This window comes from Pseudomonas sp. BF-B-30, from assembly GCF_019956305.1.
Classification (GTDB): Bacteria; Pseudomonadota; Gammaproteobacteria; order Pseudomonadales; family Pseudomonadaceae; genus Aquipseudomonas; species Aquipseudomonas jessenii.
In genome coordinates this window covers 1-57,671 of record NZ_JAHBDG010000083.1, presented here as the reverse complement: position 1 = coordinate 57,671, position 57,671 = coordinate 1, and the positions used below count along the sequence as shown (strand labels likewise).

Annotated in this window: 46 protein-coding genes and 1 tRNA gene (1 of these 47 running past the window's edge); 12 read left to right on the top strand and 35 right to left on the bottom strand. The window is 60.9% G+C overall.

Annotated features, from left to right (window positions below):
* A protein-coding gene (locus tag KGB29_RS28050) for a fatty acid desaturase (RefSeq protein WP_154910755.1) crosses the window boundary here: on the bottom strand, nucleotides 1-1,043 show its 5' portion. The gene continues 31 nt to the left of window position 1, outside the view; 1,043 of the gene's 1,074 nt are visible here — the first part of the coding sequence; the start codon lies at nucleotides 1,041-1,043; the stop codon falls past the left edge of the window.
* Between the two features lie 100 nt (nucleotides 1,044-1,143).
* Between KGB29_RS28050 and KGB29_RS28045 the strand changes: the two genes are divergently transcribed.
* Nucleotides 1,144-2,148, top strand: coding sequence for an AraC family transcriptional regulator (locus tag KGB29_RS28045; RefSeq protein WP_154910756.1), 1,005 nt, complete (start codon nucleotides 1,144-1,146; stop codon nucleotides 2,146-2,148).
* A gap of 91 nt (nucleotides 2,149-2,239) precedes the next feature.
* Here KGB29_RS28045 and KGB29_RS28040 read toward each other — a convergent pair whose 3' ends face one another.
* Nucleotides 2,240-2,926, bottom strand: a complete 687-nt coding sequence (locus KGB29_RS28040) for a Crp/Fnr family transcriptional regulator (protein ID WP_154910758.1) — start codon at nucleotides 2,924-2,926, stop codon at nucleotides 2,240-2,242.
* An 83-nt stretch (nucleotides 2,927-3,009) separates the two neighbouring features.
* Between KGB29_RS28040 and KGB29_RS28035 the strand changes: the two genes are divergently transcribed.
* Nucleotides 3,010-3,534, top strand: coding sequence for a DUF962 domain-containing protein (locus tag KGB29_RS28035; RefSeq protein ID WP_154910759.1), 525 nt, complete (start codon nucleotides 3,010-3,012; stop codon nucleotides 3,532-3,534).
* A gap of 90 nt (nucleotides 3,535-3,624) precedes the next feature.
* Here the strand turns inward: KGB29_RS28035 and KGB29_RS28030 are convergent, their stop codons facing one another.
* The 6 genes from KGB29_RS28030 to dibA form a co-directional block, all read right to left on the bottom strand.
* Complete coding sequence (locus KGB29_RS28030; RefSeq protein WP_154910760.1) at nucleotides 3,625-4,614, bottom strand: sulfate/molybdate ABC transporter ATP-binding protein; 990 nt, start codon at nucleotides 4,612-4,614, stop codon at nucleotides 3,625-3,627.
* A 3-nt stretch (nucleotides 4,615-4,617) separates the two neighbouring features.
* A complete protein-coding gene (cysW, locus tag KGB29_RS28025) occupies nucleotides 4,618-5,487 on the bottom strand; it encodes a sulfate ABC transporter permease subunit CysW (protein ID WP_007972954.1) in 870 nt (289 codons plus the stop codon).
* Nucleotides 5,488-5,499: 12 nt separating this feature from the next.
* Complete coding sequence (cysT, locus tag KGB29_RS28020; protein ID WP_007972956.1) at nucleotides 5,500-6,318, bottom strand: sulfate ABC transporter permease subunit CysT; 819 nt, start codon at nucleotides 6,316-6,318, stop codon at nucleotides 5,500-5,502.
* Nucleotides 6,319-6,492: 174 nt separating this feature from the next.
* Nucleotides 6,493-7,506: a sulfate ABC transporter substrate-binding protein gene (locus KGB29_RS28015; protein ID WP_154861283.1), complete on the bottom strand. Its 1,014-nt coding sequence runs from the start codon at nucleotides 7,504-7,506 to the stop codon at nucleotides 6,493-6,495.
* Between the two features lie 68 nt (nucleotides 7,507-7,574).
* On the bottom strand, nucleotides 7,575-7,757 hold the full coding sequence (gene oscA, locus KGB29_RS28010) for a sulfur starvation response protein OscA (protein ID WP_056726967.1): 183 nt from the start codon (nucleotides 7,755-7,757) through the stop codon (nucleotides 7,575-7,577).
* Between the two features lie 287 nt (nucleotides 7,758-8,044).
* On the bottom strand, nucleotides 8,045-9,964 hold the full coding sequence (dibA, locus tag KGB29_RS28005; protein WP_154910761.1) for a phosphodiesterase DibA: 1,920 nt from the start codon (nucleotides 9,962-9,964) through the stop codon (nucleotides 8,045-8,047).
* 146 nt (nucleotides 9,965-10,110) lie between these two features.
* On the opposite strand from dibA, the gene desA reads away from it, so the two are divergent.
* Nucleotides 10,111-11,295, top strand: a complete 1,185-nt coding sequence (gene desA / locus KGB29_RS28000) for a delta-9 fatty acid desaturase DesA (RefSeq protein ID WP_154946659.1) — start codon at nucleotides 10,111-10,113, stop codon at nucleotides 11,293-11,295.
* A gap of 273 nt (nucleotides 11,296-11,568) precedes the next feature.
* Nucleotides 11,569-12,558, top strand: a complete 990-nt coding sequence (locus tag KGB29_RS27995) for a GGDEF domain-containing protein (protein ID WP_223616503.1) — start codon at nucleotides 11,569-11,571, stop codon at nucleotides 12,556-12,558.
* Nucleotides 12,559-12,747: 189 nt separating this feature from the next.
* Here KGB29_RS27995 and KGB29_RS27990 read toward each other — a convergent pair whose 3' ends face one another.
* The 3 genes from KGB29_RS27990 to gabD all read right to left on the bottom strand — a co-directional run bounded on the left by KGB29_RS27990 (nucleotide 12,748) and on the right by gabD (nucleotide 17,002).
* Nucleotides 12,748-13,962, bottom strand: a complete 1,215-nt coding sequence (locus tag KGB29_RS27990) for a response regulator (RefSeq protein WP_154910764.1) — start codon at nucleotides 13,960-13,962, stop codon at nucleotides 12,748-12,750.
* Nucleotides 13,963-14,097: 135 nt separating this feature from the next.
* Nucleotides 14,098-15,375, bottom strand: coding sequence for a 4-aminobutyrate--2-oxoglutarate transaminase (gene gabT / locus KGB29_RS27985; RefSeq protein ID WP_007994487.1), 1,278 nt, complete (start codon nucleotides 15,373-15,375; stop codon nucleotides 14,098-14,100).
* Nucleotides 15,376-15,559: 184 nt separating this feature from the next.
* Entirely contained in the window at nucleotides 15,560-17,002 is a 1,443-nt protein-coding gene (gene gabD / locus KGB29_RS27980; protein WP_154861288.1) for an NADP-dependent succinate-semialdehyde dehydrogenase, read from the bottom strand.
* Between the two features lie 348 nt (nucleotides 17,003-17,350).
* On the opposite strand from gabD, the gene KGB29_RS27975 reads away from it, so the two are divergent.
* Nucleotides 17,351-17,427 (top strand) — tRNA-Arg (locus tag KGB29_RS27975).
* Nucleotides 17,428-17,499: 72 nt separating this feature from the next.
* Here the strand turns inward: KGB29_RS27975 and KGB29_RS27970 are convergent.
* Genes KGB29_RS27970 through KGB29_RS27955 form a run of 4 tightly spaced genes read right to left on the bottom strand, consistent with a single transcriptional unit; the run spans nucleotide 17,500 to nucleotide 19,109 of the window.
* Complete coding sequence (locus tag KGB29_RS27970) at nucleotides 17,500-17,808, bottom strand: type II toxin-antitoxin system RelE/ParE family toxin (RefSeq protein WP_154910765.1); 309 nt, start codon at nucleotides 17,806-17,808, stop codon at nucleotides 17,500-17,502.
* Nucleotides 17,805-18,257 carry a type II toxin-antitoxin system Phd/YefM family antitoxin gene (locus KGB29_RS27965; protein ID WP_223473746.1) on the bottom strand — a complete coding sequence of 151 codons (453 nt, stop codon included), beginning with the start codon at nucleotides 18,255-18,257 and terminating at the stop codon, nucleotides 17,805-17,807. Before KGB29_RS27965 ends, KGB29_RS27970 begins: the two co-directional genes overlap by 4 nt.
* The gene (locus KGB29_RS27960) at nucleotides 18,223-18,492 is read right to left on the bottom strand and encodes a hypothetical protein (RefSeq protein ID WP_223473745.1); all 270 of its coding nucleotides are present in this window, start codon (nucleotides 18,490-18,492) and stop codon (nucleotides 18,223-18,225) included. Before KGB29_RS27960 ends, KGB29_RS27965 begins: the two co-directional genes overlap by 35 nt.
* Before the next feature lie 56 nt (nucleotides 18,493-18,548).
* On the bottom strand, nucleotides 18,549-19,109 hold the full coding sequence (locus KGB29_RS27955; protein ID WP_154910767.1) for a YbhB/YbcL family Raf kinase inhibitor-like protein: 561 nt from the start codon (nucleotides 19,107-19,109) through the stop codon (nucleotides 18,549-18,551).
* 139 nt (nucleotides 19,110-19,248) lie between these two features.
* On the opposite strand from KGB29_RS27955, the gene KGB29_RS27950 reads away from it, so the two are divergent.
* Nucleotides 19,249-20,778: an FAD-dependent oxidoreductase gene (locus KGB29_RS27950; protein WP_154910768.1), complete on the top strand. Its 1,530-nt coding sequence runs from the start codon at nucleotides 19,249-19,251 to the stop codon at nucleotides 20,776-20,778.
* A 72-nt stretch (nucleotides 20,779-20,850) separates the two neighbouring features.
* On the opposite strand, the gene KGB29_RS27945 is transcribed toward KGB29_RS27950, so the two are convergent.
* The 7 genes from KGB29_RS27945 to KGB29_RS27915 form a co-directional block, all read right to left on the bottom strand.
* Complete coding sequence (locus KGB29_RS27945) at nucleotides 20,851-22,356, bottom strand: YdgA family protein (RefSeq protein WP_090452416.1); 1,506 nt, start codon at nucleotides 22,354-22,356, stop codon at nucleotides 20,851-20,853.
* 284 nt (nucleotides 22,357-22,640) lie between these two features.
* Nucleotides 22,641-23,276, bottom strand: coding sequence for a hypothetical protein (locus KGB29_RS27940; RefSeq protein ID WP_057712526.1), 636 nt, complete (start codon nucleotides 23,274-23,276; stop codon nucleotides 22,641-22,643).
* A 94-nt stretch (nucleotides 23,277-23,370) separates the two neighbouring features.
* Nucleotides 23,371-24,819: an efflux transporter outer membrane subunit gene (locus KGB29_RS27935; RefSeq protein ID WP_150812082.1), complete on the bottom strand. Its 1,449-nt coding sequence runs from the start codon at nucleotides 24,817-24,819 to the stop codon at nucleotides 23,371-23,373.
* Nucleotides 24,816-25,703, bottom strand: coding sequence for an HlyD family secretion protein (locus KGB29_RS27930; protein ID WP_154910769.1), 888 nt, complete (start codon nucleotides 25,701-25,703; stop codon nucleotides 24,816-24,818). Before KGB29_RS27930 ends, KGB29_RS27935 begins: the two co-directional genes overlap by 4 nt.
* Nucleotides 25,700-25,909 (bottom strand): DUF1656 domain-containing protein, encoded by a 210-nt coding sequence (locus KGB29_RS27925; protein ID WP_007987399.1) that lies wholly within the window; start codon nucleotides 25,907-25,909, stop codon nucleotides 25,700-25,702. Before KGB29_RS27925 ends, KGB29_RS27930 begins: the two co-directional genes overlap by 4 nt.
* A complete protein-coding gene (locus KGB29_RS27920) occupies nucleotides 25,906-27,978 on the bottom strand; it encodes an FUSC family protein (RefSeq protein ID WP_154910770.1) in 2,073 nt (690 codons plus the stop codon). Before KGB29_RS27920 ends, KGB29_RS27925 begins: the two co-directional genes overlap by 4 nt.
* Entirely contained in the window at nucleotides 27,975-28,403 is a 429-nt protein-coding gene (locus KGB29_RS27915; RefSeq protein WP_046040691.1) for a MarR family winged helix-turn-helix transcriptional regulator, read from the bottom strand. Before KGB29_RS27915 ends, KGB29_RS27920 begins: the two co-directional genes overlap by 4 nt.
* 199 nt (nucleotides 28,404-28,602) lie before the next feature.
* Here KGB29_RS27915 and KGB29_RS27910 point away from each other — a divergent pair, with 199 nt between their 5' ends.
* On the top strand, nucleotides 28,603-28,881 hold the full coding sequence (locus tag KGB29_RS27910) for an antitoxin of toxin-antitoxin stability system (protein ID WP_150812085.1): 279 nt from the start codon (nucleotides 28,603-28,605) through the stop codon (nucleotides 28,879-28,881).
* Nucleotides 28,878-29,159 carry a type II toxin-antitoxin system RelE/ParE family toxin gene (locus KGB29_RS27905; RefSeq protein ID WP_102672451.1) on the top strand — a complete coding sequence of 94 codons (282 nt, stop codon included), beginning with the start codon at nucleotides 28,878-28,880 and terminating at the stop codon, nucleotides 29,157-29,159. The genes KGB29_RS27910 and KGB29_RS27905 overlap by 4 nt, the downstream gene beginning before the upstream one ends.
* A gap of 4 nt (nucleotides 29,160-29,163) precedes the next feature.
* Here KGB29_RS27905 and KGB29_RS27900 read toward each other — a convergent pair whose 3' ends face one another.
* On the bottom strand, nucleotides 29,164-29,409 hold the full coding sequence (locus KGB29_RS27900; RefSeq protein WP_015092958.1) for a DUF2789 domain-containing protein: 246 nt from the start codon (nucleotides 29,407-29,409) through the stop codon (nucleotides 29,164-29,166).
* 130 nt (nucleotides 29,410-29,539) lie between these two features.
* Nucleotides 29,540-30,001: an aminoacyl-tRNA deacylase gene (locus KGB29_RS27895; RefSeq protein WP_007975646.1), complete on the bottom strand. Its 462-nt coding sequence runs from the start codon at nucleotides 29,999-30,001 to the stop codon at nucleotides 29,540-29,542.
* A 199-nt stretch (nucleotides 30,002-30,200) separates the two neighbouring features.
* On the opposite strand from KGB29_RS27895, the gene KGB29_RS27890 reads away from it, so the two are divergent.
* Together KGB29_RS27890 and KGB29_RS27885 are read left to right on the top strand one after the other, a co-directional pair.
* Entirely contained in the window at nucleotides 30,201-30,734 is a 534-nt protein-coding gene (locus tag KGB29_RS27890; RefSeq protein WP_154910771.1) for an NfeD family protein, read from the top strand.
* Nucleotides 30,735-30,736: 2 nt separating this feature from the next.
* Nucleotides 30,737-31,495: a slipin family protein gene (locus KGB29_RS27885; protein ID WP_057399130.1), complete on the top strand. Its 759-nt coding sequence runs from the start codon at nucleotides 30,737-30,739 to the stop codon at nucleotides 31,493-31,495.
* Between the two features lie 10 nt (nucleotides 31,496-31,505).
* Here KGB29_RS27885 and KGB29_RS27880 read toward each other — a convergent pair whose 3' ends face one another.
* The 4 genes from KGB29_RS27880 to KGB29_RS27865 all read right to left on the bottom strand — a co-directional run bounded on the left by KGB29_RS27880 (nucleotide 31,506) and on the right by KGB29_RS27865 (nucleotide 36,844).
* Complete coding sequence (locus KGB29_RS27880) at nucleotides 31,506-33,080, bottom strand: efflux transporter outer membrane subunit (protein WP_154910772.1); 1,575 nt, start codon at nucleotides 33,078-33,080, stop codon at nucleotides 31,506-31,508.
* Entirely contained in the window at nucleotides 33,077-34,141 is a 1,065-nt protein-coding gene (locus tag KGB29_RS27875) for an HlyD family secretion protein (protein ID WP_154910773.1), read from the bottom strand. Before KGB29_RS27875 ends, KGB29_RS27880 begins: the two co-directional genes overlap by 4 nt.
* Nucleotides 34,142-34,167: 26 nt before the next feature.
* Nucleotides 34,168-35,700 carry an MFS transporter gene (locus KGB29_RS27870; RefSeq protein WP_154861303.1) on the bottom strand — a complete coding sequence of 511 codons (1,533 nt, stop codon included), beginning with the start codon at nucleotides 35,698-35,700 and terminating at the stop codon, nucleotides 34,168-34,170.
* Between the two features lie 223 nt (nucleotides 35,701-35,923).
* The gene (locus KGB29_RS27865) at nucleotides 35,924-36,844 is read right to left on the bottom strand and encodes a LysR family transcriptional regulator (protein WP_150812089.1); all 921 of its coding nucleotides are present in this window, start codon (nucleotides 36,842-36,844) and stop codon (nucleotides 35,924-35,926) included.
* Between the two features lie 242 nt (nucleotides 36,845-37,086).
* Between KGB29_RS27865 and KGB29_RS27860 the strand changes: the two genes are divergently transcribed.
* Nucleotides 37,087-37,980, top strand: a complete 894-nt coding sequence (locus KGB29_RS27860) for an RHS repeat-associated core domain-containing protein (protein WP_154910774.1) — start codon at nucleotides 37,087-37,089, stop codon at nucleotides 37,978-37,980.
* A gap of 52 nt (nucleotides 37,981-38,032) precedes the next feature.
* Here KGB29_RS27860 and KGB29_RS27855 read toward each other — a convergent pair whose 3' ends face one another.
* The 7 genes from KGB29_RS27855 to KGB29_RS27825 all read right to left on the bottom strand — a co-directional run bounded on the left by KGB29_RS27855 (nucleotide 38,033) and on the right by KGB29_RS27825 (nucleotide 46,993).
* Nucleotides 38,033-38,899, bottom strand: coding sequence for an ABC transporter permease (locus KGB29_RS27855; protein ID WP_154910775.1), 867 nt, complete (start codon nucleotides 38,897-38,899; stop codon nucleotides 38,033-38,035).
* 21 nt (nucleotides 38,900-38,920) lie between these two features.
* Nucleotides 38,921-39,781: an ABC transporter ATP-binding protein gene (locus KGB29_RS27850; RefSeq protein ID WP_154910776.1), complete on the bottom strand. Its 861-nt coding sequence runs from the start codon at nucleotides 39,779-39,781 to the stop codon at nucleotides 38,921-38,923.
* 5 nt (nucleotides 39,782-39,786) lie between these two features.
* Entirely contained in the window at nucleotides 39,787-40,812 is a 1,026-nt protein-coding gene (locus KGB29_RS27845) for an ABC transporter substrate-binding protein (protein ID WP_154910777.1), read from the bottom strand.
* An 18-nt stretch (nucleotides 40,813-40,830) separates the two neighbouring features.
* Entirely contained in the window at nucleotides 40,831-41,718 is an 888-nt protein-coding gene (locus KGB29_RS27840; RefSeq protein ID WP_154910778.1) for a TauD/TfdA dioxygenase family protein, read from the bottom strand.
* Between the two features lie 369 nt (nucleotides 41,719-42,087).
* Entirely contained in the window at nucleotides 42,088-43,452 is a 1,365-nt protein-coding gene (locus tag KGB29_RS27835; protein ID WP_150812095.1) for an HlyD family type I secretion periplasmic adaptor subunit, read from the bottom strand.
* Entirely contained in the window at nucleotides 43,442-45,598 is a 2,157-nt protein-coding gene (locus KGB29_RS27830) for a type I secretion system permease/ATPase (protein WP_154947722.1), read from the bottom strand. Before KGB29_RS27830 ends, KGB29_RS27835 begins: the two co-directional genes overlap by 11 nt.
* 42 nt (nucleotides 45,599-45,640) lie before the next feature.
* Nucleotides 45,641-46,993: a TolC family outer membrane protein gene (locus tag KGB29_RS27825; protein ID WP_150812097.1), complete on the bottom strand. Its 1,353-nt coding sequence runs from the start codon at nucleotides 46,991-46,993 to the stop codon at nucleotides 45,641-45,643.
* Between the two features lie 360 nt (nucleotides 46,994-47,353).
* Here KGB29_RS27825 and KGB29_RS27820 point away from each other — a divergent pair.
* The coding region (locus KGB29_RS27820) for a retention module-containing protein (protein ID WP_223616502.1) at nucleotides 47,354-57,671 on the top strand (10,318 nt) is incomplete at its 3' end.

The following is a 57,671-nucleotide window of genomic DNA, read 5'->3' as shown; positions in this document are numbered from 1 at the left end:
ACCAATTCGTCCTTGCGCTCAAACCGGTTGGCCCGTGCAAACGTACCGAAATCATTGAACCGCACGCCCATCTCGCGCATCACCTTGTGTCCCACCGGCACGGTGAGCTGCCGGATGTAGAACGGTTCCTTCACCACAAAATGATGAATCCCGTGGCTGCTGCCGAAGTTGAAGCAGAACGCCTGCAACGGCCACAGCCACCACGCGTTCAGCACTTGCGTCTGCTGCATCACGTTGCCCGGCTCCACGTCACCGTAGTAGTGCATGTTCGAGCTGATGAAGTGCAGGCAGAACGTGCGCAACACGTTCGGGCCGATGATCACGACCGCCGCGATGTCGATCACCTGCATCACCGACAACGTGGTCGCCGACCACTCGATCGGTGCGCCCATCAGATGTGCAACGCCGTTCGCTGCGTGGAAACCGAGAAACACGTACCACGCGCCCCAATGCATCAGCGCCAGCGGTGCGTAGACCTTCAGGGTGCGCTGGACGATGCTGATCTTTTGCGCCCAGGTCTTGGCCCGCAGCATGCGGATGAACGACGACATCATGTTGTCGCCAATCATCAAGAATCGCGCGATACCCCAAGGCTCGCCGTTGGTAATGGCGCGTTCTTCCATATCGGTTTCAGAGCCCGACACCTTGTGGTGATTGAGGTGCAGATGGCGGCGAATCCACGGATTGATAGTGCTCGGCCGCGCCAGCCACACCAGCCCCATCATCAGGTTGTGCGGCACCTTCTGCTTGCGGAAGTACATGCTATGGATCAGGTCGTGCTCCAGCTCATGGGTCAACGAGGCAAAAAACGCGTTGAGCAGCAGGCACGCCCACCACGCCATGTGCCCGGTCATATAGAGTGCCGCCGAACCGACCATACCAGCCAGGGCGAAGGCCAGAATGCCTGCGCCGAGGGCGTCCTGATGCTTGAGAATCGGGTATTGCTCGCGCAGCTCGACGCCTCTGGCCAGCACCACTTCGCGGATATGGGCCGATCGTTGGGCTGCATTCAGTCGTTGGGGGCTTGCAGAAGTACCGTCCATGCTTCCATCCTCTGGTTATTGATGGTTGCATCCTGCCTTGCGAACCCTCGCAACGCGGTAGCCGAGAACGCCAACCTGTTGACCGGAAGCGCCAATCAGCATGACTGAACCGACCTCCCTCGCCAGCTGGACCCGCGCCCTGCGCAAGCAACTCGATGCCCTGGGCATCGACAGCACCGCCTTGTGCCAGCAAGCGGGGCTCGACCCGCAACTGATGGACGACCCGAACGCGCGCTATCCGCTGTCGGGCACCACGCACCTGTGGAATCTGGCGGTGCAGGCCAGCGGTGACCCGGCGATCGGTTTGCGGGTTTCGCGTTTCGTCAGCCCGACCACCTTCCATGCGCTGGGTTATGCGCTGGTAGCCAGCGGCAGCCTGCGGGAAGTGTTCGAGCGCATCGTGCGTTATCACCAGGTGGTCAGTGACGCCCTGGAATTGGAACTGACCCGTGTCGAGGATCGCTACCGTTTCAGCCTGAAAATCCCGGCCGGTAACCCCGCCCCGGCCTTCGAAGCCATCGATGCGTTCATGGCGATTTACGTGCGCACCTGCCGCAATCGCCTGGGTCGCGACTACGCGCCACTGGCGACCTACCTGCGTCGCCCGGAGCCGGCGGACGCGCACCAATGGCATAAAGTCTTCCGCTCGCCCATGAACTTCGGCGCCGACGAAGACCGGTTGGAGTTCGCCCTCGTCGACTTCGACAGCCACCTGGATGACGCCAACCCGGAACTGGCCGAACACAACGAAACCGTGCTCAAACGCACCCTGGCACAACTCAAGCCGCTGACCTGGGAGCGCAAGGTTCGCGATGCCATTGAAGAACAACTGCCCGAAGGCGAACCCAGCGCCGAACACATCGCCAAGGCCCTGCACCTGAGCCTGCGCAGCCTGCAACGGCACCTGGCCGATGAAGGCTGCCGGTTCGACACGTTGCTCAACGAAAGCCGCGAAAACCTCGCGCTGCTGCACCTGCGTGACCCGCAAGTGTCGCTGAGCGAAATCAGTTATCTGCTCGGATTTGCCGACACCAGCAGCTTCAGCCGCGCGTTCAAGCGCTGGACCGGGATGACACCGGGGCAGTTTCGGGATGGGTTGCGGTGATTGATTCTGAAGGTGGGTTGTCTTATCCGGCCTCTTCGCGAGCAAGTCGGATTGCCGCACCGCCGCTCCCACAATGGTTCGGTGTTCACCGTCAGATTGTGGCCAGTGCCCGCAATCGCTCGGCATCGAGGATTTCAATTTCGCCGTAACTCAGCCCGATGATCCCCTGCCCCTGCAGTTCCTTGAGAATCTGGTTGGTGGTCTGGCGCGACAGCGACAGCATTGCGGCAAGCTGCTCCTGGGGCAGTTGCAGGACGCGGCGCGGTGGGGCGGTCTCGCCATAGCCTTCGGCGATCATCAACAAGCGGTGCGCCAGCCGTGCCGGGGCCGGCAACAGGCTCAGTTGTTCGAGGTTGATGAAGGTCATGCGCAATTTCTGGCTCATCAGCAATGCCAGTTGCCGCCAGTGCTGCGGATGCTCATCGAGCAGCGCCAGCAAGGTGTTCTGGGGAATGTGCAGCAGCGTGCACTGGCCCATGCCGTAGGCATCGTGAGTGCGTGGCTGGCCATCGAACAGGCAGATTTCGCCGAACCAGTGCGGCGGCTCCACCAGGCTCAGCAACGCTTCCTTGCCTTGCTCGCTGACGGCACCGACGCGCACCGCGCCTTCAAGCACCGCGTACAGGCCACAGGGTGGATCGCCACGCTTGAACAGCCGCTGCCCCGGCGATAGGCGCCGCAGCTTGGCCGCCGACAGCAGGCTATCCTGTAGGGAAACAGGCAAATGGCTGAACCACTGACCGCTCATCAGGCGTGGACGCCAGACCTGCATATCCATGAAAACTCCTAGAGATTGTCGCCTGGCTGACAGAGCGGGAAATGGCCCCGGGGCATGATCAATCACCCTACAGGAGAACAACAATGAAAAGCCTCGTCGACCACCTCAGTCAATACGCTGCCTACCACCGTGACCCGCGCAACATCGCCTCGCACTTTATCGGCATTCCGCTGATCGTGGTGGCCGTCGCGGTGTTGCTGTCCCGGCCGGAGTGGTCGCTGGGCGGCGTGTGGATGTCACCGGCGGTACTCGTCTCGCTGGCATCGGCGTGGTTTTACCTGCGCCTGGAGTTGCGCCTGGGCGTGTTGATGACCGTGTTGCTCGGGCTGTCCGTGTGGGCCGGTCATGCGCTGGCGCAGCAAAGCACGCTGGTCTGGCTGGGCAGCGGCGTAGCGATGTTCGTGATCGGTTGGGCGATTCAGTTTGTCGGCCATCACTACGAAGGGCGCAAACCGGCGTTCGTCGATGATGTGACGGGGTTGATTGTCGGGCCGTTGTTTGTGGTGGCCGAACTGGCGTTCATGCTGGGGATGCGGCATGACCTGAAAGAGCAGATCGAGGCGCGGGCGGGAGGTGTGCGGGTCAATCCGAAGCGTGCTGCTGTCTAGATCGTAATCGCGAGCAAGCTCGCTCCCACAGAGGATCTATGGTGCACATAGACCCCCTGTGGGAGCGGGCTTGCTCGCGAAGCTTTTGCTTTAGATGTTGGCGACCTTCTGCCAGACCTTCGGCTTGAAGAACAGCGTCTCGCCTTTTGCCAAACCAACCAGACTGTCGTGATCCTTGACCACTTCGGCCTCGATCAGATCGCTCTGCCCTTCAACCTTAAGCGTCACCCGCGTTGTCGCGCCCAGCGGACGAATGTCCCGCACTTCCGCCGCGTGGTGGTCTTCCAGTTCATGGCGTGACAGCGACACCTCGTGCGGGCGGAACAGCACGTGCCTGTCTTCGCCCAGGTGCAGACGGTTCGAATCACCGAGGAAGTGATAGACGAAATCGCTGGCCGGGTTTTCGTAGACGTCGCCCGGTGAGCCGATCTGCTCGATCACACCCTTGTTCATCACCACGATACGGTCGGCGACTTCCATCGCTTCTTCCTGGTCGTGGGTGACGAACACCGAGGTCAGGTTGATGTCTTCGTGCAGGCGCGCCAACCAGCGACGCAGCTCTTTACGGACCTTGGCGTCGAGGGCGCCGAAAGGTTCGTCGAGCAGCAGCACTTTTGGCTCCACCGCCAGCGCTCGGGCCAGGGCAATGCGCTGACGCTGTCCGCCGGAGAGTTGTTCCGGATAGCGATCCGACAGCCAGTCCAGTTGCACCATGTTCAGCAGTTCGTGGACTTTGGTTGCGATCTGGCTTTCGCTCGGGCGCTGGTTCTTCGGCTTCATGCGCAGGCCGAACGCGACGTTGTCGAACACCGTCATGTGGCGGAACAAGGCGTAGTGCTGGAACACGAAACCGACGTTGCGATCACGCACGTCATGCCCGGAAACGTCTTCACCGTGGAACACGATGTTGCCCTGGTCCGGAGTTTCCAGGCCGGCGATGATCCGCAGCAGCGTGGTCTTGCCGCAGCCCGACGGACCGAGCAACGCGACGAGCTCGCCGCTCTGGATATCCAGGCTGATGTTGTCCAGCGCCTTGAACGCGTGGAAGTTCTTGCTGACATTACGCACTTCGATCGACATGAATTATTCCTCCGCGGCGCTGGCGCGCAGGCGGTTAATACGGTTTTCGCTCCACTGCTTGAGCAGCAGGATGAAGAGCGCCAGGATCAGCAACAGGCTCGCCACGGCGAACGCGGCCACGTGGTTGTATTCGTTGTAGAGGATCTCAACGTGCAACGGCAGGGTGTTGGTCACCCCGCGAATGTGCCCGGAAACCACCGACACCGCACCGAACTCCCCCATGGCCCGCGCGGTACACAACACCACGCCGTAGATCAGGCCCCATTTGATGTTGGGCACGGTGACGTGCCAGAACATCTGCCAGCCGTTGGCCCCGAGCAGGCGCGCGGCCTCCTCTTCCTGGGTACCTTGCTCCTGCATCAGCGGGATCAGTTCACGGGCCACGAACGGCACGGTGACGAAGATCGTCGCCAGCACGATGCCCGGCAGGGCGAAGACGATCTGGATGTCGTGGTCCTGCAACCATGGACCGAACAGGCCTTGGGCGCCGAACATCAGCACATAGACCAGACCAGCGATCACCGGCGACACCGAGAACGGCAGGTCGATCAGTGTCACCAGCATGCTCTTGCCACGGAACGAGTACTTGCTCACGCACCACGCGGCACTGACACCAAACACCAGGTTCAGCGGCACCGAAATCAACACGGCGATGACCGTGAGTTTCAGGGCCGACAGCGCGTCCGGCTCAAAGATCGCGGTGAAGAACGCACCGAGGCCGAGCTTCAGGCCTTGGGACACCACGATGAACAGCGGCAGCAACAGGAACAGCGCAAAAATCAGCCAGCCAAGGCCGATCAGGATTCGCCGCGAGGTCGCACTGCCACGGCGGGCAGCGTTCGAGGAAGCGGCAGCAATAGACGATTGGGACATGGGTGCGCCTCCTTATGGGGTTTCGATGCGCCGCTGCAACAAGTTGATCAGCAGCAACAGGACGAAGGAAACCACCAGCATCAGTACACCAATGGAGGTAGCACCGGTGTAATCGTATTGGTCGAGCTTGACCATGATCAGCAGCGGCAGAATCTCGGTTTTCATCGGCATGTTGCCCGCGATGAAAATCACCGAACCGTACTCGCCGACCCCGCGGGCAAAGGCCAAAGCGAAACCGGTAAGCCATGCCGGAAGCAGTGCCGGCAGCAGGATATGGCGGAAAACCTGCAAGGGTTTTGCACCCAGGCACGCCGCCGCTTCCTCGACTTCACGAGGAATATCCGCCAATACTGGCTGTACGGTACGTACTACGAATGGAAGTGTCACAAAAGTGAGGGCAAGGGTGATGCCCAGAGGGGTGTAGGCGATCTTGAAACCCAGATCCGCCGCAAACTGACCGACCAGACCGGTAGGGGTGTACAACGCCGTCAGCGCAATACCGGCCACCGCCGTGGGCAATGCGAACGGCAAGTCGATCATTGCATCGATCACTTTTCGCCCTGGGAAGGTATAGCGCACTAATACCCAGGCCAGCAGCGTGCCGATGATGCCGTTGATGATCGCGGCACACAGGGCGGTGCCGAAGCTGAGCTTCAACGCGGCCAGCACCCGTGGCGCCGAGATGATTGCCCAGAACTGATCCCAGGTGAGTTGAGCGGCATGCACGAACATTGCCGCCAGTGGTATGAGCACAATCAGGCTGAGGTACACCAAGGTGTAGCCCAGCGTCAGCCCGAAGCCGGGTATGACGGGGGAGATACGACGCGACATAAAAGTCCTTGGTTAAAAAGCGATCCGCTAAACGCATCAATGTGGGAGCGGGCTTGCTCGCGAAGAGGCCATATCAGTCAACATTTACGTCGCCTGACACACCGCCTTCGCGAGCAAGCCCGCTCCCACAGTTACGAGCCCAGGCATCAGGCTCGTTGCGTGGCTTGAGTCAGATTACTGCGCCTGGTAGATCTGGTCGAACACGCCCCCATCATTGAAGAATTTCGGCTGTGCGACTTTCCAGCCGCCGAAATCCTTGTCGATGCTCACCAGCTCCAGTTTCGGGAACTGCTGGGCGTATTTGGCGGCCACGTCCTTGTCACGTGGACGATAGAAGTTCTTCGCCGCGATTTCCTGGCCGGCCGGGCTGTACAGGTACTTGAGGTAGGCTTCGGCGATCTGCCCGTTGCCCTTTTTCTCGGCATTTTTGTCGACTACCGCCACCGGCGGCTCAGCGAGGATCGACAGCGAAGGCACGACGATGTCGAACTTGTCGGCACCACCCTCTTCTTTCAGGGCCAGGAAGGCTTCGTTTTCCCAGGCCAGCAATACGTCGCCCTGACCGTTGTTGACGAAGGTAATGGTCGAGCCGCGGGCGCCGGTATCCAGCACTGGCACGTGCTTGAACAGGGTTTGCACGTATTCCTTGGCCTTGGCTTCGTCGCCGCCATTGGCTTTCAGGCCATAGGCCCAGGCCGCGAGGAAGTTCCAGCGCGCACCGCCGGAGGTCTTCGGATTCGGTGTGATCACCGAGACATCATTCTTGACCAGGTCGCCCCAGTCCTTGATGCCTTTAGGGTTGCCCTTGCGCACCAGGAACACGATGGTCGAGGTGTAAGGCGTGCTGGCGTCCGGCAGGCGTTTTTGCCAGTCCGCCGGCAGGGACTTGCCAAGCTTGGCGATTTCGTCGATATCGCCGGCCAGGGCCAGGGTCACGACGTCGGCACGCAGGCCATCGATCACCGCCCGACCCTGCTTGCCCGAACCGCCGTGGGATTGCTGGATTTTCACGGAGTCACCGGCGTGGTCCTTTTGCCAGAACTTGATGAATTCGGCGTTGTAGTCCTGATACAGCTCGCGGGTCGGGTCGTATGACACGTTGAGCAGCTCATAGTCCTTGGCAACGGCGGAACCGGCAAAAAGGGCGCTGGCCAGGGCGGCCAAAGCGAAATGACGAATCGACGACATGGTGAAAGCTCCTGGAATTCTTGGTTTGTTGGCTTTTTCTTATGGGATATCGCGTTGCCTGATTCGCCTCAGCCCGACTTGTTGCCCGGCTGCTGCAAACGGAATTTTTCTTTGCGTTCGATCTGCACCACCTGGGCGTTGTGCACAGTGATTTCCACGGCGCCAAAGCGCAGATCGCGCAGGGCACTCTGGATTTCACGCAGGATGGTGGCTTCGTCTTGACCGTCGACGCTACGCAGGGATGCGCTCATATTGCTGCTCCTTCAACTGAGAGGTTGCCTCGCAGTGTCGGCACTGCTTGCGGCTTGAGAGCAATACTAGAGAGGTGTAGATATTCTTAAAAAGACTATTTAAGAATGTTTATATAACCAGAAGAGATTAACTGTGGAGACAAGAGCTTGAGGTGAATCACCCTCTTTCAGGCACACCAAAAAAACCTGTGGGAGCGAGCTTGCTCGCGATGAGGGAGTGTCAGCCACCAGAAATGTCGACTGATATTCCGCTATCGCGAGCAAGCTCGCTCCCACAGGTTTTGCTCCTACACGATCACCGGCTCATGCATCCAGTCAAGCTGCTCCGCCGGTACCGGCCGCCCGAACCAGTAGCCCTGACCCAGATCGCAATCGTGCTCGAGCAGAAATTCCGCCTGCTCAGCCTGCTCGATCCCCTCGGCATGGACCTGCATGCCCATGCTCTGGGCCAGCGCAATGATCACCCGCGAGATCGCCGCATCATCCTCATCCCACGGCAACCCGGCGACGAAGCCCTGGTCGATTTTCAACTTCTGCACCGGCAGACGCTTGAGCCGCAGCAGCGATGAGTAACCCGTGCCGAAGTCGTCGATGGCCAGGCGCACACCCAGCTCGCGCAGGCGATGCATCTGCTCCAGCGCGACTTCCGGGTCTTCCATCACCGCGCTTTCAGTGACTTCCAGCTCGAGAAACGCCGGCTCCAGCCCGGTTTCGCGCAGGACCTGCGCCACCTGCTGATACAGCTCACGACGGGCGAACAGACGCGAAGAAACGTTGACCGCGACGAACGACAGCACCACCCCGTCCTGCTGCCACTGGCACATCTGCCGACACGCCTGCGCCATGACCCAGGTGTCGATTTCTGCAATCAGACCGGTTCGTTCGGCGACCGGAATGAATTCCGCCGGCGACACCAGGCCCCGCTGCGAGTGCTGCCAACGCACCAGCGCCTCGACGCCGATCAGGCGACGGCTCTTGAGGTCGTGAACCGGCTGGTAATAGACCCGCAGCTCTTGTCGGTCCAGGGCGCGGCGCAATTCGAAGGCGATCTCGAGCCGTTGCTGGGCGTGGGCCGTCAGCTCTTCGGTGTACAGGGCATAATCATTGCGCCCCGCGCTCTTGGCCTTGAACAGTGCAGAGTCGCCATTGCGCAGCAGTTGCTCGACGCTCAGCGCATCGCTGGGGAACAGGCTGATGCCGATGCTGGTGTTTATGGACAGCAGGTGCCCATCAATAAGGAACGGGTCTTTAAGACCATCGATGATCCGCTGGGCCAACGCAGCGGCCTGAATCAGTTGCGGACAGCTTTCGGCAAGTATGGCGAACTCATCCCCGCCCAACCGCGCCAGGGTGACGCCCGGACCGAACATGGCCCCCAGGCGCTCGGCCACAGCCTTGAGCAACTGGTCGCCAATGGTATGCCCGAGGCTGTCGTTGATCATCTTGAAGTGATCGAGATCGACCATCAGCAGCGCGCAGCCACGCTTATGGACCTGTGCCGAGGCCAGGGCCTGTTCGGCGCGATCGATGAACAGCAGGCGGTTCGGCAGATCGGTCAGCGGATCGTGGTGCGCCAGGTGCATCAGTTCGTGTTCTGAATTCTTGATTGCGCTGATGTCGGAAAACACCGCCACATATTGGCTCGGCTGGCCGTAGTCGTCGTGGATCAGGCGGATCGTTTGCCATTGCGGGTAAATCTCGCCGCTTTTGCGCCGGTTCCAGATTTCTCCACTCCACTCCCCGACACTGGCGAGCGTGGCAAACATCACCTGATAGAACTCAGGAGAGTGTCGCCCGGACTTGAACAGGTTGGGCCGCTGCCCCAGCACGTCCTCACACCCGTAACCGGTGATTTCCATGAATGCCCGGTTCACATGGACGATCAGACCTTCCCGATTGGTGACCAGCACGCCTTCGCGGGTGCAGTCGAACACGGCTGCCGCCTGGCGCAAGCGCATGCGGTCGGCATCGCGCTCACGCAGTTTGGCGCCGATACCCAGACACCGCAGCAGCCGCGCCCGAGCAATGAAGATCATCCCGGCACTGAACAGCACCCAGACATAACCGTTGATCAGTTGCCATCGCAATCGCTCGGCAGAGCTATCGAAGAAACTGTTTAATAAATAGCCACTGATCTGCAGCCAAGCCACAGAAAGCAGCAGATAGAGCAGCGCTGCACACAAGGCATCGCGATAGGTGGCAGACATCCGGCGATCCATGTCCCTACAAAAAGGTTGGAATTATAGTTTAAAGACACATCCAGCCACTCTTATCTGAAAGGGTGACTGGTTTTCTGTGTGGGCTTAGTGATAATGCAACGGCTGTTTTTTCTTTATCGAGGGCCCTACAGCCTATGTGGTACGAAGGTTTTCTTGGCTTGTCGCCCTGGTCGCTGGTAGCAGTCACCCTGCTGATGACCCACGTCACGATCATCGCCGTCACGGTCTATCTGCATCGTTACTCGGCCCATCGCTCCCTGGAGCTGAATGCCGGCCTGAAGCATTTCTTCCGTTTCTGGCTGTGGCTGACCACGGCGCAGAACACCCGCGAGTGGACCGCCATCCACCGCAAGCATCACGCCAAATGCGAAACCGTCGATGACCCGCACAGCCCGGTCATCAAGGGTTTGTCCACAGTGCTGCGCAAAGGCGCCGAGCTGTACCGCGCCGAAGCGGAAAACCCCGAGACGCTGCGCATCTACGGCAAGAACTGCCCCGAAGACTGGATCGAGCGCAACCTCTACAGCCGCTTCCCGCTGCTGGGCATCGCGATCATGGGCGTTATCGACCTGCTGCTGTTCGGCACCATCGGCATCACCATCTGGGCCATCCAGATGATGTGGATCCCGGTGTGGGCCGCCGGCGTAGTCAATGGCCTGGGCCATGCCATCGGCTACCGCAACTTCGAATGCCGCGATGCGGCGACCAATCTGGTGCCTTGGGGCATCCTGATTGGCGGCGAAGAGCTGCATAACAACCATCACACCTACCCTAACTCGGCAAAACTGTCGGTGAAGAAGTGGGAATTCGACCTGGGCTGGGCGTGGATTCAAGTCTTCAGCTTCCTGCGCCTGGCCAAGGTTCAACGGGTTGCGCCGATTGCCCACCGCGTCGAAGGCAAGGGCAACCTGGACATGGACACCGCCATGGCGATCCTCAACAACCGCTTCCAGATCATGGCCCAGTACCGCAAATTGGTGATCGGCCCGCTGGTCAAGCAAGAGCTGGAAAAGGTCGATCACTCGGTACGTCACCAGTTCCACCGGGCCAAACGCCTGCTTTCGCGGGAGACCAGTCTGCTGGATGACAAACACCATGTACGCATCCAGAACATGCTCGAGCACAGCCAGGCACTGAAGATAATTTACGAGAAACGCCTGGCTCTGCAGCAGATCTGGGTCAAGACCAGCTCAAATGGCCACGACATGCTGGCGGCCATCAAGGACTGGGTACACGAAGCCGAAGCCAGCGGGATTCAATCCCTGCGCGACTTCGCCGATCAGTTGAAGACCTACTCCCTGCGCCCTGCCGCCGTCTGAAAAAACCTGTGGGAGCGGGCTTGCTCGCGAAGGCGGTGAGTCAGTCGACATCTTCATTGACTGGCCCACCGCCTTCGCGAGCAAGCCCGCTCCCACATTGATTTGTGACTGCAAAAATCCGTCTCCCCTACCGCCCGGCGGGAGCAGGCTCCCTCGCCACACAAGGCGGGAACTTCATCTAAAAAGCCCTATCTCAAAGACACTTCGCCATTCCCGGCAGGCTTGGTGTTGGCCGCTATCGAACGCGCGGCATGCCCTTTGAGATTTGTGTCGATGACCCCAAAAAACCTGCAAGACTCATCTCCGTCCCATTGGCCCGAGGCCGCGCAGCCCCTGATAGCGCTGATGCACGCCCAACGCGAAGTCGCACGCCTGAGCGAACGCGAACAGTTGTTCAGCACCTTGCTGATGAGCGTCAATGCAGTGCTGTGGGCATTCGATTGGGAAACCCGCAAGGTGCTTTACGTCAGCCCCGCCTATGAACGGATCTTTGGCCGTTCGGCCGATCTACTGCTGGCCGACTGCAATCAATGGTGCGACAGCATTCACCCTGACGACCTGGACTATGCCGAACGCAGCCTTGCCGAAGTACTGGACAAAGGCGCCGTCGAAGACCGCGAGTATCGAGTCATCGCCGCCGAGGGCCAGGTGCGCTGGCTAAGCGACAAATGCTACATCAACCGCCAGCCCGAGCCGGGGCAACCGGTGATCATCGTCGGCATCGCCGAAGACATCACCGACAAGAAGCAGATGGAAACCGAGCTGCATCGCCTGGCTACCATCGATGCGCTGACCCAGAGCAGCAACCGCCGTCATTTCTTCGAATGCGCCCACCGCGCGTTCGCACACACCCGGCAACAGGGCGAGCCGCTGTCGTTTCTGATGCTGGACATTGATAACTTCAAGACGATCAACGACACCTACGGTCACCAGGAAGGCGACAACGTGTTGCAGCGCATTGCCGAAAGCGGCCGCGCAGCGTTGCGTCGTGGCGACCTGTTCGGGCGTATTGGCGGTGAGGAGTTTGCAGCGGTGTTTCCCGGCTGTACACCGCAAATGGCCCTGCAAGTGGCTGAACGCCTGCAACGGCAGATTCAGCAATTGAGTTTCAACCATGAGGGCCAGATGTTCGGCATCACCGTCAGCCAGGGCCTGACCAGCCTGACCGCCGCGGACGAAAACGTGGAAAACCTGTTTTCCCGGGCAGATGCCGCGATGTACCAGGCCAAGCGCGAGGGAAAGAACCGGATTGTGACGGGCTGAGATTTCGTTGGCACCACCGGATACCTGTGGCGAGGGGGCTTGCCCCCGTTCGGTTGCGCAGCAGCCGTAAACCAGCGAATGCGGTTGTCCTGACAATGCTGGAACACCAAATGCAGGACTGCTTCGCAGCCCAACGGGGGCAAGCCCCCTCGCCACAAAAGCTCGCTCCCACAGGGGTTGGTGGTGTGCTTACTTTTTGCGCAAACGCATCAACTCCGGCAGGCCGATCTTGAGCAACCTCGCCGTCCGGCTCTTCGCCAGCGCCTCGATGCCCTCATGCTCGGTCAAGCGCGCCATCTGCGCCGCCATGTTCATCACCAGTGCTTCGCGCGAGTAAACCCCGCCACCGAGCTGATAGGCCGCCGCAATCAGTTCGCGCAACTCCAGTGGCAGACGCCAGCGCGTGCGCAGGGCCGAGCCATAGGCCGCGCCAAATTCAACCAGCGCTTCGCCCACTTCCTCCTGCTCGTCCAGTTCGCCACCGGCCTGTTTCCATTCCTGCAAACACCGCAGCAACGCCAGATCGCCGAGACGATGCAACATGCCGGCGCAATAGCAGCGCTCCTGATCCAGATCGAGCAAGCGCGCCAGGGTTCTCGCGTATTCGGCGGTGTGCAGGGACAGATCCCAGTAACGCTCGGCATAGTCGGCCAATTGCGGATCGCTGAGCCGGGCACTGCGCTTGAGCGCCAACCCGAGAATCAGGTTCATGCTCTGCCCGGTGCCCAGGCGATGCAGCGCCTGGGACAGGGTTTGCACAGCGGTGCCGTGGTGCTGGGCCGCGCTGTTGGCAGCGGCGATCAGCACAGCGGTAACCTGCGGATCGGTGCGGATTTCGTCTTCCAGCACCGTCAAATCGAGGCCATTGGGATTGAGGCTGCGTTTGACCGCCACTTGCACGTCGGTCATCAGCGGCGCACCGTCAGCCAATTCCCGTCGACGCTCCAGAAACACCGACAACGTCATGCCCGGTGCCAGCGACGGCACTTCGCACGAGACTTCTTCGCCAGCGTTCAGCAGCAGCCCCTGCAACCGATGGGTCAGGCTTTCCATATTCAGGGGTTTGGTCAGGTACGCGGCCGGCGCCAGCGGCAAGGCCTCGCGCACGCTGGCACTGTCGTTGCGACTGCTCATCAGAATGAACGGCATGGGCGGATTGCGTTTGCGCTGGCGGATGCTGCGCAGGACATTCAGGCCATCGACGCCGGGCAACTCCCAGTCGGCGATCACCAGGTCATAGGGGTTGGCAGCCAATAGCTCCAGCGCTTGCTGACCATCGGCGCACAAATCCAGCCGCGCATCGCAGCGTACGTTCAACAACACTTCCTTAAGCAAATCCCGGGACCAGGGGTCGGCCTCGGCGATCAGGACTCTTGGAACGGCGGGTAAAATGACGGTTGTCATACAGCTCTCCCTGGCAATGCGCAAACCTTAGCCAATGCTGGCCATCCGATACAGCGCTAATGGGCGGGATGTGTTTCAAGGGGCATGAAAAAACCCGCCGAAGCGGGTTTTTTGTGGATCAGGTCACACAGGGGATCAGAGTTCGGAGAAGCACTCTTCGATGATCGCCAGACCTTTGTCCAGTTGCTCGTCCGGCGAGGTCAGCGGTACCAGGACGCGCAGAACGTTACCGTAGGTGCCGCAGGACAGCAGGATCAGACCCTTGTCGCGAGCCTTGGCCACAACGGACGCCACGGCTGCAGCGTTCGGCTTGTGGCTGTCGCCGTTTTCGAACAGCTCGACCGCGATCATCGCGCCCAGGGCACGGACTTCACCGATCACCGGGTACTTGGCCTGGATGGCCTTCAGGCCGGTTACCAGACGCTCGCCAACAGCCTTGCAACGATCCAGCAGGTGTTCTTCTTCGAACACTTCCATCACGGCCAGGGCCGCGGCGCAAGCGATCGGGCTACCGGCGTAGGTGCCGCCCAGGCCGCCTGGAGCAATGGCGTCCATGTATTCGGCCTTGCCGCACACACCGGCCAGCGGGAAGCCGCCAGCGATGGATTTGGCGAAGGTGGTCAGGTCGGCAGCAACGCCCATCTGTTCCATCGCGAAGAATGTGCCGGTACGGCCAGCGCCAGTCTGTACTTCGTCAGCGATCAGCAGGATGCCGTGCTGGTCGCACAGGGCACGCAGACGCTTCATGAATTCTTTCGGCGCGACGTAGAAACCACCTTCGCCCTGAACCGGCTCGATGATGATCGCAGCGATGTCTTTCGGCTCGGCGTCGTTCTTGAAGATGCGTTCGATGGAAGCGATCGAATCGTCGATGCTCACGCCGTGCAGTTCGTTCGGGTACAGCGCGCGGAAGATGCCGCCTGGCATCAGGCCCATGCCGGCCGAGTAAGGCACGACTTTACCGGTCAGGCCCAGGGTCATCATGGTGCGACCGTGGTAGGCGCCGGTGAAGGCGATCACGCCGGCACGGCCAGTGGCGGCACGGGCGATCTTGATGGAGTTTTCCACGGCTTCGGAGCCGGTGGTCACCAGCAGGGTTTTCTTGTCGAAATCACCTGGGACCTTGGCGTTGATTTTTTCGCACACTTCCACGTACGGCTCGTAGGCCAGTACCTGGAAGCAGGTGTGGGTCAGCTTGTTCAACTGCTCGGTCACGGCGGCGATGACTTTCGGGTGCACGTGGCCGGTGTTCAGTACGGCGATACCGCCGGCGAAGTCGATGAATTCACGACCTTCAACGTCGGTTACGGTCGCGTTCTTCGCGGAATCGGCGAAGATCGGGTGAATCTGGCCAACACCACGTGGAACAGCAGCGGTACGGCGGGCCATCAAAGAAGCGTTAGTCTTGCTCATACATTCCTCATTCACCGCTCATCGGGCGGCGTGGTTCAAGGATAAAGCGACGGGGAGCAACGGCGGCAGCATGCGATGATCGACTGCCACTGCGTTCCCGGCCACCGAGAAAATTCCGGTTTGAAGCGGCGCAAAGGGACAGCGCTCTCGTGCCCTTTGCGCTTGAAGCAATGCTCTTCCGGGGTTAGATGCCCAGGCAGAGGTATTTGATTTCCAGGTAATCTTCGATGCCGTACTTGGAGCCTTCACGGCCCAGGCCCGAGGCCTTGATGCCGCCGAACGGCGCGACTTCGTTGGAGATCAACCCGGTGTTGACGCCGACCATGCCGTATTCCAAGGCTTCAGCCACACGGAACACACGGCCCAGATCACGAGCATAGAAGTACGAGGCCAGACCGAACTCGGTGTCGTTGGACATCGCAATCACGTCGGCTTCGTCTTTGAAGCGGAACAGCGGAGCCAATGGACCGAAGGTTTCTTCCTTGGCCACGGCAGCGTTATTCGGCACGTTGGTCAGGATGGTCGGCTCGAAGAAGTTGCCTTCCATCGACTTGCCGCCGGACAGCACGGTGGCGCCTTTGGAAACGGCGTCAGCGATGTGCTCTTGCACCTTGGCCACGGCTTTTTCGTCGATCAGCGGGCCAGTGGTAGTGCCGTCTTCCAGACCGTTGCCGATCTTGAGCTTGGCAACAGCCACTTTCAGCTTCTCGGCGAACGCGTCGTAGACCGAATCCTGAATGTACAGGCGGTTGGCGCAGACGCAGGTCTGACCGTTGTTGCGATACTTGGAAATGATCGCGCCTTCGACGGCCTTATCCAGGTCCGCGTCGTCGAACACGATGAACGGCGCGTTGCCACCCAGCTCCAGGGACACTTTCTTGATGTCCTTGGCGCATTCCGACATCAGTTGACGACCGATTTCGGTCGAACCGGTGAAGGACAGCTTGCGCACGATCGGGTTGCTGGTCAGCTCGCTGCCGATGTCGCCGGCGCTGCCGGAAACAACGCTGAACACGCCAGCCGGGATTCCGGCACGCTGGGCCAGTTCGGCCAGGGCGAATGCAGAGAACGGAGTTTGCGAAGCAGGTTTGAGCACCATGGTGCAACCGGCGGCCAGGGCTGGACCGGCTTTACGGGTGATCATCGCGGCCGGGAAGTTCCACGGGGTGATCGCAGCGGTCACGCCGATTGGCTGCTTGATCACGATCAGGCGCTTGTCTGGCTGGTGGCCCGGAATCACGTCACCGTAGATGCGCTTGGCTTCTTCGGCGAACCACTCGATAAAGGAAGCGGCGTAAACGATTTCGCCCTTGGCTTCGGCCAATGGCTTGCCTTGTTCCAGGGTCATCAGGCGCGCCAGGTCTTCCTGGTTCTCGATGATCAGCTCGTACCAGCGACGCAGCTTGGTCGCACGTTCTTTGGCGGTCAGTGCACGCCAGGCCGGCAGCGCTTTGTCAGCAGCTTCGATCGCACGGCGGGTTTCGGCAGCGCCCATTTTCGGCACGGTGCCCAGAATTTCGCCCGTTGCCGGGTTGTTGACCTTGATCGTCTGACCATTGTCCGCATCGACCCACGCGCCATCGATGAAGGCTTGCTGGCGGAACAACTGGGTGTCTTTAAGCTGCATGTCGGCTTTCCTTAACAGCACCGCAAAGAATGCGGAGCAAATTATGATTGTAGAAAGGCGCCTCGATAGGCTGCCGTCAGGGAAATCATTCACCGGGCTGAAGCACATAAATAGCGCACTGATTGAACTCGTGCGGTTCAGCACCCAGACAAGAGCGTTTGAAATCTCAAACGAATCCTAGGATCAAAGGGGGTAAAGGACAATAGCCTGTTCGAAAAAAAGAACGAAAACGACGCTTTTGCCCATTTTTTCTGATCAACGTAGCAACCGCGCGTTACAGCTTCAAAAAACACAGGCGATTCAGCAGCATGGACGCCTTCAACGCATATGAGTATCATGGCGCCCGCTGCACCAGTAGCTCAGCTGGATAGAGTACTGCCCTCCGAAGGCAGGGGTCGTGGGTTCGAATCCCGCCTGGTGCACCATACCGCTGTTACAAGAAAGCCTCGGGCCTTATGGGTCTGGGGCTTTTTTGTGGGTGATTGCAAGCTTCGCGCCTAATGATCAATGCTGTTTTTTTCAAACAGCCGGCCAATGTCTCTCGCGCTATGCAGCACGCGTTCGACCTTGATCTCGTCGTCCGCCAAACAGTAGAAGATCAGATATCGGCCATGGGGAAGCATTCGCAATCCCTTGGCGCAATCGTCTCTTGAAACACCCAGATTCGGTTGTTCGATTAATCGCGCGCACTGCATGCGTAGCTCGCCCACAAACGTCCGGGCCCGTTCAGGATTGTCCAGGGCGATAAAACGAGCGACTTGCAGCAGATCGTCCCGTGCCAATGCAGAGAAAAGCACTTGCCTCATGGACGGTGTTGCTCTGCTTCTACCTCATCAATCAGCGCATCAAGCTCGGCAAACATTGTATCGGCAGCGACGGCCGGACGCGGATCGTTGCGGCTCGCCACAATGGCTTCACGAAGTTCGGCAGCGTGCAGCCGATCCAGCAGCTGTTGATAGGCCGCGTGCGGTAAAAGATAGGCGGCTGGACGGTTGTGGTTGAGCACGGCAACAGGCTCGGAACCGGCTTGCTCGATTACAGTACTCGGGCTGCGCTTGAGCTCGGTGATGCTGACCGAACGACTTGCAAGTAGCTGCTCCATGGCGGCTCCAAAGGTACGTAAAAAAGTACCTGATAGTGTGCCATTTTCAGCATGGGGGTCAACGAGTCTCCGACCGGTGCTGTCCTGGCCCACAAAAAAACCGCCGAAGCGGTTTTTTTCATTCTGTAGTCCAGTCGAATTCGTCGTACTCATCATCGTCCTCGTCGTCCTCGAAAAACTCCTCTTCAAGGTCGTCGTCTTCAACAACATCCTTTTCCGGCTGATTCAGCAGAAAATCCTTGCGACTCTCGGTAATCGCTCGCCGCAGTTCTTCACCCTTTTGCGGGCAGTTGAGCATTTGGGCGATGCGGTCGATCTTTTTTGCCACGGCATCCTCCAACGCATCGGCTATAGCCTGATAGTGCGCGCTTTCGGGGGTGGATGCCAAATCCCCGGAATGCCGCGCACTTCAGTTTTCTGCAAATCCGCTGGGGCGATCAGCCTTTAGCGGTGATAGCGCCGCACCACGCTACTGTTTTTCAGGACGTGGCCTTTGATTTTTTCCAGCAGCTGCGCACGGGTCAGGCCGGCGGGCAAGGCGTCCGGGGGCAGGTCCAGGGCGTAGATCTGGATGATGTAGTGGTGCGCGCTGTCGCCAACGGGCGGGCAAGGGCCGACATAGCCGGTGGTTGCCTTGCTGTTGGTACCGGCGACGCCCTCGAGGCCGGGTTTGCTCCCGGCGCCGGCCGGGATCTGGTGGGTGCCGGCCTTGATGCCGTAATGCACCCACTGATCGATGCCCTGGCCCTGCTGGCCGTCAGGGTCGTGCATGACGATGGCGTAGCTTTGGGTGGCTGCCGGGCCGGCGTTCCAGTTCAATGCCGGGGAAATGTTATGCCCGCCACAGCCCGCGGAGTCGCTGGCGGCGGCCGACGTGAACAGGCGGTCATCGGAGACTCCAGGAATGTTCAGGGTGAAACGTTCCTGGGCCTGCGCCGGGAACTGCACGCAAAGGGCGACTGCCAAGGCCGCAAGCCAAGGTTTCATTGAGGTCAATCGGGGCATACCGGAGCACCTTGTACGTGTTGGGCCGTCGTCGGCGTGCAAACTATAGCCGGACCGTTCACGCCGTGGCAGGGGCAATTGGCTGAACCTCGCGATAAGTACCAGACTCATAAGTGAAACGTCTGCCTGGAGAGCAATCATGACTCTGCATCGCGTTGCGCGTGTCGCCAATGTACCCGAAGACCGGGGTCTGGAAGTGCAGGTCCAGGACAGCAAGATTCTGCTGTTGCGGGCCGGCGAACAACTGCGCGCTTATCAGGCCGAATGCCCGCATGCCGGAGCCCCGCTGGCGGACGGCGCGATATGCCACGGGCGCCTGACGTGTCCATGGCACAAGGCGCAGTTTCGGGTCGAGGATGGCGGGCTGTGCGAACCCCCAGCCCTGGACAGCCTCAAGCGCTATCCCCTTGAAGTCCGTGACGGCGACATCTGGGTCGGCGACCAGCCGATGCCGGACGCCCACGCGCCACCGGCCGACGATCCACGAACCTTCATCATTGTCGGGGCTGGCGCGGCAGGCACGGCGGCGGCGGCATGTTTGCGCGAGAAAGGTTTCGGCGGCCGGTTACTGTTGATCGACCGCGAAGCCGATGCCGGATACGACCGCACGGCGCTAAGCAAATACGTGATCGCCGGGGAGATACCGCTGCACGAAGTCCCGCCGCTACGCGATGAGGATTTTTACCGCGAGCAGCGGATCGAGCGCCTGCGAGGCGAAGTGGCAAGCCTGGACGCGCAAAACCGGACGCTGCGGCTGACTGACGGCCAATCACTGACATACGACGCCGCGCTGCTGGCCACCGGCGGCGTGCCCAACCCGCTGACGCTGCCCGGCGCCGACCTGCCGCAAGTGTTCGTCCTGCGCTCCAAAGCCCATGCGCAGCAGATTCTGGACAGCGCCAGCGCCGGCCAGCGGGTGGTGATCATCGGCGACAGCTTTATTGCCATGGAATCCGCCTCGTCCCTGCGCCAGCTTGGCCTGCACGTGACCGTATTGGCCCGCCACGAGGTGCCGCTTGCCAAACAGTTCGGCGACACGGTCGGCAAGGCCATTCGCGCACGACATGAAGCCCATGGCGTCGTGTTTCATACCCAGGGCAATGCGGTACAGATCGAAGGGACGGACAAGGTCGAAGCCGTGCGCCTGGACAACGACCAACGCCTGGCGGCCGATCTGGTGCTGGTCGGCATCGGCGTGACGCCAGCCACGGCGGCCTTTACCGGGTTACCGAAGGAGCAGGATCACTCGCTGCATGTCGATGGCGCAATGCGCGTGGCCGACGGTCTCTGGGCGGCTGGCGATATCGCAACGTTCCCGCTGAACAACCAATACCTGCGCATCGAACACTGGCGACTGGCCCAACAACAGGCGCGGATCGCCGCGGCCAATATGCTGGGCGGTGACGAGCATTACCTCGACGTGCCGTTTTTCTGGACCTGGCATTTCGGTAAAACCTATGACTACCTCGGCCACTCCGAGGCCTGGGACGAAGTCGAGTTCAAGGGCGACCCTTACAACCCGCCGTTCATAGGCCTGTTCGGAAAAAACGGCGTGGTGTCGGCGGCGGTAGCCTGCGAGATGGACCGGGCAATGGCGATGCTCGCCGAGCGGATGAAACAACCACTGCCATGGGAAGAGGCATGGCGCCTGATCCGTGACGTTCCCTAGAGTTGCCAGACAGCAAAACGCCCGGCGCCTGCGCGATGCAGAGGCCGGGCGTTGCGGGGTAAACGGCCGCCGTTATTCGGTGGCGCCAGCATCCGCAAACTTGCTCATCACAAAACCGGCAAACTCTTCGACGGTCATTTTCTGGCCGTTGAAGTCCACCTGATTGTTGGCGTAACGCAGGTTAGTGACGATGTTATTGCCGTCCAGTTTTGCCAGTTGGCTGCCGACCGCCATGCTGCTGAACATGTCCGCGGTGGCGGTGGCCTGATCGGCAATCAGCTTGGCGTCGGTCTGACCGTCGATTTGCGATTGCACGGTGAGCACATCGATCAGCATGGGTTTGGACACTTGCAGCTTGAAGTCCAGCAGCGCGATCAGCTGTCTGACCAACTGATCGGTCGGCAGGTCGATAGCTTGTGGCTTGGTCAGGTCGAGCACCATGTTGGCGCGGCTCTCACCATTGGCGGTGTTGAACGACAGGTTTTCCAGGGCCACTTGTGGTCCGGCCGCCAGCAGTTTTTCCAGGCTGGACTTGAGCAGCGCCTCTTCGGCTTCGGTCAGTTTCAGCTCCGGTGCCGGCAGACCGGCCGCCGTTGCTTCGGCCACCGCCCTTTCATACGGCTGCAGTTTGCTCTGGTAAATCTGCATCAACGACAGGGTCGCCGGAATGTCGAGGTTCTTCAGGCTCATGGCCAGCGAACCGGAACCAATGGTCTTGCCGTTCAGGGACACTTCGCCAACCTTGTAATCGGCACGCCCTGAGGCGTTGCTGCCCTTTTCTTCAGTCAGGTTTTTCATCTCGAATTTCTTGAAGTCCAGCACCGACTGCTTGACGCCAAAAGTCGATTTGCCGCTGGCCAGTTCAACGACGTTTTCGCCGGTGTAGAAACCGTAGGTACTTTTTGTCAGGTTGCTGGCCAGGGTCAGGCCATTGAATTCAACCTGCACCGGCGTCTGGTCTTCGGACACGGTGGTCACCTTCAGGCTGTCCATGTAGCCGTTGGCCTTGACCTTCTGCGCCTTGGCGCTGGCGTCGACGTCCATTTTCAAGCCGGAGAACTTCATGCTCGACTTGTCATCCAGTGCCATTTCCAGCGGCTGCAACTCGAAGGTGCCATTGGTAGCGTTGTCATAGCCGATATTGACCACGCCGGTCAGCGGGGACTTGTCCTTGGCGGCGGCAAACCACTTCTCGGTGAACGGAGTCTTTTCCAGCTCGTAGTGACTGGTCGCCAGGACCGGCAGCCACTTGAGCGACATCAGGCGCGAGAACGGCAACGGGCCGTGTTCGATGTGATCGACAAACAGCAACTCAACCGGCGCTTCGCCGAACATTTCGCCTTCGCCCTTGAGGCGATAGTGCGCGGTGCTGCTGAACACATGACGCTCCAGCGACACCAGCTCCAGCGACGCCGTGCCGTTGGAACCAACCATCGCCGCCTGCAGTTCCTTGTTGGCATCGGCTATCGAGGTGTTCAGCACACCTTCGATCCTGGTGCTGGTGAACCAGGCCCCGCCTGCGCTGATGGCACCGATGGCGACAACAATTCCCAGTAGCACGCCTGCTGATTTATTCATGTATGACCCGTTCAGTGTCCGTTGTTGAAAGTGAGGTCGTCTTCCCTGAACCCATGACGGGTTGTGGCTCGACAGTGCTGAAAGTGGAATGGAGATTAGCATCAGGGGCGACGTACGGCCCAATGATTAAAGGTGAAAGAGTGTCTTGGGGTTGTTGACAGGGTTGGGGATTATTTGTGCCTATGCAATCGCCTTCGCGAGCAAGCCCGCTCCCACATGAGAATGCATTCCAATGTGGGAGCGGGCTTGCTCGCGAAGGCGTAGGTACAGCCAATATCGATATCTCAGGAATACTGGACTTCAATCTCATCCAGCTGATGATCAAAGCTTTTGAGCCGCGCAGTCCAGGTGTACACCAGCACTTCGAAGTCACGGTTGATCACCGCCCCGCCCGTCACTTCCGCGCGCGGGTCGCAGACGTCCAGTTGATAGCGTTCGCGGGCCATGGCCGTGGCGACATCGGCCAGTTCGCGGGCATTGCTGAGCCAGTGCCGACCGTCGTCAGCCACCTGCCGGTCCAGCGCCAGGCACTGTTTTTTCAGGCTCTCGAGGCTTTTTTCCAGCGGCGTGCCGGTCAATTCGCCCATGACTTCCTGAAAGGTGCGCCCCGGTTGCCAGTAACTGCCCCAGAAATAGCGGTCGAACACCGTTTCGACACGACGCAACGCCACCTTGGTGTCCCAGATCAGTACCAGGGTCTTGCCCTGTTCGAGTTGTCTTTTCTTGATGCGTTGATTCTGGACCGAGGCCCAGGCCACCACCGCAATGGACATCACGGCAATCAGCGCGGCGGCACTGTCGAGGAACGCCATAGCCTTGTCGATCTGGTGGGCCAGCATGATGCCGTAGAAATAGGTGGCCGACAGCAGCACCAACGCCACGATGGCGCACCAGAAGCCGAGAGCATAAGGGTTTTTCATTATTGGTTTCCCCCTGACCTGCGCGAGCCTTGTGCGAAGAAAGGGCGCTTTTGCACCGGGCGCCCCTCCAACACTTCAAAGCATAGCAACGGCCTCAGGGTTTGCCGGAGTTCGACGCTTGCGTTCGTCCGCTTTCCCAACCGCCGCCCAAGGCGAGGAACAAATCGATCTGGCTGGCGGCAACCTGGGTGTTAGCGGCCGCCAGCTGCGCCGTGACGTCGATGTAGGTGCGGGTGGCTTGCAGGTCGGCCAGGAACGAGGCGCGGCCGGCCTGGAAGAAGCGGTGGGTCTGGTCGGCCGCCAGTTTTGCCGATTGCTCGGCATCGGCCAGTGCATCGCGGCGTTGCAGCAATGCCGTGTACTGGGCAAGACCGGTCTGGGTCTCGCGAATGGCATTGAGTACCACCCCGTCGAAATGCGCCAGGGTCGCCTGGGTCACCGCTTCGGCTTCGCGGATGCGCGCCCGGGCGCCGTTGGTCGGCACGTTCCAGGTCAGCGACGGACCGAAGCCCCAGCGATTGGTAGACGGGTCGCCGAGATCGTCCAGGATACCGACGGTACCGATGGTCGCGCCGATGCTGATGTTCGGGTACAGCTCGCCCGTGGCAACGCCGATACCGGCCGTCGCGGCCGCCAGTCGCCGCTCGGCCTGCCGTACATCGGGACGACGCTTGAGCAACGCGGCGCCATCGCCCACGGGTACCAGTTGCGCGATTTTTGGCAGCTCGTCGCAGGTGGCGGTGCCGGCCGGCAGTTGGTCCACCGGCTTGGCCAGCAACATCGACAAGCGGTACAGCCCGGCCTGGCGCGACGCTTCATAGCGCGGCATGTCGGCGCGCAGGGATTTGAATTGGGTCTGCGAGCGGGTGACCTGGGTTTCGTCGCCACGCCCGGCATCGCGCAGGCGCTGGATCAGCGTGGTGCTCTGGGCTTGCAGGTCGAGGGAGTGCTGGGCGATTTCCCGCTCTTCATTGGCTGCACACACCTGGGTGTAGGCGCGAACCACGTCGGCCACCACGGTGATGCGTGCAGTATCGGCAGCTGCCTGTGTCGCATCGGCATTGGCCTTGGCCGCTTCGATACCGCGTTGCAAAGTGCCGAACAGGTCGAACTGGTACGACGCGCTGATGCCGATATCGCCGATGTTGGCCACCGGCACTTTTTCCGGCAGCAGGAATGCCTGGCCAGACTCCTGCAAGCGCTGGGCGCCCATCTGCACGCCGCCGCTCCAGCCGCCCGCCGCTTCTGCCTCATCGACCTGCGCACGAGACCGCGACAGGCTAGCCGCCGCCACACGCAAATCGGTGTTGGAGGCCATGGCCTGCTGCACCAACTGGTCGAGCCGCGGGTCCTTGTACAGGCGCCACCAATCGGCCGGCACCGGTGCGGAAACCACCGTTTTGCCGTCGACCGCCAGATCGCCCTGGAAGTCTGGACGATGGACAGCCGCCTCTTCGGGCAGATGATAATCCGGCCCGACCATCTGACACGCCGACAGCAGCAAACCCAATCCGGCGACCGCCAAACCCGAGGCCTTGCTCATTGCGCTGGCTCCCGTTGCTGATCGTCGATGATCGATACCGTGGCGGTGCGCCCGGCGATCATACGGAAATCATCCGGCACGTCATCGAAGGCGATCCGCACCGGAATTCGCTGGGCCAGCCGCACCCAGCTGAAGGCCGGGTTGACGTTGGGCAGCAGGTTATTGCCGCTGGTGCGGTCGCGGTCTTCGATACCGGCGACGATGCTCTCCACATGCCCGCGCAGGCGTGCATTGTCGCCGATCACCCGGATGTCGACGCTCTGGCCGATATGGATGCCGTTCAGTTTGGTTTCTTCGAAATAGCCGTCGATGTGGAACGAATTGCTGTCGACCACCGACAACACCGGACGCCCGGCGCTGACGAACTCCTGGGCCCGTGGCGCACGGTCGTTGACGTAGCCGTCCACCGGGCTGCGGATCACCGAGCGGTCGAGGTTGAGCTGCGCGCTGTCCACCGCCACCTGGGCTTCCATCAAGGCCACTTGGGCGCGAGCCACTTTCGACTGGCTTTCTTCCAGTTGCTCACCCGGCACCAGGTTGCCAAGACCCTTGTTCCGCTTGGCCTCGCGCTGGGCCTGGGCCAGGGTTTCCTCGCGGTCGGCGACGGCCGCTTTCGCCTGGCGCAGGGCCAGCTTGAAGCGGTCCGGATCAATGCTGAACAGCACCTGGCCGCGCTTGACCAACTGGTTGTCGCGCACCTCCACTTGCTGGATCAGCCCGGAGACATCCGGCGCGATTTGCACGATGTCGGCGCGGATGTGCCCATCGCGGGTCCAGGGCGCGAACATGTAATACATCACCATGCGCCAGACCACGACCACGGCGAAGCTCACGATCAGCAGGGTCAACACCACGCGACCCAGGGTTAGAAACGGTTTTTTCATGTCATCAGGTATCGACTGAGTGAGTCCACGGCGCCAAGCAGCAAGGCGTAGAGGGCCACGTTGAACAATGCCCGGTGCCAGACCAGACGGTAAAAGTGCAGGCGCGTCAGCACCCCGTGCACCAACAGGTACAACACATACGTAATGCCCATCAGCACCAGCAGCGTGGGCAGGAATACCCCGCTCAGATCCAGGTCACCGATCATAAGGGCGCTCCATCAATGCCATGGGGAAGCGGTTCTTCGGGCTCGGCGGAACCGACGAATTCGACGCCGGGCAACAGTGCCAGGCGCAAGCCGCTCAGGGCGTGCAGCAGATGCCGACGGGTTTCATCATCGCCGGCACCGCTGAGGGCGCGACGCGTGCGGTCGAGGGTCATCAGCAACGGGCTCGGTGCCTGCAACCGCTCACCGGCCTTGAGACAGGCCTTGAAGTACTCGCCAACCTCGCCCACCACCTGGCGCAGCAGCACCTGCGGCACACCAAGGACCCGCGGCGTATAAGCGAGCAGGTCCAACAGATTCAGCGCCACCCGCACTTCCCGCAGCGCCACGCCGGAGTCCTGGCCGGTCATGGCCAGGCGCGGCAGGTGCTGCATCAGCCGATCGAGCATCCGTATGCCCAGAAGCCGATGCTCAGACAACGTGGCCGGCTCGGCAAGGCCGACAATGTCACGCCAGCTGAAACGCGTCAGGCGCTTGGCTGCCAGTTCGGCACCGAACGGCCGGGCGATCAGGGTCCAGATGAACGCGAACAGCAACCCCATGGGGCCGGCCAGGTTGGAGTTGGCGAAACTGAGGAAGTCCGCGTCGTAAGCGCCCTGAATGCTGATGAAGGACGAGGTGTTGACCAGGGTCAGCAGCATGCCCAGGTAAAACTGCGGCTTGACCGTCAGGGTGCCGACACAAATGAACGGCACGGCAAACGCCAGTACCAGCATCGGAAAGTCATGCAGGTTGGGCAGCACCAGAAACAGATAAAGGCTGGCGAACACCACCGACATCGCCGTCCAGAAAAAGAACCGGTAAATCTGCGGCGCGGGGTCGTCCATCGAGGCAAAGAAACTACACGCCACCGCCGCCAAGATCACTGCGCTGCCGCCATCGGTCCAGCCGAGCAGAATCCACAGCACCGAAGCGACGATTATCGCGGTGACGGTGGAGGCAGCGGAATAAAACATCAGGCCGCGATCCAGAAACGGGGACAGCCGCCCCAGTCGCCAATGCCGATACACCGCGCGCCAGTTGTCCTGGCTTTCGCACTGGATGGCGTACTGCAGGCTGCGGCAGTCCTGCCACAAATCGATCCACTCGCCGAGACGGTAAATGGCATTGGAGAACAGCAGTTGCTTGCGGTCATCCAGCGCTTCGGGAGCCGGTTGCAGGGCCTCGAGTTTATCCTTCAGTGCCTGCCAGCGGTCGAGGTCGGCATCCTTGTGCTCGAGCCATTCGGTGGTGGCCGTCAGCAATGGCGCGAACTTGTCCACAAGCTCGGGGGTGCGCCGTTCCAGGGCGTAAAGCGCATCGTCGAGGGCATCGATCACTGGCAGCAGGTGAATCATCCGTCCGCGCAATTCCTTGGTGTTGCGCACCGTCTGCGGACGCGAGCCTTCGTGGGGCAACTGGCCGATCATCAACTCCAGGGAGTTGAAGGTAGCAACCATCGATGCCCGCAACGCGCTGACCTCTTCAGGCTGCACGTTGCGGCTGAGGAAGCGCAGGCTGTAGGTCGATGCATCGGTAAACCATTTGCTCACCGAATCATTGAACACCGGCGCCAGGCGCCGGGGCCAGAACATGGCACCGACCACTGCCGCCACGGCGATGCCCAGAAAGATTTCTTCGGTCCGCGCTTCGGCCACGTCCCACACCCCCAGCGGGTTGTTCACCACCGGCAGGGCGATCAGCGGCAAGGTGTAACCGGCGAGCATCAAGGCGTAGTTGTTGGCCGTGCGCAAATGCAGGGACAGAAACAGCAGCGTCCCGGTCCACAGCGCAATCACCACCACCAGCACGTAGGGGCTCTGCACGAACATCGGCACGAACAAAACCGCCGCAGCTGCGCCGATAAAGGTGCCGACCGCCCGGTACAGCGCCTTGGAACTGGTAGGACCGAGAAACGGACTGGAAACGATGTACACCGTAGCCATCGCCCAATACGGACGCGGCATTTGCATGAGCAGGGCGATGTACAGCGCGATCATCGATGCGGCGAAGGTGCGGACTCCGTAGAACCAGTCCCGCGCCGGGGGCATGCCAGAGAAAAATCCGCTCAAGAGTTGGCCACCGATGGCGGCGTGGCCGCTTCAAATGCTCTCAGTACCCGCAGCGTAGCTTCCAGATCACTCTGGTCAATGCCTTCAAGGACTTCGTGGCGCAAGCGCACCAGTTCCACTTCGACCGCCTGCACCAGCTCCCGACCGGTTTCGGTCAGGCTCAGGCATTTGGCGCGGCGGTCCTGTGCATCTTCGGTGCGGCAGACGTAGCCGCCATGGCACAACTGATCGAGCAAGCGCACCAGCGACGGGCTCTCCATCCCTGCCGCCTGGGCCACCGTTACCTGACGCACACCCTCGCCCAGCCGCCCGATCATCAACAACGGAACGGCGCAGGCTTCGGAGATTCCATAGTTGGCCAACGTGGTCTGGCAGATTTTGCGCCAGTGCCTGGCGGCCACCACCATGGCACTGCTGATGTTCATCTGGAGGATGTCGAGGTTATTCGGCACGAGGGAAAACACACACTGTTAGTTTGCTAACTATCAATATCGCATTGGAAGGGATTTTTCGTCAAGTTTTGAAACATATTGGCTTCCATCCGTCGCGAAGCCATATGGGGTGAACAAGCCACCGTACTTAAGATGTATATACTTTGTCAGCACGACAACCGAGAAGGCAGCCATGTCGAAACAAGCCGTTTTTACAATGAAACTTGAGTCTGAACTGCGCGAGCAGTTCATGGCAGAGGCAGAAGCCGCTCATCGCCCCGCCTCGCAAATCGTCCGGGAAATGATGCGTCAGTTTGTTCAAACCCAACGGGAGGCTCGCGAGTACGAAGCATTCCTGCAGCGTAAGGTCGACACCGCACGCGCTTCGATGCGCGCCGGCGACGGGCTGACAAATGATGAAATTGAGGCAGAGTTCGCTGCCAGGCGCAGGCGGGCCGAGCTACAGGAATGAAAATAATATGGACGAAAGAAGCAGCACAGGACCGTGCAGACATTTGGGATTACCTGCATGCCGTTAACCCAAAAGCAGCCATCGACATGGACAACCGGTTCAGCAATGCGCTATCCCGGCTTGCCAAATACCCGGAAATCGGCCCTGCCGGGATCATTTCAGGCACTCGCGAGCTGACGCCACATCAGAGTTACCGCATTGTTTATGAGCAGGGACTGGACGCCATCTGGATACTCGCCCTGGTCCATACATCCCGGCAGTGGCCGCCCGGACGATGACGATTCACACCCCGCGCCCCTTCCTCAACATCACATCCAGTTGATCCACCACCTCGGCCCAATCCGCGTCATCGAGAATCTCCTCCCGCAGAAGTTCCGCCTGGCTCGGGCTCCAGAAAAACGCATCCGCAAGGTGCAGCTCCGGTTTGAGCGGTGAATGGGTGGCGATGAATTTATCGATGCTTTCGGCGTCGTCCGGCAGGCCGAGTTGCTTGAACAGCGAAGGAAGGTTGTGGGTCGGGCTTTCCATGTCGAACTCCTGGGGACCAATTCAAGGACCGCTGCGCGGTCATCGCGAGCAAGCTCGCTCCCACAGGAAATGCGATAAATCTGTAGGAGCGGGCTTGCCCGTGATGACGTCAGCATTGACGAAACAAAACTCAATGACTCAATTCCCGCACCTCGGCATGCGGCACCATTTTCAGAAACTCGGGCATGTCCATGCGCACCAGGTTGACGTGGTTTCCAGCCTCCAGATAGATGTCTTTTTGCCGGGTCAGCAGCGGATCGATGACCACCTCCAACCCATAGGACTCACCCAGCGCCGGTACTGCACCGCGCTCGCAATCATCGAACAGGTGCGCGAGGTTGCTTTCGCGGGAAACCTGCCACTCACCGCTGCTGCGGACTTTGCTCAGGTCAAGGTGACGGCTGGCGGGCAGCACGGCCATCAGGTAATGCCCATGGTGATCGTCGAGGATCACCGATTTGGCCACCCGTTCGGCAGGAATACCTGCGACCCGCGCCGTTTCAAGGCTGCTGGCCGAGTGTGGGTGGCTGACGATGTCGTATTCGCATTGAGCCTTTTCCAGGCTTCGCTGCACGGTTCTTGCCATACGCATGATGCACCTCGGTGTCCGCCATGATCGCTTGCGGACGATGATTAAAGCTTGGCTTGCGTAGTAAAAGTCTAGGCCCGTCAGCGCGTTCCGGTGGGAAATCCGCTCATCGGCTGCCGACGGTAATTGAGCAAAATTCATACCGGCCGAGGCTCAACTAAACTGTATTCAGAGCCACTCCACGACTCTCCCGGAGGGTCAAGTGAACATGCGGTGCTGTGCAGTTGCGTTGCTCTTGGCGTTGAGCGGATCGGCCTGCGCCACCGACACAGTTGTGTTGCTGGTGCCCAACCCCATCGGGATCTGGCTGATCACCTTCGGCCTAGCGTTCCTGATCGCCGAGGCCGCCCTGCCCAATTACGGCGTGATCGGCCTGGGTGGCATCGTGATGTTCGTGATCGGCGCGGTGATCCTGTCCAATACCGAAGTGCCCGTGCCGTTGATGATCGGCCTGGGCCTGGTCAGCGCGCTGTTGCTGATCTACCTGGTGATTCACGCCATGAAGACACGACCGCGCGAAATCGTCAGCGGTGATGCCGGGCTGCTCGGCAGCGTGACGGCGGTGACGTCATTGCAGACCGGTAACGCCTATGGCGGCTGGATTCATCTGCAGGGAGAACGATGGCAAGTGCTTAGCGCGACGCCGCTGCAACCCGGGCAGCGGGTGCGGGTGGTGGGGCGCAAGGGTTTGCTGCTGCAAGTGGCCGCGGCTGACGCGGCGCCGGGCGGAGAATAGTCATGGGTTTGCAATTGGGTCTTGTCGCGCTGCTATTGTTGATCATCGCACTGGCAGGGGCGACGTTCCGCATCCTGCGCGAATACGAGCGCGGCGTGGTGTTCCAGCTCGGGCGCTTCTGGCAGGTCAAGGGCCCTGGCCTGATCCTGCTGATTCCGGTGGTTCAGCAAATGGTAAGGGTCGATTTGCGCACCGTGGTGCTGGACGTGCCGCCGCAAGACGTGATTACCCGCGACAACGTGTCGGTCAAGGTCAACGCAGTGCTGTATTTCCGCGTGCTCGATCCGCAAAAGGCGATCATCCAGGTCGAAGACTTTCTGATGGCCACCAGCCAATTGGCGCAAACCACGCTGCGGGCGGTGCTGGGTAAACACGAACTGGACGAACTGCTGGCCGAACGCGAACGCTTGAACCTGGACATCCAGCAAGTGCTCGACGCCCAGACCGACGCCTGGGGCATCAAGGTCGCCAACGTCGAGATCAAGCACGTGGACCTCAACGAATCGATGATCCGCGCCATCGCCAAGCAGGCCGAAGCCGAACGGGAACGGCGAGCCAAGGTGATCCACGCCGAAGGCGAATTGCAGGCCTCGGAAAAACTCATGCAAGCCGCCGAAATGCTGGGCCGCCAACCGGGGGCCATGCAGCTGCGTTACATGCAGACCCTGAGTTCGATTGCCGGAGACAAGAGCTCGACCATCGTCTTTCCACTGCCGATCGAGTTGCTCAAGGGCATGGCGGACTTGTCGTCGAAACCTTGAACTCAGACGCTTACTCAGTCTGCGCCGCCAACGGATACACCGACTCCCATCCGCCGCCGAGGGCCTTGTACAACCCGACCATCGCCAGCGACACGCCGGTCGAACTCTCGACCCATTGCTCCTGGGTCGCCAGTAGTGCACCTTGCACGGTGAGCACATTGACGAAGTCCACCACCCCTTCGACATATTGCTGTTGCGCTGTTTGCAAGGCGATCTGGTTCTGCCGCACCGCTTCGGCGAGGCTGTCGCGGCGCAACTGGCTGGCGTTGTAGGCGGTCAACTGGTCATCGATTTCATGCCAAGCGCGCAGCACGGTTTGCTGGTAGGCGATGGCCGCTTCCTGTTGCTGGGCTTCGCGCAAATTCAGCACGCCGCGCAAGCGCCCGCCGTCGAACAGCGGCAGGCTGAATTGCGGGCCGATGCCGAACGCTCGCGAGCCCCACGAACCAAAATCACTCAACTGCATGGCTTGCGAACCGACATTGCCCGACAGGGTAATCCGCGGATAGAAATCGCCCTTGGCCACGCCAATGCTGGCCGTGGCGGCATGCAGCCGTGCTTCGGCCTGGCGAATGTCCGGCCTGCGTTCAGCCAGTTGCGAGGGCAAGCCAATGGCGACCTGGCGCGGCGTTTGTGGCACCGGTGCGTCTGTGGATAACTCCGCCGCCAATGCCTGGGGCGGTTCGCCCATCAACAGACTCAAGGCGTTGATCAGTTGCCACTGGCGCTGCTCCAGTGCGGGCAAGCGTGATTCGATGGCCGCCACCTGCGCGGCGGCTTCGGCGACATCCAGATCCGTCGCGACACCGTCGGCCAGGCGCAATTGCGAGAGCTTCAGGCTATGGCGGGCAACGTTGAGGTTCTGTTCGGTGACGAGCCGGGTGTTCTGTACACCGCGCAGCTGAATGTAGTCCTGGGCGGTTTCGGCCAGCACTGAGAGCAGCACACCGCGTCGGTCGTTCTCGGCGACTTCCAGGTTGGCGTCGGCCGCTTCGGTTTCCCGCCGCACGCGGCCCCAGAGGTCCAGCTCCCAGGACGCGGAAAAGCCGGCATCCCACAGGTTGAATGCGGACTGGCCGTTGTGCCCTGACGGGTCGCTCAGGCCTTCACCACTATTACGTTTTCGGGTGTAACTTCCCGTGGCGGCGGTATTCGGATAGCGGTTGGCGGTGATCACCTGGCGAACGGCACGGCTTTGCTGCAAACGGCTGCCGGCCAGCTTCAGGTCGAGGTTGTCGGTCAGGGCGCGTTGCGTGAGGGCCGAGAGTTTCGGGTCGTTGAACACCTCCCACCAGCGCTCCTTCATCGTTTCGGCGAGTACTTGGCTGGTGGCTGCCTTTGATGGTTTCGACCACTCGGTGATTTGTGTGGGCTGAGGTTTGTGAAAGTCCGGGCCGACGGTGCAGGCGCTGAGGCTCATAGCGAGCAAGGCACTCAAGGTAAGTTGCGACAGTTGGCCCCTTCGCGAGCAAGCCCGCTCCCACAATGGACTTTCTGTGATGCGAAAATCTTGTACATCGCGCATAAACCTTGTGGGAGCGAGCTTGCTCGCGATGGCGTCCGCACCGTCAACACAGGTTTTCATCGCTGAGTCACCTCACGCGAGACACCAGTGCCGGTATCGATGCTCGCCTCCACCGACATCCCCACCCGCAAGCGCTCGGCCAGCGACTGTCCCGGCTCCAGCACGATTTTCACCGGTATCCGCTGTACCACCTTGGTGAAGTTGCCGGTGGCGTTGTCCGGTTTGACCGCGGCGAATGTCACCCCGGTGGCCGGTGCAATGCTTTCGACACGACCGTTCAGTGCCGCACCGCCCAGGCTGTCGACGCGCACTTGCACAGCCTGCCCAGGCTGCACATCCGTCAGTTGGGTTTCCTGGAAATTGGCCATCACATAAGCCTGTGCCAACGGCACCACTGCGAGGATTTTACTGCCCGGTGTGACGTAGGCGCCGACCCGCACCGCGCGCTCGCCGACCATGCCGTCCTGCGGCGCGACGATCCTTGTATAGGACAACTCGTAGCTGGCCATTTCCAGCTTCGCTTGCGCCCGTTTCAGGCCACCTTCGGCTGCGTCGCGCTGGGCCGTAAGTATCTCCACTTGCTTGCGCTCCGCCGCCAGTACCGCCGTGGCATTAGCCAGTCGCGCGGAGGCCTGATCGATGCGCGTTTGCGCCTGTTGCGCATTCTGCACCGTGCCGGCACCCACCCCGGCGAGGTGCTTGTAGCGGTTCAATTCATGCTCGGCAAACGCCATTTCCGCCTTGGCCGAAACCACCGAGGATTGCGCCTGGGCAATCACCGACACCTGGCGCTCGAGGGTCGCCCGGGCGTTTTGCAGTTGCGCCCTGGCCACCAGCGTTTCGGCATCGGCGGCATCGGCGGCGGCGCGTAGATCCCGGTCATCGATCAGTGCCAGCAACTGCCCGGCCTTGACCTGCTGGTTGTCCTCAACCAGCACTTGCTTGATAAACCCGGCGACTCGCGGCACTACCAGGGTGAAATCCGCCGAGACATACGCATCGTTGGTGTTCTGTTGGGTACGCTTGCCGAACAGGCCGGGCATCGCCAGGTACAGCAGCACACTGACGGCCAATGCGGCGGTAATGGCAACCGCGACTTTCTGCTTTGCTTGAGTGTTCATAAAAACCTTCTGTTTCAGTGGAGCAATCAGGTCGGTGCGCGCGGTGGATAAATCCGCGTCGGCAGCCAGAAAATCAGCAGGATCAAGGTCACGGCGATACCGGCCATGCACAGGTAAAGGTCGGAGGAAGTGAGCACCACCGCTTGTTCATGCAGACGATGAGCGAGACTTGCGCTGTCGCGCTCCGCCAGCGGTGAGTTGCCGAGACGGTCGACCAGCATGGTCGAGTGGAAATGCAGGCGTGCCGTGGTCAACGCCTCGATCACCCCGGTGGCGATGACCGCCGACAGGCCTTTGACGGTGTTGAACCAGGCCGATGCGAACGGCCCTTCCATCGGGTTGATGCTGCCGGTGGACAGCATCAGCAACGGCAACACCGCCATGGGCTGACCGAAAATCTGCAGCCATTGCAGCACATAGAAATCGTCACGAATCCACGCGGACGTCAATTGCGAGCCGCCGACGCACGACAGCGTCAGCATGCCCAGGCCAATGCCCAACACCCAGCGGCAATCGACCCAGCGAAAGTTGCACAGCGCCGCCACCAACGGCAGCGCAATCAATTGCGGCAGCGCCGCCAGCAGCATGATCGGCGCGGTCTGCACCGGGCGATAACCCTGGACCTGCGCCAGGTAGCTGGACGGAATAATGATCACCGCCTGCAACACCACCAGCACGCCCGCCAGGGTCAGCAGGGCGAAAGACAGGTTACGGATGCCGAGCATCTGCATCTTGAAAAACGGAATCGGTTGCGACCACTCGCCGGTCAAAAACAGCACCAGCAACAACAGCCCGCCGCCGAGCAATCCGCAGATCAGGTTCGACTCGAACCAGTCCAGGCGATTGCCCTGCAGGATGCCGATCACCAGCATGCAGATGGCGGGAAAGCCCAGCAGCACACCACGCCAGTTGAAGGACTTGAAGCGCTCCAGGCGCAGGGGGTCCTGGGGTAAGCCATACGCCACTGCGGCCATGGCAATCAGGCAAGGCGCGATGATTTGCCAGAAGGTCCATTGCCAGCCGACATACTCGGTCCACAACCCCGCCAGCGGCGTGCCCAGACCCGGGCCGAACGTCGCCGTCAGGGCATAACCGGCCAGGCCATACAACTTCACATTGGCCGGCAGAAAGCGCAGGGCCACGGTCATCAGCATGGGTGGCAATGCACCGCCCGCCAGGCCTTGCAAGGTGCGTAGCAACAACAGGCTTTCGTAATTCGGGGCGATGGGGCACAGCGCACCCAATAGGGTGAACAGGCTGATGGCGCACAGGGTGAAACGCCGCAACGAGAACGTCACCGCACACCATGGCGCAAAAGCCATGGCCGCCACCGAAGTCGCGGTGTAACAGGCGACCAGCCAGGTGCCCTCGTCGTAGCCGATGGCCAACGCACCACGGATGTCGGCCAGGGCGACTTTGGTCACCATCTCGTTCAGGCCCGACACCAGCACTGCCAGCAATACGCCAACGAGGCCGATGATGATCCGCGGGCCGAAGACGGGTGGAGCGGCTGCCGTGCTGGCCGCAGCAACAGGTGCCGTGACCGTAAGGGAAGTCATGTACTGCAAGCTCCGGCGTGGAAAGACCGAAGCATTCTAGGAAGCGTGATGCTTGACGAAAATCAACTTATTGGCAGGTTATAAGTGCGCTAGACGCAACAATGCAAAGCCCTTGTGGGAGCGGGCTTACTCGCGAAGGCGTTGGGTCAGTCGGTATCAATGTTGAATGACAAATCGCATTCGCGAGCAAGCCCGCTCCCACAGGGGGAAATTGCGCTCGACCTCAGTCCGGCTGCGCAGCCAGCCACGTCTCATCGCAACACGCCTTGAGCGTTTCCCGCAGCCAACGGTGGGCCGGATCCTTGTCGAAACGCGGATGCCAGGACTGGGTCAGCATCAGGGTCGGCAACGGGATCGGCAAGTCGAAGGAGCGCAGCTTCAGTCCGAGCCGCCGCACACTCAGCAAGGCTTCCTTGGGCACCGGCAGAATCAGGTCGGAATCGGGCAAGGCAAACATCGCCGCATGAAAGCTCGGCGCGATCACCGCCACCCGCCGCTCCAGCCCCAAGGCGTTGAGCGCGGTATCAATCGGCCCCCGGGCAATGCCGCGCCGGGACATGCTGATATGCGAGAACCCCGCGTAACGCTCCGCGGTGATCTCACCGTCCAACAGCGGATGATCCTCGCGCACCAGACCAACGAAGTGGGTGGAAAACAGGTTCTGAATCTTCACTTCCGGGGTCAACGGCCGGGTGTTGCTGACGCTCAGATCGATCCGCCCTTCGCGCAACGCCTCATCATCGCCATCGCCTTCCGGGACGAAACGCAACTCACAGTGCGGTGCCTGCCGGTCAAGGGTGTCGAACAGCTTGCCGCCGTAGACGCCGACAAAAAAGTCGTTGGCCCGAATACTGAACCGCCGCCGTAGCGAACTCAGTTCCACCGCATCGGCCGAACGAAACAGCAAACCGGCCTGTTCCACCACGCTGCGAACCTGTTCGCGTAACTCCAGTGCCTTGGGGGTCGGTACCAGGCCACGGCCGGCACGCACCAGGATCGGATCGCCAATGGCCTCGCGAATGCGCGTCAACGTCCGGCTCATGGCCGCCGGGCTGAGGTTCATCCGCCGCGCCGCGCCCACCACACTGCCCTCGTCGAGCAGGGCGTCGAGGGCGACCAACAGGTTCATGTCTGGGAGCTGCATCGTGAGCACTCGTGTTTGATCTGGACTGATTCAGACGCAATGCTAGCAAACAAACTGCCGAATCATGTGTTGGCAGCACCGACCTCTTCGCGAGCCTGCTCGCGAAAGCGGTGGAACCGTCACCACATCCATTCGCGCTAACCCATAGAAATAACTCACACCACTATCAGTTCTGATAGTTCGCAAACCCGGCTCAAGCGAGTAAAACTCAAAGCCTGCCCCGTTTCCGCGAAGATCCCGGCATGAGCCAACCTGCTGATCAAGACAACCGCAGCCGGCCACGCTTAGTACTGCTGGCAACCGACCGCAGCCAATCCATCATTGGCGAAATCGTCGATGGCCAGTCCCAGACCATCGCCTACTCAGCTTACGGTGAGCAGTCCGCGCAGCAGAAAATCGAGACACGACTAGGGTTCAATGGCCAACTGCGTGAAGCCAACATTGGCTGGTACTTGCTGGGCAATGGCTACCGCGCCTACAACCCACGATTGATGCGTTTTCACAGTCCGGACAGTTGGAGTCCATTTCGTGGGGGCGGGTTGAATGCGTATATGTATTGCGTGGGGGATCCGGTGAATCGGGTGGATCCGACGGGGCATAACTCTTTTTCTAAAGTTGCAGGGAGGGTCTTTGATTTCCTTTTTGGCGGTCCTAACGTCACCGGTTCGCGAGGACTTTCCATAAAGCAGGCGCAAGTTGTACAAAAATTAGGGGGATTGAGACCAGAGAACACAGGTGAACTGGCAGATCTCGTGACGGCCGGCGCCCCGGTTTTACAACCGATACCCAGGGTCGGAAGGGTAGGTAAAAATTCAGGAGGTGAGTTTCACGGAACAGCAACATGGGGAACTAACAACGTTCCCGATTACGCTTCAATCGGAACTGCTTCCTCAGGTACAAAGCGTTCCATTCCTATGGTGGTGAAAGATCACACTAAAACAGTGTCGTCGGGTACCCAGTCGAGATTCAACTCGAAACCACCAGACCCAACCCAGTCGAATTCCAACTCGAAACCACCGGCCCCACACATCGTGAAAATAGAAGCATCGCTCCCCATTTACCAGGCTCAATTATCACCAGCACCGCCCAGTTACGAAGATGTTATGAGGCCTGCGCAAGAAGTAAGGAACAGTTGATGAGCTACGTTTATCGTCGTCAAATTGCTTCAACGTAGGGAAGTTCGTCCCCCTACCGCACCATCCCCCACCGCCTGACCGTCACCCGCTCCAACGAATCAAACACCAGATTCTCCACCAGCAACCCAATCAGGATCACCACCGCCAACCCGGCAAACACCTTGTCCGTGTACAGCTCATTGCGATTCTGAAAGATGTACCACCCCAACCCACCCTTGCCGCTGGTTGCGCCAAACACCAACTCGGCGGCAATCAGCGTACGCCAGGCAAACGCCCAGCCGATTTTCAGCCCGGCGAGGATTGACGGCAGTGCCGCCGGAATCAGGATGAACAGCACGAAGCGCATGCCCTTGAGGCCGTAGTTGCGCCCGGCCATGCGCAGGGTTTCCGAGACGCCGAGGAAGCCAGCGTAGGTGTTCAGCGCCAGCGCCCAGAGCACCGAATGCACCAGCACGAAAATCAGGCTGTTCTGGCCTAATCCAAACCAGAGCAGCGCCAACGGCAGCAGGGCGATGGCCGGCAAGGGATTGAACATCGAGGTCAGGGTACTGAGCAGATCACGACCGAATTGCGTCGACACCGCCAGCGTGGTCAGGGCAAACGCCAGGACGATGCCGATCAGGTAGCCCTTGAGCAACACCACCAAAGAAATCCACACCTTGCCCAGCAACTCGCCGCTGAGCAGGCCGTCGTAAAGCGCTTGAGCGGTTTGCACAAAACTCGGCAGCAGCAGGTCGTTGTTTTGATACCTGGCAACAGCTTCCCAAAGCACCGCGAGCAAAATCAGGATCAGGCTTTTGCGCAGCCAACCTTGCTGCCATAGACGCTGGCCGAGGGGTAACTCCCGTTCCAGCGGCACGCTGGTCAGTGGCTGCAAAACCGTTTCGAACTCTTCACGCGGGGATGATAAATGGCTCATCGGGCCCTCCTTTCAACTGGCTCAATAAGCGATGCGGATGTCGGCGAAATCCAGCTCATGCTCAGCGTTCGCCGCATCACCTTCGTCGAACAACAGCCGATGAATACGTCGCGCCGACTCCTGAAACGCCACACCGCCGAGGCTGTGCAAATCGTATTGGTGGCTGTGGACTTCCGCCCTCACCCGTCCCGGATGGGGTGACAGCAACAGAATTCGATTGCCCACCACCAGTGCCTCTTCGATAGAGTGCGTGACGAACAGCAGCGTGAAACGCACCTCCTCCCAGAGCAGCAGCAATTCTTCCTGCATCTTGCGTCGGGTCAGGGCATCGAGCGCGGCAAAGGGTTCGTCCATCAACAGGATTTTCGGCTGCATCGCCAGCGCCCGGGCGATGGCGACCCGAGCCTTCATGCCACCGGACAAGGTGTGCGGATAGGCATCGGCAAACGCCGCCAGGCCGACTTTTTCCAGATAGTGCAGCGCTCGCTCTTCGGCCTCCCTGAGCTTGAGGGTTTTCGAAGCCAGAAGCGGAAACATCACGTTCTGTTTGACGGTTTTCCACGGCGGCAGTTGATCGAACTCCTGGAACACCACGATCCGGTCAGGCCCCGGCGCATCGACGCGCTGGCCTTGCAGACGGATCTCGCCTTCCACTGGCTGGATGAAGCCGGCGGCGGCCTTGAGCAACGTCGACTTGCCGCATCCGGACGGGCCGAGCAGGACAAAGCGGTCCGCCGGATCGATCTCGAAACTGACTTGATGGGTCGCCCGCACCACGCGCTGCGGTGTGCGGTATTCGAGGCTGACGTTATCGACCGACAGCAGCGCCTGGGCTGCCGCGATCGGTTTGCTGACCGTGTGGCCTTGCAAAGGAGCGTTCATTTCGGTCAGCTCCCTTGCAGTGGTTTGGTGTCCTGGAAGAAGTAATCCTTCCACGAATCCGGTTTGTTTTTGATCGCGCCAACGCGGTACAGGAACTCGGCCAACGGGTAGGTATTTTTCGGCGTGACGCTGAACTCGAACTGCGGGTTGTCGATAATTTTCAGCAACGCGGCGCGGTCGATCTTGGCCTTGGTGACGCGGATGTAAGTGTCGGCTGCCGCGCCCTTGTCGTTCTGCGCGAATTGCGCCGCTTCGGTCAAAGCGTCAATAAACGCTTTGTAGGTTTTCGGGTTTTCATTGCGGAATTTCTCGGTAGCGAACAGCACCGTCGGCGAGTTCGGCCCGAGCAGGTCATAAGTGTTCAGCACCACGTGCACGTTGGGATTGGCCAGTTCCTGATCCTGGAACGGCGGGTTGGAGAAGTGCCCGCTCAGCTCGGTGCCGCCAGCCACCAGCGCCGCTGTCGCATCGGGATGCGGAACCGCGATGGTGTACTTGTCGAGGCGATTGAACTCTTTGTCACCCCACTGTTTGGCCGCCGCGTATTGCAGGAAGCGCGACTGCACCGACACGCCCACCGCCGGCACTGCGATTCGGTCTTTCTCGGTGAAGTCGGCAATGGTTTTGACCTTGGGATTATTGCTCACCAGGTAGTACGGGAAGTTGCCCAGGGAAGCCACGGCCTTGACGTTCTGCTTGCCGTGGGTGCGATCCCAGATGGTCAGCAGCGGGCCGACACCAGCGCCGGCAATGTCGATTGAGCCCGACAGCAACGCGTCGTTGACCGCTGCACCGCCGGAGAGCTGGGTCCAGTCGACCTTGATGTCGATGCCTTCCTGCTTGCCGTACTTCTCGATCAGGTTCTGATCGCGCACCACGTTCAGCAGCAAGTAAACAATGCCGAACTGTTCGGCAATGCGGATTTCACCTTCGGCGTGGGCCACGTTTGGCGCCACCAGGCTGCCGGCAATCAGGCTGAAACCCAGACCGATGGCTGCGGCCAGCGGTGCGAATGGAAGACGTTTGGACATGGTCAGATCTCCGACAAATCAGAAAGGCGCGTCGCCCTGGATGGTGGTGCGATACAGCTTGCGGCGCAGATGGCTGGGGCATCCGGCGGCGAGGTGGATCAGCGAACGGTTGTCCCAGAACACCAGGTCATGGGGCTGCCATTGATGGCGGTAGATGTTTTGCGGCAGCGCGCTGTGGGCGTAGAGCTCGGTCAGCAGTTGCTGGCTCTCGTCTTCCGGCAGGCCAACGATGCGGGTGGTGAACCCCTCGCTGACGAACAACGCCTTGCGACCGTTTTCCGGGTGGGTACGCACGACCGGGTGGACGACTTCGGCGACCTGGGCGAGTTGCTCCGGGGTCAGGGTCGGGCGCCAGTTGCCTTCGAATTTGGTCTCGCTGTAACGCGCGGTGTAGGAGTGCGCTGCCGAGCGCCCTTCAACGGCGTTGCGCAATGCAAGCGGCAGGTTGTCCCAGGCTTTGTGCATGTCGGCGAACAATGTGTCACCGCCTTCTGACGGCAGCTCCTGGGCATGCAGCATCGAGCCCAGGCTCGGCAGTTCTTTGTAGGAGAGATCGGAATGCCAGAACTTGCCGGCGTCACCCAGGCCGATGTTCTGGCCGTTTTCGACGATGTTGGAGACGATCAGGATTTCCGGATGCCCTGCCAGCAGGAACTGCTTGAGCACATGGATCTGCAACACGCCAAAACGACGGCTGAAATCGATCTGTTGCTCAGGGGTTATGCGCTGGTCGCGGAACACCACCACGTGATGATCCAGGTGCGCGCGGTGAATACGGGCGAAGTCCTGATCATTGATCGGGCGGGACAGGTCGAGACCGATGATCTCGACGCCCACCGCTCCGCTGAACGGGCGGACTTCAAAGAATTGTGGCGCGATGCTTGGCGAAGCTGAAGCTGCAGACATAAATCACTCCCACGCACGGCACGCTCAAAGGCGCGCGCGTCGATCAGAAACTCACGGAGGTCCCGTGTTGGTTCGTGTCGTGCGGCGCGCCGATTGGTCGACAGGTACGCAGGAGATTCACTTTATAGATATAAGAATTGAAATTTAAATACCGTTAACGAATAACGATATGGCGATTGCGAAGGGAATGGAGGAATCGTGGTGTGACGTTATTTGTCACTTTCTGACAGGATTTTGGTGTTTTGGCGGACGCTATCGCGAGCAAGCTCGCTCCCACAGGGGTCAGTGGAAACACAAAATTGCGTTTCAATACAGATCCATTGTGGGAGCGAGCTTGCTCGCGATGGGGCCAGTGGCCCCGAAGGTGGATTACCGCTCGTGCAGCGCCTCGGCCCGCGCACGGATGATCGGCTTGAGCAGGTAGCTCAGCACGGTCTTCTTGCCAGTGATGATGTCCACGGAAGCCACCATCCCCGGAATGATCAGCAACGGCTTTTCATCGGTGCCCAGGTGGCTGCGGTCGGTGCGCAGCTTGATGAGGTAGTAGGTGGTCTTCTTGTCTTCATCGGTGATGGTATCGGCACCGATCTGCTCCAGTTTGGCCTTCATCCCGCCGTAGATGGTGTAGTCATAGGCGGTAAATTTCACCGTCGCTTCCTGCCCCGGGTGCAGGAACGCGATGTCCTGCGGGCGGATCTTCGCCTCGACCAGCAAGGTGTCGTCCAGCGGTACGATTTCCACCAGGTCGCTGCCCGGCTGGATAACCCCGCCGATGGTATTGACCAGCAACTTGTTGACGATGCCCCGCACTGGCGAAGTGACCAGCGTCCGGCTGACCCGGTCTTCCAGGGCCTTGCCGGTGGCCTGGGCCTTGTTCAGGTCGGTGCGTGCTTCATTGAGTTGGGTCAGGGCTTCGCTACGGAACTTGCCACGGGTTTCATCGACCTTGCGCTGCACTTCCTTGATTGCCGATTCGGCTCGTGGAATTGCCAGCGTGGTGGCGTCGAGCTGACCACGGGTCTCCGCTTCGGCACGCCTGAGGCGCAGGACTTCCACCGGTGATACCGCGCCTTGGGCCACCAACGGCTCGGACATGCTGATTTCCTGACGCTGGAAGCCCAATTGCTGGCGATACTGCGCCTGTTTGGAGGTGAATTCGCGCAGCTCTTGCTGGCGCTGGATCAGCTGCTCCTGCAAGCCACCAATCTCATCGTGCAACTGTTGGCGACGACTGATATAGAGCGACTCTTCACTCTTTGCCTGACCCGGCACGGCCTTGAGCACATCCTCGGGGAAGTTCAGCGGACGCTCTTCGACCTCGGCGCTCAGGCGCTCGACCCGCAGCAGCATCGACAACCGATCGGCCTCGGTTTCACCGACGTTCGAAGCAAATCGCGTGTCGTCCAGGCGAATCAGCGGTGCGCCGGCTTCGACAATCTGACCTTCCTTGACGAACAGCTCGGCAACGATACCGCCTTCAAGGTTCTGGATCTTCTGGATCTTCGACGATGGAATCGCCTTGCCGTCGCCCTTGGTCACCTCGTCGATCACCGCGAAGTTGGCCCAGAGCATCAGGAACACAAAGAACGCGATGATCGCCCAGATCGTCAGCCGCACCACGCGGGGCGCATCCTCGATCAGCGCCTTGTTGACCTCCGGCAGCGGCTGCCCCTGAAGTGAAGCAGAGCCTTTGAAGTAGCGAAGGATCGAACCCTTACCCGACTTAAGCAACACTGATCTGCCCCTTCTTCAACGCTTCCATCACTGCGGCTTTCGGGCCGTCGGCGAGTATCTGCCCGCGGTCGACCACGATCAGGCGATCCACCAGCGACAACAGCGATGCCCGGTGCGTTACCAGCACCATGGTCTTGTTTTCGATCACCGCTGCCAGGCGCTGCTTGAGGCGCTCTTCACCGGTGTTGTCCATGGCGCTGGTCGGCTCGTCGAGCAGCAGGATCGGCGGATTGAGCAGCAATGCACGGGCCAGGGCGACGTTTTGCCGTTGACCGCCGGAGAGGTTCTGCCCGCGCTCGCCGACTTGCAGCTCATAACCCTGCGGATGCAGGCGCGCATACTCGTGGACGCCAGCCAGTTCTGCGGCTTGCAGCACCAGTTCGTCCTCGACATACCGCGCGCCGGAAACCAGGTTGTCGCGCAAGGTGCCGGCGAGCAACTGAATGTCCTGGGGCACGTAGCCGATGTTGTAGCGCAGCTCGCTGACGTCGATCTGGCGGATATCCACACCATCGACCAATAACGCGCCGTCATCCGGCTGATACAGCCCCACCAGCAACTTCGCCAGCGAGCTCTTGCCCGAACCGCTTCGACCAATGATGCCGACCTTCTCGCCGGGACTGATCGACAGATTGATGTTCTTCAGCGCCAGGTTCTGCTGTTGCGGGTAGGTGAAGTTGAGCTGGCGGCACTCAATGCCGCCCTGCAGCACCTTGCGGCTGAGCGGACGCTCTTCGAAATTGCGCTCCTGGGGCAGCTCCATCATCTGGTCGACCGAGGTCATGGTCACCCGCGCCTGCTGATAACGAGTCAGCAGCCCGGACAGCGACGCCAGCGGGCTGAGCGCACGACCACTGAGCATGTAGCAGGCAATCAGGCCGCCCATGCTCAGGTGACCGTCGATGATCTGGTACACGCCGAAGACGATCATGATCACGCCGGCCAGTTGCTGGATCAGCAAGGTGATATTCATCGCCAGGCCGGAGAGCATTTTCACCCGCAACTCAAGGCGACTGAGGGTGCCGATGGTCTGCTCCCACTGATACTGGCGTTCGCTTTCGGCGTTGTTGACCTTCACCGCATCCAGGCCGGCCAGGGTCTCGATCAGGCTCGACTGACGCTCGGCCCCCAGCGCCATGGTCCGTTCCATGGTCGCCACCAGGGGTTTCTGCAAGGCATAGCCGATGGCCAGGGCGATCGGGAACGCCAGCACCGGTATCCACACAAGATGCCCGCCAAGGATCGCGATGACGATAAAGATCAGAATCGTGAACGGCAGGTCAATCAGGCTGGTCAGTGTCAGCGAGGCGAGGAAGTCCCGCAGGCTCTGGAACTCATGGATGTTCTGGGCAAAGCTGCCGACCCGCGCCGGCCGGTATTTCATGGCCATGCCGACGATGCGCTCGAACAGCGTGGCCGAGATAATCAGGTCGGTTTTCTTGCCGGCCAGATCCAGGCACAGGCTGCGCAGGCTTTTCAGGATCAGGTCGAACAGGTAGGCGCCCGAGATGCCGAATGCCAGCACCCAGAGCGTCGCTTCGGCCTGGTTCGGCACGACACGGTCGTAGACGTTCATCACGAACAACGGCGCGGCCATGGCAATGATGTTGATCAGAAAACTGGCGGCGATGGCGTCGGCGTACAACCAGCGCGAACGCTTGAGGGTGTCGCGGAACCACGAGCGCGCACGCGGAATCAGCGTGCCGTGATTGACGTCGAACTTGTGCTGCGGCTGGGCGAAAAAGACTTTGCCGGTGTAGTCGTCGGCCAGCAACTCGCGGCTGACCAGAGATTCACCGCCATCGCTTTCGCTGAGCAGCACCCGCACCTGATCTTCGCCTTGCCAACCGAGCAGGACGGCACTGCGACCGTCCTTGAGCAGCAGCAATGCCGGCATGGCAATCGCCGGAATATCTTCCAGCTTGCGTTGCAGCACCCGACCTTGCAGCCCCGCGCGAGCTGCCGCGCGAGGCAGCAAGTCGACACTCAAGCGTTGCTCGGGCAGCGGCAGGCCGGTGGTGAGCATTGCCGCGCTGGCAGGCTTCTGGTGCAGCATGCAAAGAGCGAGCAGACCATCCAGTAGCGGATCGTCATGCAACGCGCGCGGATCATGAATGAGTTGAACCCGACTGACTTCTGATTCCACGCTCGGCACTCTTGGCTAACAATTGAACAATGAAGGTCCTGCTCAATTCATACCGGGCAATTGGACCTTGGGCTTCACGTCGTTCTGCACAACGGATGCCAATGGTGCGACCACTCCCTGGCTCTTGAGCAACTCGCCCATGGTCGCCTTGATTCGGTATTGAGTAAATAACTGAATGTTCTTGATCTCCACCAGACGGCGCGAAGAGGTGAACAGCTCGTTCTCGCTGTCTAGCAAATCCAGCAGGGTGCGCTCGCCAAGGCTGAACTGACGCTGGTAAGCGGTACGCACGGCGGTGCTGTGGTCGACGTATTGCTGGGCGATCGGCACTTGCGCGTTGGCGTTGTTCAGGGCGTTCCAGGCCAGGCCCAGCTCTTCATTCAATTGGCGCAGGGCGTTGTTACGGATATCCAGCGCCTGGTTCGACAGGTAGGACTTGGATTCCAGATCGGCCTTGTTGCTGCCGCCGGCATACAGATTGAAGCGCATGCGCAGCATGGCTTGCCATTCATTGTTGTGGCCGTTCTGACCATCAATGTCGTTGTCCGCGGTGCGACCCAACTCAGCATCGAAGCGCGGGTAGAACGTCGACTTGGCCGTGTCGTATTGCTTCTCGGCAGCGGCGATATCGGATTCGGCCGAGCGCAGGATCGGGCTGTTTTCCAGCATCTGCGCACGGGCTTCATTCAGGTTGGCCGGCATCAATGCCAGGAAACTCGCCGGGCGTTCCAGTTGATCGGGCATCTGGCCAACAGCGGAGAGGTAGTTGGTTTCGGCGTCAGCCAGGTTGGTCTGCTCGGTGATCAGGTTGTTTCGCGCCTGGGCCATCCGCGCCTCCGCCTGATCAAGGTCGGCGCCACTGCCGACGCCACGCTGGGTGCGCAGTTGGATCTGGTCGTAAATGCGCTGGTGGCTCTTGAGGTTGTCCTCGGCCAGACGTACGAATTCGCGGCGGGTCAGCACGTCGAGATAGACCTGGGCCACGGTCAGCCCAGTACGCTCGGAAGTACTCAGCAGCGAGTAGGCGCGGGAGTTGACAGTGGCTTGTTGACGCCCTACTTCGCTGGACGTCGCAAAACCGTCAAAAACCATTTGGGTCAGACGTAAACTTGACTCACTGCGATTCAGGGTTTCCCAGTGATTGTTGCTGCCGTCCGTTCGTGTGGTCACGCTGTCGGTGCCCTCACGACCATAACCGCCCAGCAGGTCGACCCGTGGCAGGTATCCACCTTTCGCAGCCTTCAACTGATAATCCGCAGCCAATCGACTGTTGACGCCTGCCTGGACCTCCGGATGGACATCCAGCGCTTGTTGCATGGCGTTTGGCAAGGACTGTGCCTGGACGAAAGACGCGGCGAGGGCGAAAGGTACAGCCATGAACAAAGGCGAACGCATTGTAGGAATTTCCCAGGACTTCTTGTCTTGAATCACAGCAAAAGAACGCGCTGCGTCGGAAGATGGCAAGCGGAATGACCGTATGTCGGAAAGTTCAAAAAGTGGAACTGGATCACATACCGAGGACGAGTCACAGCTTAAATATCAATGTGACATTATTGGGACGATTGTTTAGGATGGCTCCAAGAAGGTCAATAGTTTGGCATAAAGTTAATAGCGAAAAAATATAGCCAATAAATTGACGAATTCATGCGTCAAATTTGTGCATCTATTTTGCAATGTACGTCCAGACTGGTCGGCGCCGACAGACGCCATCAGGTCCATGGAAGTCAACTGAACGGACACCCCGGAGAGTCTTCAATGAGCAGTGTTGTTGCCATCGTCAAAAGCATTGTCGGTCAAGTTTTCGTGGTGTCCCCAGAGGGCATCCGCCGAGTTCTCGTTGAAGGCGACAAGTTGTTCGCCGGTGACCAGATCGACACCGGCCTTTCCGGTGCCGTATCCCTGGAGCTGGCCGATGGCCGCACCCTCGATCTGGGCCGTGACACTCAGTGGAGCGCCGACGCTCCAGACTCCAGCACTGATCTGGCAGCCGCCACCGCGCAAGCCGCGCCTTCGGTAGAAGAGCTGCAACAGGCCATTGCTGCCGGTGCCGACCCGACAAAAGACCTTGAAGCCACCGCTGCCGGCCCGGCTGTCGCAAGTTCTGGCGGTGCCGCCGGTGGTGGTCACAGCTCCGTGATGCTCGACGCCACCGCTGCCCGCGTCGATCCGACCATCGGCTTCGCAACCAATGGTCCTGATTTCACTGCTACCCCCACTACGCTCGATACCGGCAACCAGACCACCACAACCATCACGTCCGTCAACGCCTCGAGCGTAATGACCGCTGATACTGGCACTCTGGCCGAAGACAGCGTCGCAACGGGTAATGTACTGACCAACGATAGCGATGCCGAGACGCCGCTCAGCGTCACCGGCTTCACCATCGCTGGCGTGACCGGCAGTTTCACCGCAGGCCAGACAGCGACCATCGTCGGTGTCGGTACGTTGACCATCGGTGCCAATGGCGACTACACCTTTACTCCGGACGCCAACTACAACGGTGCTGTACCGCAAGTTACGTACACCACCAACACCGGCTCCAGCAGCACACTGGGTCTCACCGTGACGGCGGTCGATGACCCGAGCGTTTTGACTGCCGACACCCAAGTCACTGCTGAAGACACCGCAGTGATCGGCAACGTGCTGAGCAACGACAGCGACATCGACAACGTTCTGAGCGTGGTTACTTTCACCATTGACGGCGTCAATGGCACTTTCACCGCCGGCCAGACGGCGACCATCGCCAACGTCGGTACCCTGGCGATCGGGGCGAACGGGGCTTACACCTTTACCCCGGCCGAGAATTACAACGGCACGGTGCCGACGGTCAGCTACACCGTGACCGACGGTTCCACCTCGACCCTGAATATCAGCGTCACCCCGGTCGACGACAGCTTCAGCGACCTCAGCGAAAGCGTGAGCACCGCCGAAGACACCGCCGTCACTGGCAGCGTCCTCAGTGGCACTTCGAGCGTTGACGGCCCGGTCAGCGTGGTGAATTTCACCATTGGTGAAACCACCTACGCCGCTGGCAGCACGGCGACCATCGCCAACGTCGGCAGCCTGGTGATCGCGGTGAACGGCACCTATACCTTCACCCCGGCCGCTAACTACAACGGCAGCGTGCCGACCGTGAGCTACACCGTCACCGACGGCTCCGGCAGCAACGTCACCTCGACCCTGACCATCAACGTCACCCCGGTCGACGACAGCTTCACCGACCTCAGCGAAAGCGTGACCACCAACGAAGACACCGCCGTCACCGGCAGCGTCCTCACCGGCACCTCGAGCGTTGACGGCCCGGTCAGCGTGGTGAATTTCACCATTGGTGAAACCACCTACGCCGCTGGCAGCACGGCGACCATCGCCAACGTCGGCAGCCTGGTGATCGGTGCCAACGGGACTTACACCTTCACCCCGGCCGAAAATTACAACGGCACGGTGCCAACCGTGAGCTACACCGTCACCGACGGTTCCGGCAGCAACGTCACCTCGACCCTGACCATCAACGTCACCCCGGTCGATGACAGTTTCACCGACCTCAGCGAAAGCGTGAGCACCAACGAAGACACCGCCGTCACCGGCAGTGTGTTGACCGGTACCTCGAGCGTTGACGGGCCGGTCAGCGTGGTGAATTTCACCATTGGTGAAACCACCTACGCCGCCGGCAGCACGGCGACCATCGCCAACGTCGGCACCCTGGTCATCGGCGCCAACGGGGCTTACACCTTTACCCCGGCCGCCAACTACAACGGCAGCGTGCCAACGGTGAGCTACACCGTCACCGACGGTTCCGGCAGCAACGTCACCTCGACCCTGACCATCAGCGTCACCCCGGTCGACGACAGCTTCACCGACCTCAGCGAAAGCGTGAGCACCGCAGAAGACACCGCCCTCACCGGCAGCGTCCTCAGTGGCACCTCGAGCGTCGACGGTCCGGTCAGCGTGGTGAACTTCACCATCGGTGAAACCACCTACGCCGCCGGCAGCACGGCGACCATCGCCAACGTCGGCAGCCTGGTGATCGCGGCCAACGGGACTTACACCTTTACGCCGGCCGAAAATTACAACGGCAGCGTGCCGACGGTGAGCTACACCGTCACCGACGGCTCGGGCAGCAACGTCACCTCGACCCTGACCATCAACGTCACCCCGGTCGATGACAGCTTCACCGACCTCAGCGAAACCGTGAACACCAACGAAGACACCGCCGTGACCGGCAGCGTCCTCACCGGCACGAGCAGCGTCGACGGCCCAGTCAGCGTGGTGAACTTCACCATCGGTGAAACCACCTACGCCGCTGGCAGCACGGCAACCATCGCCAACGTCGGCAGCCTGGTGATCGGTGCCAACGGGACTTACACCTTCACCCCGGCCGCCAACTACAACGGCACGGTGCCGACGGTGAGCTACACCGTCACCGACGGCTCCGGCAGCAACGTCACCTCGACCCTGACCATCAACGTCACCCCGGTCGATGACAGCTTCACCGACCTCAGCGAAAACGTGAGCACCAACGAAGACACCGCCGTCACTGGCAGCGTCCTCACCGGCACGAGCAGCGTCGACGGTCCGGTCAGCGTGGTGAACTTCACCATCGGTGAAACCACCTACGCCGCCGGCAGCACGGCGACCATCGCTAACGTCGGCACCCTGGTGATCGGCGCCAATGGCGCCTACACCTTCACGCCGGACGCCAACTACAACGGCAGCGTGCCGACGGTGAGCTACACCGTCACCGACGGCTCGGGCAGCAACGTCACCTCGACCCTGACCATCAACGTCACCCCGGTCGATGACAGCTTCAGCGACCTCAGCGAAAGCGTGAGCACCAACGAAGACACCGCCGTCACCGGCAGTGTGTTGACCGGCACGAGCAGCGTCGATGGTCCAGTCAGCGTGGTTAATTTCACCATCGACGGTGTTGCTGGCACTTTCACCGCCGGCAGCACGGCAACCATCGCCAACGTCGGCACCCTGGTGATCGCGGCGAACGGTGCTTACACCTTCACCCCGGCCGCCAACTACAACGGCACAGTGCCAACCGTGAGCTACACCGTCACCGACGGCTCGGGCAGCAACGTCACCTCGACCCTGACCATCAACGTCACCCCGGTCGATGACAGCTTCACCGACCTCAGCGAAACCGTGACTACCGCTGAAGACACCGCCGTGACCGGCAGCGTCCTCACTGGCACGAGCAGCGTCGACGGCCCGGTCAGCGTGGTGAATTTCAGCATTGGTGAAACCACCTACGCCGCCGGCAGCACGGCGACCATCGCCAACGTCGGCAGCCTGGTGATCGCGGCGAACGGGACTTACACCTTCACGCCTGCCGAAAATTACAACGGCAGCGTGCCGACGGTGAGCTACACCGTCACCGACGGTTCCGGCAGCAATGTCACCTCGACCCTGACCATCAACGTCACCCCGGTCGACGACAGCTTCAGCGACCTCAGCGAAAGCGTGACTACCGCCGAAGACACCGCCGTCACCGGCAGTGTGTTGACCGGCACCTCGAGCGTTGACGGTCCGGTCAGCGTGGTGAATTTCACCATCGGTGAAACCACCTACGCCGCTGGCAGCACCGCAACCATCGCCAACGTCGGCACCTTGGTGATCGGCGCCAACGGCGCTTATACCTTCACGCCGGCCGAAAATTACAACGGCAACGTGCCGACGGTGAGCTACACCGTCACCGACGGCTCGGGCAGCAATGTCACCTCGACCCTGACCATCAGCGTCACCCCGGTCGACGACAACTTTACCGACGCCAACGAAACGGTCTCGACCCTAGAAGATGCGGCCCTCACCGGCAGCGTCCTCACTGGTACGAGCAGCGTCGATGGTCCAGTCAGCGTGGTTAATTTCACCATCGACGGTGTTGCTGGCACTTTCCCCGCCGGCAGCACGGCAACCATCGCCAACGTCGGTAGCCTGGTGATCGGCGCCAACGGCGTCTACACCTTCACGCCGGCCGAAAATTACAACGGCACGGTGCCAACCGTGAGCTACACCGTCACCGACGGCTCCGGCAGCAACGTCACCTCGACCCTGACCATCAGCGTCACGCCGGTCGACGACAACTTTACCGACGCCAACGAAACGGTCTCGACCCTAGAAGATGCGGCCCTCACCGGCAGCGTCCTCACCGGCACGAGCAGCGTCGATGGTCCAGTCAGCGTGGTTAATTTCACCATCGACGGTGTTGCTGGCACTTTCACCGCCGGCAGCACGGCAACCATCGCCAACGTCGGCACCCTGGTGATCGCGGCGAACGGTGCTTACACCTTCACCCCGGCCGCCAACTACAACGGCACAGTGCCAACCGTGAGCTACACCGTCACCGACGGCTCGGGCAGCAACGTCACCTCGACCCTGACCATCAACGTCACCCCGGTCGATGACAGCTTCACCGACATCAGCGAAAGCGTGACTACCAACGAAGACACCGCCGTCACCGGCAGCGTCCTCACTGGTACGAGCAGCGTCGACGGCCCAGTCAGCGTGGTTAACTTCACCATCGGTGAAACCACCTACGCCGCCGGCAGCACGGCAACCATCGCCAACGTCGGCACCCTGGTCATCGGCGCCGACGGCGCTTATACCTTCACCCCGGCCGAAAATTACAACGGCAGCGTGCCGACGGTCAGCTACACCGTCACCGACGGTTCCGGCAGCAACGTCACCTCGACCCTGACCATCAGCGTCACCCCGGTCGATGACAGCTTCACCGACCTCAGCGAAAGCGTAACCACCGCCGAAGACACCGCCGTCACCGGCAGCGTCCTCACTGGCACGAGCAGCGTCGACGGTCCGGTCAGCGTGGTTAACTTCACCATTGGTGAAACCACCTACGCCGCCGGCAGCGCGGCGACCATCGCTAACGTCGGCACCCTGGTCATCGGCGCCAACGGCGCCTATACCTTTACGCCGGCCGAAAACTACAACGGCAGCGTGCCGACGGTCAGCTACACCGTCACCGACGGTTCCGGCAGCAACGTCACCTCGACCCTGACCATCAGCGTCACCCCGGTCGACGACAGCTTCACCGACCTCAGCGAAACCGTGACCACCGCTGAAGACACCGCCATCACCGGCAGTGTGTTGACGGGCACCTCGAGCGTCGACGGTCCGGTCAGCGTGGTCAATTTCACCATCGACGGTGTTGCTGGCACTTTCACCGCCGGCCAAACCGCGACCATTGCCAACGTCGGTACCCTGGTGATCGCGGCGAACGGCGCCTACACCTTCACCCCGGCCGCCAACTACAACGGCAGCGTGCCGACGGTCAGCTACACCGTCACCGACGGTTCCGGCAGCAACGTCACCTCGACCCTGACCATCAGCGTCACCCCGGTCGACGACAGCTTCACCGACATCAGCGAAACCGTGACCACCAACGAAGACACCGCCGTCACCGGCAGCGTCCTCACCGGCACGAGCAGCGTCGATGGTCCGGTCAGCGTGGTTAACTTCACGGTTGGCGGCACCCAGTACCAAGCCGGTGAGACCGCAACCATCGCCAATGTCGGCACCTTGGTGATCGGCGCCAACGGCGCCTACACCTTCACCCCGGCCGCTAACTACAACGGCAGCGTGCCGACGGTGAGCTACACCGTCACCGACGGTTCCGGCAGCAACGTCACCTCGACCCTGACCATCAGCGTCACCCCGGTCAACGACAACTTTACCGACGCCAACGAAACGGTCTCGACCCTAGAAGATGCGGCCCTCACCGGCAGCGTCCTCACCGGCACGAGCAGCGTCGACGGCCCAGTCAGCGTGGTGAACTTCACCATCGATGGTGTTGCTGGCACTTTCACCGCCGGCCAGACCGCGACCATTGCCAACGTCGGCACCCTGGTGATCGCGGCGAACGGCGCTTATACCTTCACCCCGGCCGAGAATTACAACGGCAGCGTGCCGACGGTGAGCTACACCGTCACCGACGGCTCCGGCAGCAATGTCACCTCGACCCTGACCATCAGCGTCACGCCGGTCGATGACAGCTTCAGCGACCTCAGCGAAAGCGTGACTACCAACGAAGACACCGCCGTGACTGGCAGCGTCCTCACCGGCACGAGCAGCGTCGATGGTCCGGTCAGCGTGGTGAATTTCACCATCGGTGAAACCACCTACGCCGCTGGCAGCACGGCGACCATCGCCAATGTCGGCACCCTGGTCATCGGCGCCAACGGCGCCTATACCTTCACGCCGGCCGAAAACTACAACGGCAGCGTGCCAACCGTGAGCTACACCGTCACCGACGGCTCGGGCAGCAATGTCACCTCGACCCTGACCATCAGCGTCACCCCGGTCGATGACAGCTTCACCGACCTCAGTGAAACCGTGACCACCGCCGAAGACACCGCCTTGACCGGCAGTGTGTTGACCGGCACCTCGAGCGTTGACGGTCCGGTCAGCGTGGTGAATTTCACCATCGACGGTGTTAGTGGCACTTTCACCGCCGGCCAGACCGCGACCATTGCCAACGTCGGCAGCTTGGTGATCGGCGCCAACGGGACTTACACCTTCACCCCGGCCGCCAATTACAACGGCAGCGTGCCGACGGTGAGCTACACCGTCACCGACGGCTCCGGCAGCAATGTCACCTCGACCCTGACCATCAGCGTCACCCCGGTCGATGACAGCTTCAGCGACCTCAGCGAAAGCGTGACTACCAACGAAGACACCGCCGTGACTGGCAGCGTCCTCACCGGCACGAGCAGCGTCGATGGTCCGGTCAGCGTGGTGAATTTCACCATCGGTGACACCACCTACGCCGCTGGCAGCACGGCGACCATCGCCAATGTCGGCACCCTGGTGATCGGCGCCAACGGCGCCTATACCTTCACCCCGGCCGAAAACTACAACGGCACAGTGCCAACCGTGAGCTACACCGTCACCGACGGCTCGGGCAGCAATGTCACCTCGACCCTGACCATCAGCGTCACCCCGGTCGATGACAGCTTCACCGACCTCAGCGAAACCGTGACCACCGCCGAAGACACCGCCGTCACCGGCAGCGTCCTCACCGGCACCTCGAGCGTTGACGGCCCGGTCAGCGTGGTTAACTTCACCATCGACGGTGTTAGTGGCACTTTCACCGCCGGCCAGACCGCGACCATTGCCAACGTCGGTACCCTGGTGATCGGCGCCAACGGGACTTACACCTTCACCCCGGCCGCCAATTACAACGGCAGCGTGCCGACGGTGAGCTACACCGTCACCGACGGCTCGGGCAGCAACGTCACTTCGACCCTGAACATCAGCGTCACCCCGGTCGATGACAGTTTCACCGACCTCAGCGAAAGCGTGAGCACCGCCGAAGACACCGCCGTCACCGGCAGCGTCCTCACTGGCACCTCGAGCGTCGACGGTCCGGTCAGCGTGGTCAATTTCACCATCGACGGTGTTGCTGGCACTTTCACCGCCGGCAGCACGGCCACCATCGCCAACGTCGGCACCCTGGTCATCGGCGCCAACGGCGCTTATACCTTCACCCCGGCCGAAAACTACAACGGCAGCGTGCCGACCGTGAGCTACACCGTCACCGACGGTTCCGGCAGCAACGTCACCTCGACCCTGACCATCAGCGTCACCCCGGTCGATGACAGTTTCACCGACCTCAGTGAAACCGTGACCACCGCCGAAGACACCGCCGTGACCGGCAGCGTCCTCACTGGTACGAGCAGCGTCGATGGTCCAGTCAGCGTGGTGAACTTCACCATCGGTGAAACCACCTACGCCGCCGGCAGCACGGCGACCATTGCCAATGTCGGCACCCTGGTCATCGGCGCCAACGGCGCCTATACCTTTACCCCGGACGCCAACTACAACGGCAGTGTGCCGACGGTCAGCTACACCGTCACCGACGGCTCGGGCAGCAATGTCACCTCGACCCTGACCATCAGCGTCACGCCGGTCGATGACAGCTTCACCGACCTCAGCGAAAGCGTGAGCACCAACGAAGACACCGCCCTCACCGGCAGCGTCCTCACCGGCACGAGCAGCGTCGACGGCCCGGTCAGCGTGGTGAATTTCACCATCGGTGAAACCACCTACGCCGCTGGCAGCACCGCAACCATCGCCAATGTCGGCACCCTGGTGATCGGCGCCAACGGGACTTACACCTTCACCCCGGCCGAAAATTACAACGGCAGCGTGCCGACGGTCAGCTACACCGTCACCGACGGTTCCGGCAGCAACGTCACCTCGACCCTGACCATCAACGTCACCCCGGTCGATGACAGCTTCACCGACCTCAGCGAAAGCGTGAGCACCGCCGAAGACACCGCCGTCACCGGCAGCGTCCTCAGTGGCACCTCGAGCGTTGACGGCCCGGTCAGCGTGGTCAATTTCACCATCGACGGTGTTGCTGGTACTTTCACCGCTGGCCAGACGGCGACCATCGCTAACGTCGGCACCCTGGTGATCGGTGCCAACGGCGCCTATACCTTCACCCCGGCCGCCAACTACAACGGCACGGTGCCGACTGTCACCTACACCGTCACCGACGGTTCGGGCAGCAATGTCACCTCGACCCTGACCATCAGCGTCACGCCGGTCGATGACAGCTTCACCGACCTCAGCGAAAGCGTGAGCACCGCCGAAGACACCGCCGTCACCGGCAGTGTGTTGACCGGCACGAGCAGCGTTGACGGCCCAGTCAGCGTGGTGAACTTCACCATCGGTGAAACCACCTACGCCGCCGGCAGCACGGCGACCATCGCCAATGTCGGCACCCTGGTGATCGCTGCGAACGGGGCTTACACCTTCACCCCGGCCGCCAACTACAACGGCACGGTGCCGACCGTCACCTACACCGTCACCGACGGTTCGGGACCGAACGACACCTCGACCCTGACCATCAACGTCACGCCGGTCAACGACAACTTCGCCGATGCCAACGAAACCGTCTCGACCCTGGAAGACACTGCCCTCACCGGCAGCGTCCTCACCGGCACGAGCAGCGTCGATGGTCCGGTCAGCGTGGTTAACTTCACCGTCGACGGTGTTGCTGGCACTTTCACCGCCGGCCAAACCGCGACCATTGCCAACGTCGGTACCCTGGTGATCGGCGCCAACGGCACTTACACCTTCACGCCGGCCGCTAACTACAACGGCACGGTGCCGACGGTCAGCTACACCGTCACCGACGGTTCCGGCAGCAACGTCACCTCGACCCTGACCATCAACGTCACCCCGGTCGACGACAGCTTCACCGACCTCAGCGAAACCGTGACCACCAACGAAGACACCGCCGTCACCGGCAGCGTCCTCACCGGCACGAGCAGCGTCGATGGTCCGGTCAGCGTGGTTAACTTCACGGTTGGCGGCACCCAGTACCAAGCCGGTGAGACCGCAACCATCGCCAATGTCGGCAGCCTGGTGATCGGCGCCAACGGCGCCTACACCTTCACCCCGGCCGCTAACTACAACGGCAGCGTGCCGACGGTGAGCTACACCGTCACCGACGGTTCCGGCAGCAACGTCACCTCGACCCTGACCATCAGCGTCACCCCGGTCAACGACAGCTTCAGCGACCTCAGCGAAAGCGTGACCACCAACGAAGACACCGCCGTCACCGGCAGCGTCCTCACCGGCACGAGCAGCGTCGATGGTCCGGTCAGCGTGGTGAACTTCACCATCGGTGAAACCACCTACGCCGCTGGCAGCACGGCAACCATCGCCAACGTCGGCAGCCTGGTGATCGCGGCCAACGGGACTTACACCTTCACCCCGGCCGCCAATTACAACGGCAGCGTGCCGACGGTGAGCTACACCGTCACCGACGGCTCGGGCAGCAATGTCACCTCGACCCTGAACATCAACGTTACGCCGGTCGACGACAGCTTCAGCGACCTCAGCGAAAGCGTGAGCACCAACGAAGACACCGCCGTGACCGGCAGCGTCCTCACCGGCACGAGCAGCGTCGACGGCCCGGTCAGCGTGGTTAACTTCACCGTCGACGGTGTTGCTGGCACTTTCACCGCCGGCCAAACCGCGACCATTGCCAACGTCGGTACCCTGGTGATCGGCGCCAACGGCACTTACACCTTCACGCCGG

Excerpts from the sequence above, each read along its gene's own strand:
- KGB29_RS27925 (WP_007987399.1), bottom strand. The coding sequence starts at position 25,909 with ATGATCGGTGACCTGGATCTGAGCGGGGTATTCCTGCCCACGCTGCTG.
- KGB29_RS27845 (WP_154910777.1), bottom strand. The coding sequence starts at position 40,812 with ATGTCCAAACGTCTTCCATTCGCACCGCTGGCCGCAGCCATCGGTCTG.
- KGB29_RS27945 (WP_090452416.1), bottom strand. The coding sequence starts at position 22,356 with ATGAATAAATCAGCAGGCGTGCTACTGGGAATTGTTGTCGCCATCGGT.
- KGB29_RS28015 (WP_154861283.1), bottom strand. The coding sequence starts at position 7,506 with ATGTCGTCGATTCGTCATTTCGCTTTGGCCGCCCTGGCCAGCGCCCTT.
- cysW (WP_007972954.1), bottom strand. The coding sequence starts at position 5,487 with ATGTCCCAATCGTCTATTGCTGCCGCTTCCTCGAACGCTGCCCGCCGT.
- KGB29_RS27870 (WP_154861303.1), bottom strand. The coding sequence starts at position 35,700 with ATGACTTCCCTTACGGTCACGGCACCTGTTGCTGCGGCCAGCACGGCA.
- KGB29_RS28030 (WP_154910760.1), bottom strand. The coding sequence starts at position 4,614 with ATGTCGATCGAAGTGCGTAATGTCAGCAAGAACTTCCACGCGTTCAAG.
- cysT (WP_007972956.1), bottom strand. The coding sequence starts at position 6,318 with ATGTCGCGTCGTATCTCCCCCGTCATACCCGGCTTCGGGCTGACGCTG.
- KGB29_RS28045 (WP_154910756.1), top strand. The coding sequence starts at position 1,144 with ATGACTGAACCGACCTCCCTCGCCAGCTGGACCCGCGCCCTGCGCAAG.
- KGB29_RS27995 (WP_223616503.1), top strand. The coding sequence starts at position 11,569 with ATGACCCCAAAAAACCTGCAAGACTCATCTCCGTCCCATTGGCCCGAG.
- KGB29_RS27930 (WP_154910769.1), bottom strand. The coding sequence starts at position 25,703 with ATGAAAAAACCGTTTCTAACCCTGGGTCGCGTGGTGTTGACCCTGCTG.
- KGB29_RS27915 (WP_046040691.1), bottom strand. The coding sequence starts at position 28,403 with ATGAACATCAGCAGTGCCATGGTGGTGGCCGCCAGGCACTGGCGCAAA.
- KGB29_RS27935 (WP_150812082.1), bottom strand. The coding sequence starts at position 24,819 with ATGAGCAAGGCCTCGGGTTTGGCGGTCGCCGGATTGGGTTTGCTGCTG.
- KGB29_RS27855 (WP_154910775.1), bottom strand. The coding sequence starts at position 38,899 with ATGAGCCATTTATCATCCCCGCGTGAAGAGTTCGAAACGGTTTTGCAG.
- KGB29_RS27970 (WP_154910765.1), bottom strand. The coding sequence starts at position 17,808 with ATGAGGCAAGTGCTTTTCTCTGCATTGGCACGGGACGATCTGCTGCAA.
- KGB29_RS27825 (WP_150812097.1), bottom strand. The coding sequence starts at position 46,993 with ATGCGTTCGCCTTTGTTCATGGCTGTACCTTTCGCCCTCGCCGCGTCT.
- gabD (WP_154861288.1), bottom strand. The coding sequence starts at position 17,002 with ATGCAGCTTAAAGACACCCAGTTGTTCCGCCAGCAAGCCTTCATCGAT.
- KGB29_RS27965 (WP_223473746.1), bottom strand. The coding sequence starts at position 18,257 with ATGAGTACGACGAATTCGACTGGACTACAGAATGAAAAAAACCGCTTC.
- desA (WP_154946659.1), top strand. The coding sequence starts at position 10,111 with ATGTGGTACGAAGGTTTTCTTGGCTTGTCGCCCTGGTCGCTGGTAGCA.
- dibA (WP_154910761.1), bottom strand. The coding sequence starts at position 9,964 with ATGTCTGCCACCTATCGCGATGCCTTGTGTGCAGCGCTGCTCTATCTG.
- KGB29_RS27840 (WP_154910778.1), bottom strand. The coding sequence starts at position 41,718 with ATGTCTGCAGCTTCAGCTTCGCCAAGCATCGCGCCACAATTCTTTGAA.
- KGB29_RS27910 (WP_150812085.1), top strand. The coding sequence starts at position 28,603 with ATGTCGAAACAAGCCGTTTTTACAATGAAACTTGAGTCTGAACTGCGC.
- gabT (WP_007994487.1), bottom strand. The coding sequence starts at position 15,375 with ATGAGCAAGACTAACGCTTCTTTGATGGCCCGCCGTACCGCTGCTGTT.
- KGB29_RS27905 (WP_102672451.1), top strand. The coding sequence starts at position 28,878 with ATGAAAATAATATGGACGAAAGAAGCAGCACAGGACCGTGCAGACATT.
- KGB29_RS27850 (WP_154910776.1), bottom strand. The coding sequence starts at position 39,781 with ATGAACGCTCCTTTGCAAGGCCACACGGTCAGCAAACCGATCGCGGCA.
- KGB29_RS27865 (WP_150812089.1), bottom strand. The coding sequence starts at position 36,844 with ATGCAGCTCCCAGACATGAACCTGTTGGTCGCCCTCGACGCCCTGCTC.
- KGB29_RS27895 (WP_007975646.1), bottom strand. The coding sequence starts at position 30,001 with ATGCGTATGGCAAGAACCGTGCAGCGAAGCCTGGAAAAGGCTCAATGC.
- KGB29_RS27940 (WP_057712526.1), bottom strand. The coding sequence starts at position 23,276 with ATGAAAAACCCTTATGCTCTCGGCTTCTGGTGCGCCATCGTGGCGTTG.
- KGB29_RS27875 (WP_154910773.1), bottom strand. The coding sequence starts at position 34,141 with ATGAACACTCAAGCAAAGCAGAAAGTCGCGGTTGCCATTACCGCCGCA.
- oscA (WP_056726967.1), bottom strand. The coding sequence starts at position 7,757 with ATGAGCGCATCCCTGCGTAGCGTCGACGGTCAAGACGAAGCCACCATC.
- KGB29_RS28035 (WP_154910759.1), top strand. The coding sequence starts at position 3,010 with ATGAAAAGCCTCGTCGACCACCTCAGTCAATACGCTGCCTACCACCGT.
- KGB29_RS27990 (WP_154910764.1), bottom strand. The coding sequence starts at position 13,962 with ATGACAACCGTCATTTTACCCGCCGTTCCAAGAGTCCTGATCGCCGAG.
- KGB29_RS28040 (WP_154910758.1), bottom strand. The coding sequence starts at position 2,926 with ATGGATATGCAGGTCTGGCGTCCACGCCTGATGAGCGGTCAGTGGTTC.
- KGB29_RS27885 (WP_057399130.1), top strand. The coding sequence starts at position 30,737 with ATGGGTTTGCAATTGGGTCTTGTCGCGCTGCTATTGTTGATCATCGCA.
- KGB29_RS27860 (WP_154910774.1), top strand. The coding sequence starts at position 37,087 with ATGAGCCAACCTGCTGATCAAGACAACCGCAGCCGGCCACGCTTAGTA.
- KGB29_RS27955 (WP_154910767.1), bottom strand. The coding sequence starts at position 19,109 with ATGCCCCGATTGACCTCAATGAAACCTTGGCTTGCGGCCTTGGCAGTC.
- KGB29_RS27880 (WP_154910772.1), bottom strand. The coding sequence starts at position 33,080 with ATGAAAACCTGTGTTGACGGTGCGGACGCCATCGCGAGCAAGCTCGCT.
- KGB29_RS27900 (WP_015092958.1), bottom strand. The coding sequence starts at position 29,409 with ATGGAAAGCCCGACCCACAACCTTCCTTCGCTGTTCAAGCAACTCGGC.
- KGB29_RS27950 (WP_154910768.1), top strand. The coding sequence starts at position 19,249 with ATGACTCTGCATCGCGTTGCGCGTGTCGCCAATGTACCCGAAGACCGG.